The following is a 57,671-nucleotide window of genomic DNA, read 5'->3' as shown; positions in this document are numbered from 1 at the left end:
CCATATAGTATAGAAAATTACATTCAAGAAGCTGGAAGAGCAGGAAGAAATCATCAAAAATCTTTTGCAGTTTTATTAAAAAACAACAACGATATTTCCAATCAAATTGAGTACTCTAAAAAGTCACTTCCAAGCATCCAAGAAGTAAAAGAAATTCATAAAAAATTGTATCAATATTTTAGAATTGCCAATGGCGAAATTCCAGAAAATTTATTGGGTTTTAACCTCTTAGAATTCTCGAAAATATATAATTTTTCAGTGAAAAAAGTAGATGCTGTTTTGCGTATTTTAGCAAACAATTCTATCCTTGAAATTACAAATACATACAATAAAAAATCGAGTATTATTTTTCATGAAACTAGTAAAAATCTCCATTTTTACGCTATCAATAATATCTATATAAAAAACTTTGTAAATTCATTACTAAGAACTTACACAGGATTATTTGAACAAGAAGTTAAAATTGATGAATATCTACTTGCAAAGAAAAATAATACCACTTCAAACCAAATTATTGGGTATTTAGAGCAGTTACAAAAAGACGAAATCATTACTTATAACAGTGTTAAAACAGATTCAGAAATTCGGTTTTTAGTTCCAAGAGAAGATGATAAAACTATCAATCGTTTTTCAAAAGAAATCACTCAATTTATCAAACAAAAAGAAAAAAAATCAACCGATTTTTTACGCTTTATTCAAAATAATTCTGTTTGTAGAAGTGTACAAATTTTAGCGTATTTTGATGAAAAATCAATCAAAAAATGTGGTATTTGTGACGTTTGTTTATCCGAAAAAAAGACTCAAAAAAAAGATATTGATTTAGAGATTTTAAACTTACTTCAGCAAAAAGAAAAACTTTCTTCACAAGAAATTACCCAAATTTTAAACTTCTCTGAAAAAGACATTTTAGTACATTTACGTCAGTTAATTTCAGATGAAAAAATCAACATCAATCATCAAAATAAATATTACCTAAACTAAAATCATGAATAGATTGCGCATCGTTTTTATGGGAACCCCAGATTTTGCCACTTCAATTTTACAACACTTAGTTGATAACAATTTTGATGTTGTAGGAGTTGTAACTGCTGCTGACAAACCTGCAGGAAGAGGATTGAAAATGAATGAATCTTCCGTAAAAAAATATGCTCAATCGCAAAACATTCCAGTTTTACAACCAACAAATTTAAAAAGCGAATCGTTTTTAACATCTTTAAAAGATTTCAATGCAGATATCCAAATTGTAGTTGCTTTTAGAATGTTGCCCAAAGAAGTTTGGAGCATGCCAAAAATGGGAACTTTCAATTTACACGCGTCTTTATTACCTGAATATAGAGGTGCAGCTCCTATTCATTGGGCAATTATCAATGGTGAGAAAAAAACTGGAGTAACCACTTTTTTTATAGATGATAAAATTGATACTGGCGAAATCATTTTACAACGCGAAATTGAAATTACAGAAATTGAAACGGTTGGAACTTTGCATGATAAATTGATGCATCTTGGCGCAGATTTAGTCTCAGAAACTGTAGAATCAATTTCAAGGCGAGATTTCAAAACAACCAAACAACTAGATATAGAAGAAAAATCAGCTCCTAAATTAACTCCTGATAATACAAAAATAGATTGGAGCGAAACTCTAGAAAATATCTATAACAAAATTCGTGGATTGAATCCTTTTCCTGCTGCTTGGACAATCATTCAAATGAATAATGAAGAAATTTTAGCAAAAATTTATGCAGTTGAAAAAGAGAAAACTTCTCACTCTCTAAACTATGGAACAATTGTATCAAATAAAAAGGAAGTGAAAGTTGCTGTTCAAAATGGTTTCATACATATATTAGAAATAAAACTTTCTGGAAAACGTCAAATGAATATAAAAAGCTTGTTAAATGGGTTTACTTTTTCTGAAGACGCAAAAATGTTGTAACCCCTTTATTGATAAGCTTTTTATGAAATTTTTAATTTTCCGAACTTGTTTATTAACATTTTAGTGCTATTTATTAACAAAAAGCCACTTTTTTAGGTGTGAAATTTGCGTAAACCCTTAATCCGTCTATATTTGTTAAGCTTTTTAAGCATAAAAATAATATTCAATTAATTTAAAATCTATTTATCATGAACAAATCTGATTTAATCGATGCAATGGCTGCTGACGCAGGAATTTCTAAAGTTGCTGCTAAAGCTGCATTAGAGTCTTTCACAGACAATGTTACTGCTACTTTAAAAGGTGGAGGAAAAGTAGCTTTAGTTGGTTTTGGAACTTTTTCAGTTTCAAAAAGAGCTGCTAGAAGCGGAAGAAATCCTCAAACAGGAAAAACAATCCAAATCACTGCAAAAAATGTAGCAAAATTTAAAGCTGGAGCTGGTTTAAGTGACGCTGTAAACTAATTTTACATTTAAAAAAAATTATAGAAACTCTCTTTTTAAGAGAGTTTTTTTATTTTATTTTCTTTTTTTTTAAATTTACACATGTCAAATTTTAAGTCCCTAAAAGGAAAGTTATTGATTGCTGAACCTTCTATATTAAATGACAACTCATTTAATAGAACGATTATTTTAATTACTGAGCATACAAAAAATAATGCTGTTGGTTTTATTTTAAACAGACCTTTAAACTATTTACTTAGTGATTTAATCCCTGAAATATCAAACGATTTTACGATTTATCAAGGTGGTCCTGTAGAACAAGATAACTTATATTTTATTCACAGAGTTGGAGATTTGATTCCTGATAGTATTGAAATTGGAAATGGCATTTATTGGGGAGGAAATTTCGAGTCGTTAAAGTTTTCGTTGCAAAGTGATCTGATTTCCAATAATGATATTCGTTTTTTCTTAGGATATTCAGGCTGGAGTAAACATCAATTAGACCGCGAAATCCATTCAAAATCATGGTTCGTTTCAGAAAATGATCACGAAAACATCTTGTCTATAAATGACGAAACTATTTGGCGAGAAAAATTACTCCAAAAAGGAGGAAATTACAAGCTCTGGGCAAATGCACCAAGTGATATTCAACAAAATTAAGAAGACGTAATTTCTAACAAACGTAGACTTTGTGTAATTTTTTCAGAAAAAGCAGTATTAAAGTTTTTCTTTTTAAACTGTGTAACTGGTTGAATTCCAATAATTGCATTTGTGATAAAAACTTCATCTGCTTTTTGGATTTCAAAAGGAGAAATGATAGTCTCTTCAATCGTATATTCGGGGTTTTTCTGAATAATTTCAATCACTTTTTTACGAATTATCCCTTTGATACATCCTTCTGTTAAAGCAGGAGTTTTGACTGTTTTACCTATTAAAATAAAAATATTACCATTAGCAACCTCAACAACTCCTTTATTTTCATTTATCAACACACAATTGTCCAATTCATTTTCTTGTGCATAAATACTTGCCAAAGTATTTAGCATTCTGTTGGTAGTTTTTACGGTTGATAACAATCCTGAATAATTATAAAAATCTTTATAAACATCAACAGCATATACATTTTTTGTTTGATAATTTAATGGAGAACATTCAATTAAAAAGTCAATTTCATTCGTTTCTGGAGTATAAAACCCACCATCTTTTCTATAAACCGTTAAACGAACTCTATAAAAAGATGCCTCATTTTGAGTTGCAATAGTTTTTAAAATCTCTTGTTCTAAAAATTCTAAGGTGAATGACATGGGAATTTTCATACGCAACATTCGCATGGAAGCCATCAATCTAAAATAATGATCTTCCCAAAAAATCACTTTTGATTTGGTTGATTTTATAGTTTCAAAAAGTCCATCTCCATATTTGAAAGCCCTGTTATTTGTAGATAACAATACTTCTTTTTCGTCTAATAATTCACCATTATAATTCAACATTCCATATATTTTTAAGAATGCAAATTTACTTTATTTTACAGGAATTAAATAAAAAAAACTCAGCAAATGCTGAGTTTAAAATACTTTTTGCATAAAGATTTTATGCCCCAATAACATGCTTTAATTCTTCTATTTGATTCTCCCACAATTGCTTAGCCTCTTCAATTTCGTCTTCATCATCTACAAAATCTGTGATTACCAAAGAAACATCGTTCGTTAGAGGATGAACTTGAATTTTGATTTCAAAATAGCTATCATCATCACTTTCTAGCCATTTAAATCGAACTCTTTCATCAGTCTTTTTTACAACAAGCTCAGCTTGTTCTTCAATTCCATCCCAAATAAAACTAAAAATTTTCCCTCGTGAATTTACTTTTTCAGCAAACCATTCTTGTAAACTTGAAGGCGTTGAAATGTATTGATACAACATGCTTGGAGAAGCATGAATTGGTAGTTCTAATTCGAATTTTATTTTATCCATCTACTATTGCTTTGTCGGACAAGATAGGCAATAATTCTATTTTAAAAAAATTAAAATCACATATTGCGTATCTGTAAAATTGAGTTATATTTGCACCCTCAAAACTAATGGCGAGGTAGCTCAGTTGGTTAGAGCGCAGGATTCATAACCCTGAGGTCACGGGTTCAACTCCCGTCTTCGCTACAAAAAATCTCAAGCTAATATTGTTTGAGATTTTTTATTTTTATGGTAAATTCAAATTAAAATCTACTGACAATAGATATTATATTTTTTAAGTTTACGATAAAAAGAGTATAAATTTAAAAGTATATTTACATTGAAAATCAGCTTCATAAATAGAAATTAAAATAATAGTTGCGTGATCTTAAAAATAGTAAATAACTTTTTTCCACAAATTATTTCTGAATGATTCAAGAAATTCAATTTCGAGTAAATTTAATTGAAGAACGAAAAGAAGATATTCTTTTGTACAAATCTGCTAGTGCTTTAGAAATCGAAAAAAGCGAAATCTCTGCTGTAAAAATTCTAAGAAAATCAATTGATGCTCGAAAAAAGGAAATTTTTTTCAATTATAAAGTAGCTGTTTATATCAAAGAAACTCCTGAAAACTCCTCTTATATTTTCGATTATAAAGATGTTTCGAATGCGAAAGAAGTCCATATTGTTGGTTTTGGTCCTGCAGGAATGTTTGCGGCATTGCGTTGTATAGAATTGGGTTTTAAACCTATTGTTTTAGAAAGGGGAAAAAAAGTACAAGAAAGACGAAGAGATATTCGCGCTATCAATCAAGATCATATTGTTGATGAAAATTCTAATTATTGTTTTGGTGAAGGTGGTGCAGGAACCTATTCTGATGGAAAATTATATACACGAAGTTTAAAAAGAGGTGATGTTCGTAGAATTTTTGAAAACTTAGTATATCATGGAGCTACTGAACAAATTTTAATTGATGCGCATCCACATATTGGTACCAATAAACTGCCAAAAATTGTAGAAAAAATTCGAGAAACGATTCTAAATTTTGGTGGAGAAATTCATTTTGAAACTCAAGTTACTGATCTAGTAATTAAAAATAACGAAATCAAAGCAATTCAATTGCAAAATGGTAATGAAATGACCGTTAATGCTGTTATTTTAGCAACAGGACATTCTGCTAGAGATATCTATGAATTATTACACAAAAAAGAAATTTCGTTAAAAGCAAAATCTTTTGCAATGGGCGTTCGTGTAGAACATCCTCAAGAAATTATCGACCAAATTCAATATCATTGTAAAGGAGAAAGAGATGAATTATTGCCTGCAGCTGCATACAGTTTGGTACATCAAATTAATGAAAGAGGTGTGTATTCTTTTTGCATGTGTCCAGGAGGTTTTATTGTTCCTGCTGCAACTGCTGAAGGTGAAGTTGTCGTAAATGGAATGTCACCAAGCAAGCGAAATAACAAATTTGCCAACTCAGGAATTGTAGTGGAAATTGATACTGAAAGAGACTTACACAAATATGAAAAATTTGGAGCCTTAAAAGGTTTAGAATATCAAAAGGATTTAGAAAAACTCGCATTTTTAGCAGGGGGAAGAACGCAAACTGCACCAGCTCAAAGATTGGTTGATTTTGTTGAAGGAAAATTTTCAACCATTTTAAATGACTGTTCTTATCAACCAGGATTGAAATCTGCACCTTTACATTCTTTATTACCAAAACACATTGGCAGTAGATTGCGAAAAGGATTTGATGCTTTTGGTAAAAAAATGCACGGATATTATACCAATGAAGCAAATATTGTTGGTGTAGAATCTAGGACCTCATCCCCTGTTAATATCCCGAGAAATGAAGATTTAGAGCATCCTCAAATCAAAGGTTTATTTCCCTGTGGTGAAGGTGGTGGTTATGCAGGTGGCATTGTTTCTGCAGCTATGGATGGTGAACGTTGCGCTGAAGCAGCCATTTCAAAAATCTAATTCTTTTTTTTTAATAAATCAATAAGTATCTGTAAATTTACCTTAATTCCATTTGATTCCATGAAAATAACTATTGGCCGTTTTGATAAAGCCGATTTTAAAGAGTTTTCGCTCTTTGATATTGATGTAAAAATAGATTCAGGAGCATATACTTCCTCTATACATTGCTCTAACATAGAAGAAATCACCATTAACAATGAAAATCACATTAAATTTACGCTATTAGACTCTCAACATCCTTTTTATAATAACAAAGAATATAGTACTAAGAACTTTGCTATGAAATTGGTAAAAAGTTCTAACGGAATTACTCAAAAAAGATATTTAATTCAAACTGAAATTTTTATATTTAACACTTCTTTTCCTATTCATTTAACATTGAGTGAACGAAGAGATATGAAATTTCCAGTATTATTGGGTAGAAAATTTTTAAACAAACGTTTTGTGATTGATACCTCAAGAACAAATATTTCTCACAAACAAAAAAATAATCTCATATGAAAATAGTCATATTATCAAGAAATCCAAAATTGTATTCTACCCGAAGATTGGTTGAAGCTGCCGAAAAAAGAAAACATGAAGTTCTTGTCGTAGATCATTTAAAATGCAATATCGAAATTGAAAAAAGAGCACCAAAAATATTTTACAAAGGTGAATATTTAGAAAATGTTGATGCAATTATTCCCAGAATTGGTGCATCAGTAACGTTTTATGGAACTGCTGTAGTACGTCAATTTGAGATGATGAAAGTAGTTACTTGCGTTTCATCTCAAGCATTAACTCGATCTAGAGACAAACTAAGTAGTTTGCAAATTTTAGCAAGAGCTGGAGTTGGCTTACCAAAAACTGTATTTACTAATTATACAAAAGATGTATCGCATTTGGTAAAATCTGTTGGTGGAGCTCCTTTGGTTTTAAAATTATTAGAAGGAACTCAAGGTTTGGGAGTAGTTTTGGCTGAAACTAAAAATGCAGCAACTTCAGTTTTGGAAGCATTTAATGGTTTAGGAGCAAGAGTTATTGCACAAGAATTTGTAAAAGAAGCTGGTGGTGCAGATATCAGGGCTTTTGTTGTTGACGGAAAAGTAGTTGGCGCAATGAAAAGACAAGGAAAAGAAGGTGAATTTCGCTCTAACTTACACAGAGGTGGAAATGCCACAGTAATTGAATTGACTGATGAAGAAGAAAAAACGGCTCTGAAAGCTGTAAAAGCAATGGGATTGGGTGTTGCTGGTGTTGATATGTTGCAATCTTCTAAAGGTCCATTAGTTTTAGAAGTAAATTCATCTCCAGGATTAGAAGGAATTGAGCGAGTAACAGGAAAAAATATTGCTAAAGAAATTATCAGATATTTAGAAATTCATGTCGAGTAAACCGTTTATTTTATTAGGTAAAGAAATTCCAAAAGGCAAAACCACTGTTTTAGATTTAGAAGTCGCCAAATTACATACTAGAACCACCGTAAAAGTTCCCATAATTGTAGAAAGAGCTAAAAAAAGCGGTCCTGTTGTATTGTTATTAGCAGGTTTACATGGAGATGAAGTAAATGGAGTTGCCATCATCAGAGAAATTATTGCTCAAAAAATAAATAAACCAAACAAAGGAACCATTATTTGTATTCCTGTTTTTAACATTTTTGGATACCTTATTCAGACTCGCGAATTTCCTGACGGAAGAGATTTAAACAGAGTTTTTCCTGGTTCACCAAACGGATCTTTGGCAAGCCAATTTGCCTATCAATTCATTGAAAACATTGCACCTTTTGTAGATTACGTAATTGATTTTCATACAGGTGGTGGTGATAAAGAAAATATAGCACAAATTCGTTGTCATGAAAGTGAAGCTGAAACCATGAAATTGGCTGAAATTTTCAATCCTCCTTTCATCATTCATTCTGATTATATTGCTAAATCTCTCCGTGAAACTTTAAACAAAATGAAAAAAACTGTTTTGTTGTTTGAAGGTGGAAAATCTAAAAATTTTGATCCAAAAATCATCTCCCATGGTGTTAGAGGCACCAAAAACATCTTAACTCATTTGGGTTTAATTGAAGGAACTACCGAAAAAACTGTTGATCCCATTCACTTAAAAAAGACAAAATGGTTAAGAGCACCTTATTCAGGAATGTTTAAACTGAATGTAAAAAACGGAACTTTTGTTAAAAAGAGAGAGGTTTTAGCAGTGATTTTAGATCCTTTTGGAGATTTTAAAAAGAAAGTTTACGCACCTTTTGATGGATATATTTTTTGCATCAATAAAACCCCTATTGTAAATAAAGGTGATGCTTTGTTTCATATGAGTAATGAAGATGAAAATGAAGATTAACAATTTATGAAGTTTTACTAAAAAAATATCAATATGAAAACCGCCCAAGATTTTTTTGACGAATACGCAGTCAGTCATCAAAACGAAACCAATATTGCCATTCATTATGTTTGTGTGCCGCTGATATTTTTTAGTGTCATTGGTTTATTAATGTCAATCCCAACTACTTTTTTAGAAAATTTATTGGGTTTGTACAATCCGTTGTTGGAAAATTGGGCAATTGTAGTTGGATTAATTATATCCATATTCTATTTTAGATTAGGATTTTGGTATTTTGTACAAATGCTATTTGTCATTTTAATTTCTGTAGTGCTCAATTTTTGGTTGAGCAATGTTACAAACTTGTTGTATGCTTCTTTATCAATCTTTGTTTTAGCTTGGATTGGACAATTTTATGGACATAAAGTTGAGGGTGCAAAACCATCATTTTTGAAAGATTTACAATTTTTATTGATTGGTCCATTGTGGGTAATTCAAAAAATTGGCACTAAAAAATAATCCATGAAACCAATCATTTCTTTCGAAGATTTTGAAAAAGTAGATATCAGAATTGGAACAATTATCGAAGTCAATGATTTTCCAAAAGCCAAAAAACCTGCATATCAATTGACGATTGATTTTGGCGAATTAGGCATCAAAAAATCGAGTGCTCAAATCACTCAATTGTATGCTAAAGAATCTTTACTAAACAGGCAAGTTACTGCTATTATCAATTTTAAACCAAGACAAATTGCCAATTTTATTAGTGAAGTTTTGGTGTTAGGTGTTTATAATGAATCTGAAAATGTAGTTTTATTAAAAGCTTCTGAATTCATAAAAAATGGAGAGTTTGTTAAATAATTTTGAATTCTAAATTTTGAATTTTAAACTATTTCTTTGGATTATTTAAAATTATCAAAGCTCCAATAACTCCAGGAATCCAGCCACATAAAGTCAATAAAAAAATGATGAAAAAAGAGCCACAACCTTTATCAATGACAGAAAATGGTGGAAATAAAATAGCTAATAATACCCTAAAAAAACTCATTTGGTAATTGGTTGTTAGTTGTAATTATGAAACGATTTTCTACCAAAATTGTTACAATGAGTAATTCTTATTGATATTTAAAACTAAAAAAATTAAACTTCGAACTAAATTACATTTCACTTCCAAAAAATACTGCATTCATCAATAATTTATTGGTTCCAAACCAAAATCCTCTAAAATTAGTATTGTCAGTAAAAACTAAAACTCTTCCTGAACCCAATCTTTGAGCTTTAAACGGAATTGTATTCGGAATTACTTTTGCATTTTCTTTGGAAATATATCCATTCAATAAAGGGTTTGAGGTATATTGAATTGGATTGTTGTAACTTATTTTATCTGGTTTTATAAACAACGTCGAGTTTCTAAACAAAGCTATTTTATCGTTTTTATATCCAAAATTTATAGGATGAGAACGATCAACTTTAGCTTCAAAAATGGCACCACCAATTACTTGAGCACCAGACTGTAAAGACCTATTTTCAAAAGAAACATTTTTGATAGAATCTCTTTTAGGAGCTTCAAATTCAAGGTTGATAAATTTAGAATTTGCCAACCATTTTGCGGTATTTTTATAACCAATAAGAATTCCGCCATTCATCAACCAAGTTTTCAGTTTTTCCTCTTCATTTTTACCAATATTTGAACTACTTGGAATGATAATATGCGTGTATTTTGAAATATCAACTCTCGAAAAATAACTCAAATCTAAACGTGTTAATGCCATTTCAAATCGTTGATCAAACAAATGCCAAATTTCACCTGAATCATTTCCTGAAATTCCATCTCCAACCAACATAGCTACTTTTGGCGTTTTTATCGCAGCAAAATTTTCACTTCCTAAATCAATTCCATCATTCAATCCCGAAGAAACTCCATAAATATTAATAGCACTTTCTGAAGAAATTTCACTCAAAAATTGAAATATTTCAGATGAATTCAATACTTGATTTTGAACTGGAATAAAAATAGTTCCATAATCATAATTGTTAGTTTCGTTGGTGAAATTTTTCATGGCAACTTTCGCTCTCAACCCTTTTTGTAAAATAGCATTTAAAGCTTTTGGTGCATAGAATTCATTCCAAGGCATTAAATAACCGTAATCACTTTGTTTTGAGACCATTCCCTTTTTCAAACTCAATTCAGTGATTTCTTTTCCTGCTTTAGAAAGTGGTAAATTTTCAGCAAAATCCACCCCAAAAGCATGATTGAAAGTCCATGCAGAAATGTCATAAAACAAGCTGTCTTTAAAAGTTGTTTGCACCGTAAACATCGCTTTTAACAAACGATGATTTTTTTGATTCATTGGAACAACATAACTGTATCCTTTCTTGAAATTTTTGCCATTCTGAGAAAAATCCGAAGCAACTTCGTGAATGCTAATTTGCTGTCTTTTCAAAACTTCTGCCAAATGAAAAGTTTTGGCAGCATCTTTTTCATCTCCAAAGACTAAGGCTTTTTTCTCAAATGTTTTTCTAGATTCTGCATAGAAATCTTGCTGATATTTCAAGATTTTTATGCGCATATTTTTAGCAGCTTCCAAGGTTGAAAAGGCCGCAGTTACTTGATTTCTTATGGTAAAAGGAAATGTCAAAATTCCGTTTTCTGTTTCTTGAGCATGACCTCTTGAACTTGCTTGTTCAAACAAAATGCCAATACTACCATTGATATCTGGAAATGTAGAACCTTTTCCGTAATAAAAATCATCAAAACTTTCTTCAGAATAATATAAAGAACCTATTTTATCAAAAGCTTTTGCGTGGTAATTTCCAATTTCTCTAGTCAAATCTTGATTGATTTGTGGAGTTAAAGGATTTGTTCTTGAAGGAATTCCTGGTTGAAAAAAGAAACTAGAATTACTTCCCATTTCATGATGATCCGTCAAAATATTTGGCAACCAATCATGAAACGTTTTCAAACGCGCTTTGCTTTCTGGCAATTGCGCAGGCAACCAATCTCTGTTCATGTCAAATTGATAATGATTGGTTCTTCCTCCAGGCCAAACTTCATGATATTCTCTATCATTTGGATCAGGATTGATGTGTTTATTTTTATTCGAATTCGCCCAATATGAAAAACGTTGCAATCCATCAGGATTGAAAGAAGGATCAAATAAAATGATCGTATTTTTCAATAATTCTTTAGTTGATTCCGTATCAGAAGCCGCTAAATAATAGGCAATTGCCAAAGCTGCATTTGAACCACTTGCTTCATTTCCATGAATAGAAAATCCTTGATTTACCACAATTGGATGATTGGAAATATCAATAGTTGCATCATTAGTAGCTGCAATATGATTTTGCTTGATTTTTTCTAAATTTTTATGATTTTCAGGCGAAGTAATTGTCAATAAAATTAAGGGTCTTCCTTCAAAAGTTTCTCCTCTATTTTCAATAGAAATTCGATCAGAAACTTTCGCTAATGCAGTCATGTATTGCACTAATTTATCATGTGTTACATGCCACTCTCCTAATTCATGACCAATAATATCTTTGGGTTTTGGAATTGCAGCATTGTAATTTTCATTGGGTAAATAATAAGATAAATCTACTTTTTGAGAAAAGCTACAAACAGAAAATAGGAAGAATAAAATGGTAATTTTTTTCATTAGAATTGAATTGATTTTGATAAACAAACAAATATAGGAATCTGAGAACGAAATGATATTTCTTTAACAATTCATTAAGAAGTTCTTTTTGAGTAAAACTTGATAATTATCCAATTTTTCCATTGATTTTAAAGTTAAAAAAGTAATTTTTAAGAAATCAATAAAAGTAACAAAACAAATAGGTCAATCTCACTTTTTGCAAATATTATTCGGATATTTGTATATTAAAAAATCTATTTTGTTTACACTCAATGATTGATAATCGCACTTTAGAAAACTTACACAATTCACTTTCTGGTGAACTCGTTTTTGACCAATTACACAAATCCATTTATGCAACTGATGCATCAGTTTATCGAAAAATTCCGTTGGCAGTTGCGTATCCAAAAAATGAAAATGACCTTAAAATTCTGATAGATTTTGCATCAAAAAACTCAATCACATTAATCCCAAGAACTGCAGGAACTTCTTTAGCAGGACAATGTGTTGGGGATGGAATTGTGGTGGATGTTTCCAAATATTTTACCAAAATCATTCATTTTGATGAAAGTTCAAAAACGATTATTGTTCAACCAGGAATTGTGCGTGATGAACTGAATAATTACCTAAAACCTTTTGGATTATTTTTCGGGCCAAACACCTCAACATCAAACAGATGTATGATTGGTGGTATGGTTGGCAACAATTCATCAGGAAGTACTTCAATTAAATATGGTGTAACTCGCGATAAAGTAATAAAAATTGAAGCCATTTTAAGTGATGGAACATCAGCTACTTTTCAAGAAATAACTTCGGATGAATTCATCAAAAAAACCAAAGTAAATACTTTAGAAGGACAAATTTACAGAACAATTTTTGAGGAATTATCTTCGATTGAAAATCAAAATGAAATCAAAAAAGAATTTCCAAAAGAAACCATTCACAGAAGAAATACAGGGTATGCAGTTGATGAATTTTTGAGCTCTGATTTATTTGGCGGAAAAAATAACACCATCAATGTTGCAAAATTATTGACAGGAAGTGAAGGAACTTTAGCATTTTCAACTGAAATTACCTTACAATTAGATGCAGTTCCTCCAAAAGAAAGCATCATGGTTTGCTCTCATTTTACGAGTATTAATGAGAGTATGAAAGCTACTTTAATTGCCATGAAACACAATTTGTACAATTGTGAGTTGATGGACAAAACCATTCTTGATTGTACCAAAAATAACCGTGAGCAAATCAAAAATCGATTCTTTTTACAAGGAGATCCTGAAGCAATTTTGATGTTAGAAGTGTCATCAAATTCAGCTGAAGAAACTGAAATTTTAGCTGACAAATTGATTGCAGACTTAGAAAAAAACAACTTCGGATTTTATCATCCAAAGGTTTATGGTGCAGATATCAACAAAGTTCACGAAATCAGAAAAGCAGGTTTAGGATTGTTAGGAAATATTGTTGGTGATATGAAAGCTGTTGCCTGTATTGAAGATACTGCTGTTGCTTTAGAAGATTTGCCAAATTATATTGAAGAATTTACCCAAATGATGGATCGTTTTCAACAAGATGCTGTGTATTATGCTCATGCTGGAGCTGGAGAAATTCATTTACGCCCAATTCTGAATTTAAAAAAGCAAGGAGATGTTGTGTTGTTTCGTAAAATAACTACCGAAACTGCACAATTAGTCAAAAAATACAAAGGCTCATTTAGTGGTGAACATGGAGATGGAATTGTGCGTGCAGAATTTATTCCTTTAATGATTGGTGAGCAAAATTATCAGTTATTACGAAGAATCAAAAAAGCTTTTGATCCTCAAAAAGTTTTCAACAAAGGAAAAATTACGGATGCTTTTCCAATGGATAAAAGTTTGCGATATGAAGTGGACAGAAAAGAGCCTGAAATTAAAACCATTCAAGATTTTTCTGATAGCGAGGGAATTTTAAGATTGGCTGAAAAATGCAATGGTTCTGGAGATTGTAGAAAACCAGTTTCTGCAGGAGGCACTATGTGTCCAAGTTATAGAGCCACAAAAAACGAAAAAGATACTACAAGAGCAAGAGCAAATGCGTTGCGTGAGTTTTTAACCAATTCTAATGAAGCTAACAAATTCAATCACAAAGAATTAAAAGAAGTTTTCGATTTGTGTTTGAGTTGCAAAGCTTGCGCATCAGAATGTCCAAGTAATGTGGATATTGCAACTATGAAAGCCGAATTTTTGTATCAATATCAAGAAACTAATGGCTATTCTTTTAGAAGTTCATTATTTGCAAACAATGCCAAATACAACAAATTAGGCAGTATTGCTCCTACAATTACCAACTTGATTTTGAATACTTCTTTCACAAAATCTGTGATGGGAATTGCCCAAGAAAGAAACGTTCCTACGCTAGCAAATACCACTTTTAGCAATTGGTTTGGCAAACAGAAAATCGCTCAAAAAACCAAAAAAGTATATTTGTTTAATGATGAATTCACTAATTTTTATGATGTTGAAATCGGAAAAGATGCTGTTTTTTTATTAGAAAAGTTAGGTTATGAAGTCATTGTATTGAATCACGAAGAAAGTGGACGCAGTTTTATATCCAAAGGATTTTTGAAAGAAGCCAAAAAAGTATGTGATAAAAATATTGCTCTTTTTAAAAATGTAATTTCTGATGAAACGCCTTTAATTGGCATTGAACCTTCAGCAATTTTAACGTTTAGAGACGAATATATTCGTTTGGCAACTGATAAAATAGCTGCTGAAAAAATTGCCAAAAATGCCTTCACTTTTGAGGAATTTTTAAGTAACGAACATCAAAAAAACAATGTTGACGTTTCGTTATTTTCATCCGAAGAAAAAGAAATTAAGATTCATGGACATTGTCATCAAAAAGCCTTATCAAGTACACATGCCAGTTTTCAAATCTTGAATATTCCAAAAAATTATAAAGTAACTATTTTAAATACAGGATGTTGTGGAATGGCAGGTTCTTTTGGTTATGAAAAAGAACATTACGAAATCAGTATGCAAGTTGGCGAAGATACCTTGTTTCCAAAAATTCGAAATTGCGCTCCAGAAACTGAAATTGCAGCATCAGGAACAAGTTGCCGTCATCAAATTTATGATGGCACAAAACGTGTTGCCAAACATCCAATAACGCTTTTGAAAGAAGCATTAATCTAAAAATTATGAGTAAAAAATTCAAATATATAGCAGCCGAAAATCGGTATGAAAAAATGAAATACAGAAGAACTGGAAATAGTGGTTTGCTATTGCCAGAAATCTCTTTAGGATTGTGGCATAATTTCGGAAAAAATGATGATTTTACCAATCAAAGAGCTTTATTAAAATGTGCTTTTGATAACGGAATTACACATTTCGATTTGGCAAATAATTATGGTCCTCCTCCAGGATCTGCAGAAAAAAACTTCGGAAAAATCCTAAAAAAAGACTTTAAACAGTATAGAGATGAACTGATTATTTCGTCAAAAGCTGGTTATGGAATGTGGCCTGGACCTTATGGAGATTTGGGTTCAAAAAAATTTTTGGTGGCAAGTTTAGATCAAAGTTTGCAACGAATGGGATTGGATTATGTGGATATTTTTTACCATCACAGACCAGATCATGATACGCCTTTAGAGGAAACTATGGGAACTTTAGATTTAATGGTTCGTCAAGGAAAAGCGTTGTATGTAGGAATTTCCAATTACCAACCTGAAAGAGCTGAAGCTGCTTTTAAAATTTTAAAAGAACTAGGAACACCTTGTTTGATTCATCAACCAAAATATAATTTATTTGACAGATGGATTGAAAATGGATTGTTGGATTTGTTAGGAAATTCGGGTGTTGGAAGCATTTGTTTTTCGCCTTTAGCACAAGGAATGTTGACTAATAAATACATCAATGGTTTACCAAAAGATTCAAGAGCTGTAAAAGACAGTCCGTTTTTGAACACAAATCAGGTGATGGAAATGATGCCAAAAATTAAAGCGTTGAATGAAATTGCTCAAAACAGGAACCAAACGTTGGCTCAAATGGCAATTGCTTGGATTTTAAAAGATCATAGAATTACCTCTGTTTTGATAGGCGCAAGTAAAACTGAGCAAATTTTAGACAGTATTAAAGCCACTGAGAACACTCATTTTTCGGAAGAAGAATTGAATGTCATTCATCAAATTCTATAAAAAAAGGGAAGTTAAAACTTCCCTTTTTTAATGCTATAAGTTTGACAAACTACTTTTTATTGTTTCGATTTTTGCCAAAGCATCTGCTTCTTTTTTACGTTCTAGTGCAAGTACTTGTTCAGGAGCATTTGAAACAAAACGTTCATTAGATAATTTTTGTTGCACACTTTTCAAAAATCCTTCAGCTCTTTGAAGTTCTTCTGTCAATTTGATTTTTTCAGCAGCAACATCAATATTTCCTGCTGCAATTGGCACAAAATATTCGTTCGATTTTACTCTGAAAGAAGCGCCTTCTACTTTTTCAGAAACATATTGAATTGTTGATGAATTGATAAGTTTTTGAATTACTACATCAAAATTGCCTGAATTTTGTTCATTGTTGATGACAAAAACTTCAATAATATCTTTAAAAGGAATGTTTTTATCTTTTCTAATAGTTCTGATTCCCGAGATTACATCAGTCGCAAAATCAAATTGATTGATGATTGTCTCATCAAAATCTTTTTGATTTGGATATGTTGCAATTATCAACGCCTCTTTAGGAGTTCTTTCAGCAATATGTTGCCAAATTTCTTCTGTTAAAAATGGCATGAATGGATGCAACATTTTCAAGTTGTTTTCCAACACTTCAATCACTGAAATGTATGTTTTTTGATCAATTGGTTGTTGATACCCAGGTTTTACAATTTCTAATAACCAAGATGAAAAATCATCCATAATCAGTTTGTAAATTGCCATCAAAGCATCTGACAATCTGTACTTTGAGAAATGGACTTCAACTTCTGCAACTGTTTTTTGAAATTTTGCTTCATACCATTCCAAACCGATTTTAGCAGTTGTTGGCTGTGCTAAATTAGCATCAATTTCCCAACCTTTTATCAAACGAAAAGCATTCCAAATTTTATTGGCAAACGCTTTTCCTTGTTGGCATAATTCTTCATCAAACATCAAATCATTTCCAGCTGCTGAACTCAATAATAATCCAACTCTCACTCCATCAGCTCCATAATCGTCAATTAATTTAAGTGCATCAGGTGAATTTCCAAGTGATTTCGACATTTTTCTTCGCTGTTTGTCACGAACCAAACCTGTCAAGTACACATTTTCAAATGGTTTTTTTCCTCTGTATTCATAACCAGCAATGATCATTCTTGCTACCCAAAAGAATAAAATATCTGGTCCTGTAACCAAATCGTTGGTTGGATAATAATAATTAATCTCTTCATTTTCAGGATTTCGAATTCCGTCAAAAACCGAAATTGGCCACAACCAAGAAGAAAACCACGTGTCTAAAGCGTCATTATCTTGCCTTAAATCTTGAATAGTGAGTGTTGATTTTTTAGTTTTTAGCTTCGCTAATTCTAAGGCTTTTTCGATATTTTCTGCAACTACAAAATCTTCTTTTCCTCCCGAAATTTCGGGACCAAAATAATACGCGGGAATTTGTTGTCCCCACCACAACTGACGCGAAATATTCCAATCGCGAATATTTTCCATCCAATGACGATAGGTATTATCGAACTTTTTGGGAACTAAATTAATTTCAGAATTTTCGCCTAAAACAGCTTCAATTGCTGGTTTTACCAAATCTTCCATTTTCAAAAACCATTGATCAGACAATCTTGGTTCAATTACAGCTTTGGTTCTTTCAGAAGTTCCTACTTTATGAGTATGTTGTTCTGTTTTTACTAAAATGCCTTTTTCAGACAATTCTTTTGTAATTTCTTTGCGAACCTCAAAACGATCTTTTCCTTGATAATGCAATCCAAAAGAGTTTAAAGTTGCATCATCATTAAAAATATCAATGATTTCTAGTTGATGTTTATCTCCCAAAACCTTATCATTTTCGTCATGAGCAGGTGTTACTTTTAAGCATCCAGTTCCAAATTCAATATCAACATAGTCATCTTCAATAATTGGAATTACGCGATTACAAATTGGCACAATAGCTTTTTTTCCTCTCAAATGAGCAAAACGCTCATCAGTTGGATTGATACAAATGGCAGTGTCACCAAAAATAGTTTCGGGTCTTGTGGTTGCAATTGTTAAAACTTCTTCTGAATCTTGAATTTTATATTGTAAAAAGTATAAATTTCCTTGTTTTTCTTCATAAATAACTTCCTCATCAGACAAGGTTGTTTTTGCTTCAGGATCCCAATTAACCATTCTATATCCCCTGTAAATCAAACCTTTATTATACAAATCAACAAAAACTTTGATAACAGATTCAGACATTGCAGGATCCATTGTAAATGCAGTTCTGTCCCAATCACAAGAAGCGCCCAACTTTTTAAGTTGCTCTAAAATGATTCCTCCATATTCGTGTTTCCATTCCCAAGCATGCGCCAAAAATTCTTCGCGAGTCAAATCATTTTTATTGATTCCCTGCTCTTTTAATTTTGCCACTACTTTTGCTTCAGTAGCAATTGAGGCGTGATCTGTGCCAGGAACCCAACACGCATTTTTACCCATCAAACGCGCACGTCTAATCAACACATCTTGAATGGTATTGTTCAGCATGTGACCCATATGCAAAACTCCAGTAACATTTGGAGGTGGAATTACGATGGTATAAGGCTCTCTTTCATCAGGAGTTGAATGAAAATACTTGTTTTCAGTCCAATATTGATACCATTTGCTTTCTACTTGGCTTGCATCATATTTTGATGGAATTGTCATTTTTGGAATAATTTTTGAATATAGTTCGCAAAAGTACAATTATCTGATTTGTATAAAAAATTACTGTTTGATTTTTTAAAACAAATATTATTCAATAATTTTACATTAAAATATAAAAATCATGAAGACACTATTTTCTTTTGCTGCATTTCTTTTCATCTCATTATCGATTCATTCTCAAGAATTTAAGTTTGAAAAAGAATTAATTGATTATGGTAAAATTGCTCAAAGTTCAAATGGAGAGCGTGTTTTTGTTTTTACAAATGTGGGAACACAACCTTTAATTATTACAAATATTCAATCTTCTTGTGGTTGTACAGTTCCAAAAAAACCTGAAAAACCAATTATGCCTGGTGAAAAAGGTGAAATTAAAGTTTCTTATGATACTAAAAGATTGGGAGGTTTTTCTAAGCAAATTACTATTTTTTCGAATGCAAAAGAACCAAGAAAAACAATTAGAATTAAAGGAATTGTGGAAGAAACTGCTTCATTAGAAAAAGAAAAAAGCTTACTTTCTAATGATTAATCTTTAGACTTTTTGTTTTAAAAAGAATTCAAATTTTAACTTTTCATCCTTTCTTTGAACGGTTAATTTTATTTTTTTTCCATCTTTTTCTTGAAATTTTTCAATGATTTTTCCAAGTGAAAATTCATGAATTTGAATTCCATTAATACTTAAAATTACGTCACCTTTTTGTAAACCTGCATGAAAAGCAGGTGAATTTAAAACCACACTTTTTATAACGTAGGAAGGTTTGAATTTATAAGAGAAACTTGTTACAAAACTCACAGTATTATTAGATTCTAATTGCTGATTGTAACCATCAACGTAGCTTTTAGACTCCATTTCTTTTACCAATTGTTTTCCATTATAAACAACTTCTAAACCACTCATATTGTAGTTGAAAAGTCTAGAAAAATTACTGTTTTTTTTCAGCATTAAAACTTTGTTAGGATAATCAATCCAAACTGTAAAACGTTTTAAAATTTCTGCTCCTACACTTCCATTTCTCTCTTTAAAAATTTTAGCATTTACGGTTGTTATAGAATCTAAAAATGAAACTGTTGGGTTTGGAATTTCGAAACTTTCTATTTGAATAGCAGGGATTCTACTCCTATTTCCATAAATAGTTCCACTCAAACCTTCTCCCAAAATATCATTGAAAAAATTTAAAGGTGTTTTGATGTTTTCTTTTGAATTTTCAAACAACCATAAAGCGTCACTTCCGCCGGAATCTAACAGTAAATTAACATCAGTAAAAACAGTATTTATTGTATCTAATTGGACTTTTGCCTCGATAAAAGGCTTGCCTCTTATGACTTTTATAGGTAAAGTGGCACATTTTTTACACTTTTTAAATGCAACATTTTTTGATTGATAAAAGTCAATTTTTTTAGAAATGTAATTGATTTTAATTGCAAAATCTTTCAATAAATTGTGACCTATAATTCCATGAATTGTTACACCCATTTTACTTGATAAATCAAAATAATCTTCTAAAATCACATAAATAGTTTCATTCTCGCTTTGAATATTTTGCAATGAAATGGTATTGTTTTGAGATAAAAGTGCTTCAACAGTATTTCCTTTTCCTAATCCTTGTAAATCAACTTTCTCGACATTTTTCAAACCAATTGTATCATTTTCAGAAATATTAAATAAAATAGTTTTATTAGAACCTGTATCTAAAATAAAAGAAAGTTCTTTATTATTGATTTTCAGCGGAATAACAATCAAATTATTGATCAATTTAAAATCTACTCTCACTTTATTTAAACTTTGATTTAAAAAGCGAAAACCTTCTTGCGCTTTTAAATTGAAAGGCAAAATCAGTAAAAAAGTAAAAAGAAAATAATTCTTAATTTTCAAAGAATGAGAGTTTTACAAATTGAGAATGAAAATACAAATAAAGAAATTGCAAAACTATTTTTTTACAAATAATTAACCTTTAAAGAAAATGCATTAAAAAGTTCTTTGTAATAATATATTTTGCAAATTTGCACATTCAAAAAACCAAAAATTACATTATGCCTTCTATCTCAAAAAAAGGACATCAAATGCCAGAATCTCCCATCAGAAAACTGGCTCCTTATGCTGAAAAAGCTGTCAAACAAGGCAAAAAAATTTACCATTTAAATATTGGTCAACCAGATATCAAAACTCCCGAAATTGCTTTGAAAGCCATAAGCAATCACTCGTTAAAAATTTTGGAATACTCAAGTTCAAATGGTTCTGAACAATACCGAAAAAAAATTGCTAATTATTACAGTAAACACAAAATTGATGTAAATCAAGATGAAATAATTGTAACAACAGGTGGTTCAGAAGCGTTACTTTTTGCGTTCGGTAGTATTTTAGATACAGATGATGAAGTAATTATTCCTGAACCATTTTATGCGAATTTCAATAGTTTTTCAACAGCTTCTGGTGCAAAAATTGTTCCTGTAATTTCAAAAATTGAAGATAATTTTGCCTTACCTCCTATTGAGGAATTTGAAAAATTAATTACTCCAAAAACTAAAGCCATTTTAATCTGCAATCCAGGAAATCCTACAGGATATTTATACAGCAAAGAAGAAATAAATAAATTAGCAAAAATCGTTATCAAAAATGATTTATTTTTAATTGCTGATGAAGTTTACAGAGAGTTTATTTATGATGGAAATGAACATTACTCCATATTACGTGAACCAAATTTAGAAAATAATGCAATTGTAATTGATTCTGTATCAAAAAGATACAGTATGTGTGGTGCAAGAATTGGCTGTATTGTTTCTAAGAATAAAGAAGTTATAAAAACTGCTTTAAAATTTGCGCAAGCACGTTTAAGTCCGCCAACATTAGCACAAATTGCTTGCGAAGCAGCTTTAGACACGCCTCAATCGTATTTTAATGATGTAAAAAACGAATATGTTAAAAGAAGAAATACATTGATTGAAGGTTTGCAAAAAATTGACGGAATTAAAGTTGCAAAACCAAAAGGTGCATTTTACTGTATTGTAGAATTGCCTATTAAAAATGCAGATAATTTTGCACAATGGCTGTTAGAATCTTTTGATGTTGATGGCGAAACAATTATGGTTGCACCTGCAGCAGGATTTTATTCAACCCCAAATGTTGGATTGAATCAAATTAGACTTGCTTATGTTTTAAACGAAGAAAGTTTGAAAAAATCAATATTGATATTAGAAAAAGCACTAAAAAAATACAAAGACTAATTGACTATTTTAGAAAACATATCACTTAAAAATTACAATACTTTTGGTATTGATGTCAAAGCAAAACGCTTTGTAACCATTCATTCTGTTGCTGAATTGCAAGATCTTTTATCCAGAGAAAAAGAACTGTTTTTACTTTCTGGTGGAAGTAATATGTTACTAACTCATGACATCGAAAAATTGGTTGTTCATATTGATATCAAAGGAATTTCAATAGAAAATGAGGATGAAAATTTTGTGGAAATCACTGTAAATGCAGGTGAAAATTGGCACGAATTAGTACTTTGGTGTGTTGAAAACAATTACGGTGGAATTGAAAATCTATCTTTAATTCCGGGAAAAGTAGGTACTTGTCCCATCCAAAATATTGGAGCTTATGGAGTTGAGGTAAAAGATACAATTACAAAAGTTACCGTTGTTGAAATTGAAACAGGAAAATTAAAAACTTTCACAAACAAAGAATGTAAATTCGGATATAGAGATTCGATTTTTAAAAATGATCAAAAAGACTCCATCATTATTGTTGCTGTTTCATTTCGATTATCGAAAAAAAATCATGTTTTTCATACTTCTTATGGAGCAATTGAAACTGAATTAACTTCTCAAAAAATTGATTTTCCAACATTGAAACATATTTCTGATGCGGTAATTGCCATTAGAAAATCAAAATTACCTGATCCAAAAGAATTGGGAAACAGTGGTAGTTTTTTCAAAAATCCAGTGATTTCATCAAATCATTTTGAAAAATTACTACAAAAATTTCCGACAATTCCCAATTACAAAGTATCAGAAACTGAAGTGAAAATTCCTGCAGGTTGGCTTATTGAACAAAGTGGTTTTAAAGGAAAACGTTTTGGGAATTGTGGTGTTCATGAAAAACAAGCTTTAGTTCTAGTAAATTATGGAAATGCTTCAGGAGTTGAAATATTGAATCTTGCCAAAAAAATTCAAGAAACTATTTTAGAAAAATTTCAAATTGAACTTGAAATTGAGGTAAATATCATCTCATAAACATTCTAAAAATGGACAGTTTTCAACTTTATAAACTGTGATATAATTTGTACCTTTGCACTTTACATTTTTTATGAAATTATTATTACTTACTTTAGGTTTATTAGGTTTGGGTGTTGCAGGAATTGCCATAAAAATTTGGGCAAAAAAAGATGGTAAATTTGCAGGAACTTGCGCAAGCCAAAATCCGATGTTGAATAAAAACGGAGAGGCATGTGGATTTTGTGGAAAAACTCCTGATCAATTTGATACTTGTAGCGAACCTCAACATAAATAAATCTCAAAAATTACGATGGTTTTAACTGTAGTGTTCTACGTTTTTATTGCATTTACAGCAATTCAAATTGCTTATTATTTAGTTTTTACATCAGTATTTTTTTCAAAGAAAGGAACAAAAAAACAAGCTACATTTCCAGTTTCAGTAATTATTTTTGCTAAAAATAATGCTGAAAATCTCACCAATTTTCTTCCTTCAATTTTATCACAAAATTACCCAACTTTTGAAGTTGTTTTGATTGATAACAATTCATCAGACAATACTGAAGAGGTAATCAATTCATTTGCTTTGACTAATTCTAACATCAAACTTGTTAGTGTAGAAAATAACGAAGCTTTTTGGGGAAGCAAAAAATATGCTTTAACTCTCGGAATTAAAGCAGCAAAATATGAGTATTTGTTATTTATTGAGCCAAATTGCAAACCAATTTCTGAATTTTGGATATCAGAAATGAGTCAAGAATTTTCTATTGAAAAATCAATTGTTTTAGGATATTCAACAATCAAAAATGAAAAAAATATCTCCAATTTTTTAATTCGATTTTATCATTTTATTTCGGCATTGCAATACTTGAATTTTGCAAAATTAGGCATTCCTTTTATGGCTGATGGTAAAAATTTAGCATATACAAAATCAGAATTTTATCGCGCAAAAGGATACATCAATCACATGAAACAAGAATTAGGTGAAGATGATTTATTTATTCAAGATGCTGCAAATGAAACAAATACAGCTTTTTGCATCCAAAAAAATAGCTTTACAGAAAGTGTTTTTTTACAAACATTTTCTAATTGGTTTTTGAATCAAAGAAAAAAAGTTTTCTTAAAAAAAAGGTATCAACCAAAACATCGTTTTTTAATAGGATTATTCAGCGTTTCAAAGTTCCTTTTTTATGTTTTGGGAATCATTTTATGCTTTTTTTATCCTTATGAAATCATGCTTTCCTTTTTTGGAACTTATTTTTTAATACAATTTATTGTGATTGGAATTGCCTCCAAAAGAATGGAAGAAAAAAATCTTATTTTCTTTTTACCTTTTTTAGATATCAGTTTTTTATTGATTCAAATTAGTATCTTTATTGCTAATTTGACGTCAAAACCAACTCATTGGAAATAGATCCTAAAAATCTTGAAAATCAAATTGCAAGAGCAAAAAGCGGCCATCAAGCTGCCTTTCGTTTTTTGTTAGATACTTTTTGGGTTGCTGTTTACAATTATCAATTGAAACGCACCAAAAACGAAAATGAAGCTGAAGATATTACCATACAAACATTTTCTAAAGCTTTTGAAAAAATTGACACTTTTGATGAAAATTATGTTTTTAAAACTTGGTTGATTACCATTTCTAAAAACGTTCATATTGATCTTATCCGAAAAAAAAATAGTTCGATTTCTGTTCAAATTTCAGAAGAGCAAGGATCTAAAGTGTATCAAATTGCTGATGAAAATCCTACTCCAGAAGACACCATTATTGGAGAACAAAATTTAGCGAAGTTATTAAGAGATATCAAACAATTGAAACCCAAATATCAAGAAGTAATTCAATTGCGTTATTTTCAAGAATTGAGTTACAAAGAAATTTCTGAGCAATTACAAGAACCTGTTAATAATGTAAAAATCAAGTTATTGAGAGCCAAAAAATTATTAGCGGAGATTATAAAAAAGTCTTAAATGAAATCAAAACTCTTACAATCTTTTGGACCTGGATTGTTGTTTGCAGGAGCTGCAGTAGGTGTTTCGCATTTGGTACAATCTACAAGAGCAGGTGCTGATTTTGGATTTGGATTGATTTGGGCACTTTTTTTAGTACATATTTTTAAATATCCTTTTTTTCAATTCGGACCAAGATATGCAGCTGCAACAGGCGAAACTTTGTTGGATGGTTATCGAAAATTAGGAAAACCGGTTTTAGCAATTTACTATCTATTGAATTTTGCAACCATGTTTACAATTCAAGCTGCTGTAACAATTGTAACTGCAGGTTTGGCTGCCGAACTTTTTGGAATTACCCATAATTTAGTGATTTGGTCAACAATTTTGTTAATAATCAGTATTTTAATTTTAGTCATTGGAAAATACAAAGTGTTAGACAATCTGATGAAATACATCATTATTGTTCTGACAATCAGTACTATATTAGCAGTTTTGGTTGCTTTGTCAAAATCAAATCAAGCATTTAGTGTTGCTCAAATTATTCCTTCAGGAACTCTAGAAATTACTTTTTTAATCGCTTTTTTAGGATGGATGCCTGCACCTTTAGATGTTTCAATTTGGCATTCTATTTGGTCTGTTGAAAAAAATAAAACAAGTTTATCAAGAACAACATCCAAAGAAGCACTTTTTGATTTTAATGTAGGGTATATTGGCACTCTTTTTTTAGGGGTTTGTTTTGTGCTTTTAGGTGCTTTAGTTATGTATAAATCAGGAGAAACTTTTTCGGATAAAGGAACTGTTTTTGCTTCACAACTCATCAATTTATACACTAAAAACTTAGGTGGATTTTCGTATATTTTCATTGCAATTGCTGCATTTACAACGATGTTTAGTACCACAATCACCACTTTAGATGCTTCTCCAAGAGCCATGACAATTTCAACAAATTTGCTTTTTGACAAAAAAACCATCTTTAATTATTGGTTTTGGATTACATTTTTATTGATTGGTACCTTTATTATATTACAATTTTTTATTGGTAATATGGGTGTTTTGGTAAAAGTGGCTACGATTTTATCTTTCCTAACAGCGCCATTTTATGCAATTTTAAATTATATTTTAATTTTTGGAAAACACACACCAAAAGAGTTTCAACCAGGTATTTACACAAAAATATTAAGTTTTGTCGGAATTATATTTTTGATTGGTTTTAGTGTTTGGTTTTTAACAAGTATTTAAATCATTTCTTCGTAAATTTGCGCTTTCAAAAGAATAACATGATGACAGAAAATGTAGTACTTCCTGAAAGGCAAAAAAAACCAAATTGGTTACGTGTAAAACTTCCTGTTGGTAAAAAATATACAGAACTTAGAGGTCTTGTTGATAAATACAAACTAAATACAATTTGTACAAGTGGAAGTTGTCCAAATATGGGTGAATGTTGGGGAGAAGGAACAGCAACTTTTATGATCCTAGGAAATATCTGTACACGTTCTTGTGGATTTTGTGGTGTAAAAACAGGAAGACCAGAAACAGTTGAATGGGATGAACCTGAAAAAGTGGCACGTTCTATAAAAATAATGGGAATTAAACATGCTGTAATTACTTCTGTTGATAGAGATGATTTGAAAGATGGTGGTTCAATTATATGGGCAGAAACCATTGAAGCAATTAGAAGAGCAAATCCAAACACAACTTTAGAAACATTAATTCCTGATTTTCAAGGAAATACAAGTCAAATTGATCGAATTATTAAAGTACATCCTGAAGTAGTTTCACACAATATGGAAACTGTAAGAAGATTGACAAGAGAGGTTAGAATTCAAGCAAAATATGATCGTAGTTTAGGTGTTTTAAAATATTTGAAAGAAAATGGTATGCGAACTAAAACAGGTTTGATGCTTGGTTTGGGTGAAACTGAAGAAGAAGTAATTGAAACAATGAGAGATTTGCAAGGAGTTGGATTGGATGTTTTAACCATTGGTCAGTATTTACAACCAACTAAAAATCACTTACCTGTAAAGGAATTTATTACTCCTGAGCAATTTAAAAAATACGAAACCATTGGATTAGAAATGGGTTTTATGTATGTAGAGAGTGGTGCTTTGGTTCGTTCGTCATACAAAGCTCACAAACATGCTAAGTAATTGTTAAATTAAAAAAATATATAATTCAAATTATTTTTTGGCACAAACCTTGATATAAATTTAGAAAGCTTTTAAAAAAGTTTTCATTGTGTAAATTATTTGAATTAGTTGAGTTAAAAAGACCGTTTGATTAGCGGTCTTTTTTTATTATATGGCACTAATAATATCGTATTTTGTAACAATATGATAGTTTCCATCCTCTAAATCTACCAAAACTGCCTGATTTTCTCTAGTAATTAACTTTGAAATCACTTCTAATTTTGTTGATTTTTTTACAATCGGATAGGGTTTTCCCATAATTTCTCTAATTGGCTTTTCTGAAATATTTTTGTCTGCAATAAAATGATGCAACAAAACTGATTCGTCAACTGAACCTACAAATCCGTCAATATCTTTGATTGGTATTTGAGAAATTTCAAACCTCTTCATTCGTTCAATGGCATGCGAAACCAATTCTTCAGTTTGAGCAGTTACCAATTTTCTGTCTTTGTGATTGTTTACTAAATCAGCAGCTGTTTTAATTTCTTCCTCCAAAAAACCTCTTTCACGCATCCATTCATCATTAAACATTTTGCCAACATATCTACTTCCATGATCGTGAAATAAAACTACTACAACATCATCTTTTTTGAAATGTTCTTTCAATTGCAATAATCCTTTCACAGCTGAACCAGCTGAATTTCCCACAAAAATTCCTTCTTCTTTGGCAATTTTTCGGGTGTACACTGCAGCATCTTTATCAGTAACTTTTGTAAATCCATCAATCAATGAAAAATCGACATTTTTTGGCAAAATATCTTCTCCAATTCCTTCTGTGATGTATGGATAAATTTCATTTTCATCAAAAATTCCTGTTTCGTGATATTTTTTAAAAACAGAACCATAGGTATCAATTCCCCATATTTTGATAGCGGGATTTTTCTCTTTCAAGTATTTTGCAACTCCAGAAATCGTTCCTCCAGTTCCAACACCAACTACAAAATGTGTGATTTTTCCATCCGTTTGCTCCCAAATTTCTGGTCCTGTTTGTTCATAATGTGCTTGTGAATTACTTGGATTGTCATATTGATTTACGTACCAAGAATTCGGAATTTCAGTTCCCAAACGCTTAGAAACAGAATAATAAGATCTTGGATCAGTAGGTTCAACATTGGTTGGACACACAATTACTTCTGATCCAACAGCACGTAAAATGTCCATTTTTTCTTTAGACTGTTTGTCGGAAATTACAAAAATACATTTGTAACCTTTTACAATTGCAGCCAAAGCCAAACCCATTCCTGTATTTCCTGAAGTTCCCTCAATAATGGTTCCTCCTGGTTGTAAACGACCATCTGCTTCAGCATCTTCAATCATTTTTAACGCCATTCTGTCTTTTACGGAATTACCAGGATTAAAGGTTTCTACTTTTGCTAAAACCAATGCATCAATTTCTTTAGTAACCGTATTTAGTTTTACCAAAGGTGTATTGCCAATGGTTTCCAAAATATTTTTTGCGTATTTCATGTCGTGAAGTTTGAATTACAAAGGTAATTTGTTTTTGAACGTTCTACAAGTTTGTGGATTTGTAAGAGGATTTTTAACAGTTTTATCAAAATATTTTTCACTCAAAAACAGTAAATATTGTAAAGAAGAAAGTTGATTTAGAATAACATAAATTTGGCAAATGGGTGCGTTATCGATTGAAATGGCATCCTTTTTTTGAGTTTTTTTTACTCAAAAAAAGATACAATGGAAAGCGCGACCTTTAGGAAACGCCCAAAAATTAAGCAAACTTAATAGACTTTGAGGGATGTATTTTAGACACAATAAACGACGGAATAATGAGCATTAAAAAACAGCAAATTAAGGTGCCAATATTTAATAAAATAAATGCCGAAAATGAGATGTAAACTGGCATGGTTGCTACATAATAGGTTTCTGGATCTAAGGTAATTATTTTGAAAAAATGTTGGATTCCAATGAGTGATAATCCAATGAAATTACCCCAAAAAAGTCCTTTTAAAATCAAGGTTGATGCATTGTACAAAAATATTTTTTGGATGCTTTGATTGTTGCTTCCTAACGCTTTTAAAATACCAATCATTTGCACTCTTTCTAAGATTAAAACTAATAAAGCTGTAATCATATTGATACCTGCAATGAGAATCATGATGGCAATAATAAACCAAACGTTGTTATCGAAAAGTTGAATCCATTCAAAAATACTTGGATACATTTCTACGATTGTTTTGCTATTTAAAGTAGAATCAATTTCATTGTAAATTTGAGCTCCTTTTTGAGAAATTTCATCGAAATTATCTAAAATTACCTCAAAACCACCCACTTCATTTTCTGTCCAATTATTTAAATTTTGAACCTCTTTGATATCGCCAATCATCATATTTTTATCAAATTGGGCAAAACCAGTATTGTAAATTCCGACAACAATATATTTTCTATTAGAAGGTAATTTACTTGTTTCAGATTTTATGAATGTTGCTAAAATAGTATCATTTAAATTGATTTTCAATCTATTAACTAAGGTCTCTGAAATTAAAATTTCTCTATTTCTTGAAGCATTGAAACTCGGAATTTTTCCTTTTACCAAATATTCTTTAAAAAAAGTCCAATCATAATTGGATGAAACACCTTTAAAAATAATTCCTTCAAAATCGGTTTCAGTTCTTAAAATTCCTGCTTTGTTTGCAAAGATTTGTACTTTTTTGATGCCATCAATATTTTTAAACGTTGGATAAAAATCTTGTTTTTTTTGAATGGGAGTTATAGAAACATCCGAATTATTCGCATCAAAATTTACGATTTGAACATGACCTTTAAATCCCGCCATTTTATCACGGATTTTAGATTGCAAACCTGCTGCTGTTGCAACTGCAATCAACATTATTGTCATCCCTAAAGCAATTGCTGTAATTGCAATTTTTATAATTGGTGTTGATATACTACTTTTATACTTTTTACCAACAACAATGCGTTTTGCAATAAATAATTCGAAATTCAAGATGATGCCATTTTTAAAGCCATTCAAAAGTACATATTTATTTTTAGTTCTTTTCCTGATTTTTGGAATGACAATTTACGGACAAAAAAAAAATAATTCGATTGAAGTTGGCGCAGAAAGATTTGATTTATACCTACCACTTTTAGAAGGTAAAAAAGTTGGAATTGTTGGCAATCACACATCAATAATTGTCAAAGAAAACAAAGAAAATGATTTTACTCATTTGGCAGATACCTTACTTTCATTGAAGGTTCAAGTAAAAAAACTTTTTTCTCCTGAACATGGTTTTCGTGGAAGTGCAGATGCTGGTGAATTGATTGTTGATGGAAAAGACACAAAAACAGGTTTGGAAATTGTTTCATTATATGCAGAAAACAAAAAACCAACTGCCGCTCAATTAGAAGGAATTGATATCATGGTCTTTGATTTACAAGATGTTGGCGTTCGATTTTTCACTTATATTTCAACGTTACACTATGTATTAGAAGCTTGCGGCGAATTGAATATTCCTGTAATTATTTTGGACAGACCAAATCCTAATGCACATTATATTGATGGACCTGTTTTAGAATTAGAGCACACAAGTTTTGTAGGTTTGCATAGAGTTCCAGTAGTTTATGGAATGACAATTGGCGAATATGGACAAATGATTGTTGGTGAAAAATGGTTGCTAAATGAAGTTCAATGTGATGTAACTGTGATTCCAATAAAGAATTACAATCACAAAAAACGTTATTCTTTGCCTGTAAAACCATCTCCAAATTTACCTAATGATAAAAGCATCAACCTCTACCCTAGTTTATGTTTTTTTGAGGGAACTAATGTTTCTGTTGGACGTGGAACCGAAATGCAATTTCAAATTTATGGCTCTCCATTTTTGAATGATAGAGAATTTCAATTTATTCCAAAACCCAATAATGGATCAAAATTTCCAAAACACGAAGGATTAATTTGTTATGGTAAAGATTTGAGAGAAATTGAAGATTTAGAACAACTCAACTTAGAATGGTTGTTGGATACCTATCAACAAAACACCTATGAAAATCCGTATTTTACCATATTCTTCACCAAACTTGCTGGAACCAAAAAACTACAAGAACAAATTGAACAAGGCTTTACAGAGAAAGAAATTAGAAAAACCTGGAGAGATGATTTGAGAGATTTTAAGGAAATCAGAAAAAAATATTTGATTTACAGATAATTTAAGACTCAAAATTTAAAATTTAAGATTATTTCTTGCTCATATCAAAAGGAATTCTCTTTTTCAAATCCTCTACAATTTTAAAAGTTGCCGGACAAATTGCAGTATTTTCAATGGTTAAATTGGCAATTTGTATAAACTTTCTGCGATTTGTATGTGGATATTCTGAACACGCTTTTGGACGAACATCATAAATGGTACATTCATTATTTTGCAAATCTAAAAATGAACAAGGAGCTGTTTTTAAAACCATAAAATCATCTTCATCTCTGCGTAAATATTGATTTGTAAAGTGCAATATTTTCATTTTCAAATATTTAGAAATGCGTTCAATGTCTTTTTCTGTAAAAATTGGGCTGGTAGTTTTGCAACAATTTCCACAGCTTAAACAATCTGTTTTTTCAAATGCTGCGTCATGCAATTCTTGCATGATATAATCCAAATTTTTTGGAGTTCTCTTTTTTAAAAGTGCAAAATATTGCTGATTTTCCTTTTTCGTTTGCGCAGCTAATTTTGGCAATTGTTTTAAATATTCTTCCATGGTCGAAAATTACACTATTTTACCCTAAAATTTATCTAAAAATCGTAATTTCGTGGCTTAATTTTTTTCAAAGAAATGACCATTCAAAATACAATTGAATCTCACGTAAAAGAAGGCTTTTTAAAAATCTATCAAATTGAAATTCCAACAGTAGAATTTCAAGCAACTCGTAAAGAATTTGAAGGAGATGTAACTGTTGTTATTTTTCCTTTATTGAGATATATCAAAGGAAATCCAACTGAAATTGGAGAAAAATTAGGAAACTATTTATTAGAAAATGTTACTGAAGTTATCAACTTTAATGTGGTTAAAGGCTTTTTAAATTTGGTAATTAGTGACGGATATTTCTTAAAACTTTTCAATTCGATGAATCAAAATCCAACTTTCGGATTTGAATCACCCAAAGAAAATGACAAAGCAATGATGGTGGAATATTCTTCACCAAACACCAATAAACCACTGCATTTAGGTCATGTTCGTAACAATTTATTAGGATTTGCAGTTGCTGAAATTATCAAAGCTTCTGGAAAAAAAGTGTACAAAACCCAAATTATTAATGACAGAGGCATCCATATTTGCAAATCAATGTTGGCTTGGAAACTATTTGGAAATGGAGAAACTCCAGCTTCAACAGGATTGAAAGGCGATAAATTAGTTGGTAATTATTATGTGAAATTTGATCAAGAGTACAAAAAACAAATTTCACAAATGGTTGAAAAGGGAATCTCAGAAGAAGAAGCTAAAAAAACGGCTCCAATTTTATTAGAAGCTCAAGAAATGCTTAGAAAATGGGAAAATGGAGATAAAGAAACTGTTGCTCTTTGGAAAAAAATGAATTCTTGGGTTTACGACGGATTTGATACAACCTACAAAAATTTAGGTGTTGATTTTGATGCATTATATTATGAAAGTGACACCTATTTATTAGGAAAAGACGTTGTTACACAAGGCATTGAAAAAGGTGTTTTTTACAAAAAAGAAGATGGTTCTGTTTGGTGTGATTTAACAGATGATGGTTTGGATGAAAAAATCGTGTTACGTTCAGACGGAACAGCAGTTTATATGACTCAAGATATTGGTACAGCAATTCAACGTGTAAACGATTTAAAAGATGTTGGTGGAATGGTTTATACTGTTGGAAATGAGCAAGATTACCATTTTCAAGTATTGTTTTTAATTCTTAAAAAATTAGGATTTGATTGGGCAAAAAACCTCTTTCATTTGAGTTATGGAATGGTTGATTTACCTTCTGGAAAAATGAAATCAAGAGAAGGAACAGTTGTTGATGCTGATGATTTGATGGTTGAAATGAGTGAAACCGCTAAAAATATTTCAGAAGAATTAGGAAAATTAGATGGGTATTCTGACGCTGAAAAAAATGAATTATACAAAACTATTGGAATGGGTGCTTTAAAGTATTTTATTTTAAAAGTTGATCCTAAAAAACGCATTTTATTCGACCCTAAAACATCCGTTGATTTTCAAGGAAATACAGGGCCATTTATTCAATATACCTATGCTAGAATTCAATCAATTATCAGAAAAGCAACTTTTGATTATTCGATAGAAATCAATGATTTAGAACTTCATGAAAAAGAAAAAGAAATCATAAAGTTAATGGCATTATTTCCTGAAACTGTACAACAAGCAGCAGCTAATTACTCGCCTGCAATCATCGCAAATTACACTTTTGATTTGGTAAAAGAATTCAATTCTTTTTATCAAAATGTATCAATTTTAGGAGAAGAAAATCATCAGAAAAAAATAGTTAGAGTACAAATTTCTAATAAAGTTGCGAATATAATCAAACAAGCATTTTCGTTATTAGGAATTCAAGTACCTGAGAGAATGTAAAAAGATTTTATTGATTAAATTTGCAACGAAAACAAACCCAACAATACAAAAATATACAATTATGAATTACGACATTATTATTATCGGAAGTGGCCCTGGAGGATATGTAACAGCAATTAGAGCATCACAATTAGGTTTTAAAACTGCCATTGTAGAAAAAGAAAGTTTGGGTGGTATTTGTTTAAATTGGGGCTGTATCCCAACAAAAGCATTATTAAAATCTGCACAAGTTTTTGATTATTTGAAACATGTGGATGAATATGGATTGAAAGCAGAAGCTATTGACAAAGATTTTAATGCAGTTATTAAAAGAAGTAGAAATGTGGCTGATGGAATGAGCAAAGGAGTTCAATTTTTAATGAAGAAAAACAAAATTGACATTATTGATGGTCATGGAAAAATCAAACCAAATAAAAAAGTTGATGTAACAGCTGCTGATGGAACAGTTACAGAATATTCAGCAGAAAATATCATTATTGCAACAGGCGCACGTTCTCGTGAATTGCCAAATTTACCTCAAGATGGTAAAAAAGTAATTGGTTATAGACAAGCAATGACACTTCCTGAACAACCAAAATCGATGATTGTTGTTGGTTCAGGTGCTATCGGAGTTGAGTTCGCGCATTTTTACAACACTATGGGAACAGATGTAACCATTGTTGAATTTATGCCCAATATTGTTCCTGTTGAAGACGAAGATATTTCAAAACAATTTGAGCGCTCTTTAAAAAAATCAGGAATTAAAATCATGACAAATTCGTCTGTAGAATCTATTGATACTTCTGGAGATGGCGTAAAAGCATATGTAAAAACTAAAAAAGGTGAAGAAGTTTTAGAAGCAGATATTTTATTATCGGCTGTTGGTATCAAAACGAATATCGAAAACATTGGTTTAGAAGATGTCGGAATCATTGTAGATAGAGATAAAATTTTAGTAAATGATTGGTATCAAACCAATATTCCAGGTTACTATGCTATTGGAGATGTAGTTCCAGGACCAGCTTTAGCGCACGTTGCTTCTGCAGAAGGAATTACTTGTGTTGAAAAATTAGCAGGTTTACATACAGAACCTGTTGATTATGGAAACATTCCAGGTTGTACATATGCAAGTCCTGAAATTGCCTCAGTTGGATTGACAGAAGCAAAAGCAAGAGAAGCTGGATATGAATTAAAAATTGGTAAATTCCCTTTCTCTGCCTCAGGAAAAGCAAAAGCTGCTGGAACTCCTGATGGATTTGTTAAGGTAATTTTTGATGCAAAATATGGCGAATGGTTAGGATGCCACATGATTGGTGCTGGTGTTACAGATATGATTGCAGAAGCTGTTCTAGGTAGAAAGTTAGAAACCACTGGCCATGAGGTATTGAAAGCAATTCATCCTCACCCAACAATGAGTGAGGCTGTAATGGAAGCTGTTGCTGATGCATATGGCGAAGTAATACATCTATAAGTTTGCATTATTAACATAAAATCGTTGATTTTGTTACAAATTTTATTACATTTGCTTGGTATTAACGCATAAATTTCCCTCATTTAAGCGATATTTAAAAAAGTTAATATAAAATATAATTAATGAGTTTTGTTGAGTGGCTGTTATCTTTCGTTTATAAGATAAAAACGTTCCCTCTTATTATTCAAATAACCATCGTTTTAACGATGTTTTTCATCGTTGCTTCAATTGCTCTTGTAATAACAATTTACACTATTAGAAAAAAGCACAACAAAACTCAACGTTTTTTGAAAGAAAAAGTGCCTGAAATCAAAAAATTATTTGAAGCAGTACTTTTTGAAAATGAAAAATACGATGAAGTAGAACTTTTTGAAAGATTTAAAAACATAGTTGAAGAAGTTAATAGAGAATCTTTAAACTATGCCGTTGATGTGTTAGTGGGTTTTAAAAACGAAAACAGGAAGTCTGACCAATACAATTTCGTAATTAAATCTTTAGGAATCATAGAGCATTTAGAAGCAAAATTTGATTCTAGATCAAATAGTGAAAAAATTGATGCATTCCAAGAAGCTTTTGTATTAAATTTGAATAAATTTGATTCAAAAGTATTAACGCATGCATATAGTAGAAATTCACAAATAAGAACTGAAGCTCGTAATTCATACTTAGCTTTGAGTTCAAATGACCCTTATCGTTTTTTTGATGAATATGATACATCACTAACGAAATGGGATGAAATAGAATTGATGCAATATTTAAAATTACAAAGTCAAAGGGGAAATTTAGAGGGTTTAGGAAAATGGATAAACTACTCTAAAAATGACTCTTTGGTAATATTTTTGATTAAAATGGTTGGTTATTTTAAACAAAAAGGTATTGATGAAATTTTATTAGAAAAATTAGATGATGACAATGCAAAAGTTAGAGCAGAAGCAATTTTAACTTTGGGAGAATTAGGTATTAAAGACACAGAACAAACATTAATTGATAGATATTATACAGAACCTGAAGTATGCCAAGTTGCAATTGTAAAAACAATAAAAAAATTTAACACAGGAAAATCATTGAAATTTTTGCAAGAAATTTTTAACGAGACCAATAATATTGATACTAAAAAAATTATTGCAGAGGCAATTTTAAATTATAGCTATGAAGGTAAAATCGCATTTCAAAATTTAAAAAATTCATTAAAAGGATTTGATTTAACCATTCTAAAGCATATTGAAACCCCTTTAATCAAGTATAAATAAATGGAGTTTTTTGTAAAAATTTATGAGTACTTTATCTTTTTCTATGCTACCTCACTAATTCTGAGTTACTTAGTCTTAGCTATTTTCTCATTTATTGCTATAAATAATTACAAAAGCTATAATACTGATATTGATGATGAAGAATTACTAAGCTCTAATTTAGCTCCAGGTATTTCAGTAATCGCACCAGCATATAACGAAGAAAAAACGATTATTGTAAATGTAAAATCTTTGTTAACTTTAAATTACCCACTTTTTGAGGTAATTATTGTAAATGATGGTAGTAAAGATAAAACTCTAGAATTGCTTATCAAAGAATTTGACTTAGTTGAAGCACCTTTTGCATATGTTGAAAAAATCAAAACTAAACCGTACAAAAGGACCTTTAAATCTCAAAATCCTAAGTACGAAATCTTAACAGTTATTGATAAAGAAAATGGTGGTACAAAAGCAGATGCTTTCAATGCCGGACTAAATGCTTCTGTTTTTCCATATTATTTAAACACGGATGTAGACTGTATTTTAGCGAGAAATACTTTGACCAAAATGATTAAACCAATTCTAAACTCAAAAGTTCGAGTTATTGCAGTTGGTGCTACATTGCGAATGTCAAATAACTGTGAAATTGAAGAGGGAATTATCACGAGAGTAAGACCTCCAAAAGCACTGATTCCTCGTTTTCAAGAATTAGAATACATCAGATCATATCTTTTAGGGAAAATGGGTTGGGAGCTAATCAACTCTGTACCAAATGTTTCTGGAGGTTTAGGGATGTTTGATAAAGAAATTGCCATTAAAGCGGGTGGTTATGGTGCAGACTCTCATGCCGAAGATATGGACATGATGACAAGGATGGCTGCACATATGATGAATAACCGACTTGATTATAAAATTGGGTATATTCCTCTCTCCTGCTGTTGGACAGAAGGACCTCCAAACGTTAAAATTTTAAGTAGGCAAAGAACAAGATGGGCCTCAGGATTATTCCAAATGTTTACAGATCACAGAAAAATACTTTTTAATCCCAATTATAAAAGATTGGGATTAATTACATTTCCATACATCTTCATTTTTGAGTTTTTAGCGCCCATAATTGAAGCCTTAGGAATACTTTTTACCATTTTTCTATTCTTATACGGATATATCAATTGGAGTTTTGCGCCATTAATTTTGTTATATTCTTACACATTTGCAATCATGATTTCATCGGTTGTAATTATTTGGGATCAAATGACGTTTAAATACTATAATACCACCAGAGAAGTTTTAACATTATTTGTTACTGCTTTTATCGAACCTATTATTTACCACCCAATGATTATGTTTTTCTCGTTAAAAGGATACTACAGTTTCATTACATCTCGAGAATTAGCCTGGGGAACCATGACTAGACAAGGATTTGAAACTGAGAAAAAAGAAGGTGATGCTGATAATAATAACCCAAATGATTTTAACAGTTCAGGAGGAGAAAATAATCAGAAAAATTCCAACTTATTAGAACGAATGAGAGAAAAGAAATTATCTGGTGAGGTAGAACAAATAAAAACATAAATTACCTTAAAATACTATGAAAATAAACAAGTTAATATGCATTTTTATTGTGATGATTTTGTCACAACTAAATATATATTCACAGATTTATGATTCTTCGGATTTATATTTTGAAGAAGCTAAAAAAAATATTGCAGAAAACAACTTTGCGAAAGCTGCAAAAATGAGCTGGAGAGGTTTACAAATATCTCCTAATGACTTAGACTTAAAAATTTTATTAGGACGATCTAACCTTCAACTAGGAAAATACGATACAGCAAGATATGTTTTAAAACAAGTGTACGAGAGAAGAAGAAAAGATATTGATGTTTTACAATATTTGGTAAACCTTGAAGAAACAACTAAAAGATATTCTGATGCAATTTGTTTCGTAAATGAGCTACTAGAAATTACTCCTTACAGTAGAGGTTGGTGGTTGAAAAAAATCAATATTTATAAAGAAATGGGTAATTTTCAAGAAGCTGAAAGAGCGTTGAAAAGATTATATCAAATTTATCCAAATGACACTGAAATTGGTAGAGCCTACAATGATGTAATGATTGGTGATGGTTATGAAGCAATACGTAACAAAAAATATGATGAGGCGAATCAAATCTACAAAACCATCATAGATAACAACCCAAGTAATAAAGAGGCTTATCAAGGAATCATTGCTAACGAAATGATGAAAGGTAGTAAAGAAAATGCACTTCAATTTACCGAAAGAGCGTTATTAGAACTAAAAGATGATTTAAGCCTTGTAGAGAAAAAAATTGGCTTATTGGTAGAATTGGGAAGGCATGGAGAGGCAATTACATACATCAGAAGTTTAGATAGAGCAAAATTTCCAACAGTATACTCTAAAACACTTCCCTATGTAATGCAAGAAACGGCTGTTTTTAGTCAATACAATGACAGCTATACTGTATACAAAAAAATAGCTGAAGAAGGTGGTGGTGGTGAAGCTATGGATATTGTAATCAATACTGCACTAGGTAAAGGATATTACATTGATGCAGAATACTTTCTAAAAAAAGTACTGAGTAGAAATCCGGATAACAAAAAGTATCTCATCAAACAAATGCAGTTATACAAAGCGATGTTAGATACTGAAAATTATAACAAAGCGGTTTTAAATCTTCATGAAAAATTTCCTGATGATACTGATATTACTTACGCATACAACAAATTAATGTATGATACTGCAAAAGACTATATTTTAGGTAAACAATATGACAAAGCGTTGCCTATTTTAAACGATTTGGTTTCATCACCAGATTTTACAAAAGAAGCTGAACAACAAATTTATAGCATTCTACTTGAACAAGAAAAATTTGATGAGGCTACAGATCAAATTGATAAATTGATTGAATTAGATCCTGAAAATCCTGATTATTTGGTAAGAAAATCAACTTTGTATCAAAAAATGCAAATGTTTGATGACGCACTTACCATCACAAGAGATTTAGAAGCGAAATATCCCTTAGAAAAAAAATATACTGATTTATATGTAAGCCAAGTTGAAGAATATGCAACATTCTTGATGCGTGAAGAAAAATTTCAGCAGGTTTTACCAATTGTTGAAGATGGATTGACAAGACAAAACAACAATAAAACATTGTTGGATATCGCTATAAACGCCTCATCAGCCATCCCTGATTATCAAAAAGGAATCAATTACAGTTTAAGTGCTTTGAGTTTTTATCCTGGAAATAAAAATTTCAAATTAAAACTTTCAAACATGTACACGTTAAACAAAGATTATGACAAATCTGTTGCCATCTTAGATTCTTTGAAAAAAATATACATTTATGATAGAAAAATTAAAGATGCTTTGGCTGAAGTTTTATTTTTCAAAGGAAAAAATTTCGAAGATGAAGGTTTGGCAGATGAAGCTATAAAAAGTTATGATTCTGCCTATTATTTAAATCCTAAAGACGATGGTTCTTTGCAACGATTAATCAATTTATACATTACCAATAAACCAAATGAAGAGGCGCTTGAATTTATCAATAAGAAACTGAAAAAAACACCAAATGATAATTTTTTAAGATATAAAAAAGGTGTTGTTTTTGAGTTGATGAAAGAGTATGATTCTGCCTATTATTATCAAAAATACCGTGTAATTGACAATCCATATGAAAAGCAAGAATGGAATATAGCACTCGAAACTTTACGAGCAGAACAACTCAGAAATATCATTGGAATAACTTATGCAAAAGCAACATCTGATTCCTTGCCCTTTAGTACTTCTCTTGCTGGATTAACTTTCAATAGAAAATATGAAAAAAATACGTATGGAGCTGTTGTAAATTATGCTGCCAGAAGATTAGGTGTTGGTGTGCAACCAGGAATAAATTTCTCGAGAATTTTAAATAAAACAATGTATGCTGATGTTGGTGTTTTAGTTGGAACTCAATTCTTCCCAAAATTTATTTTGTACGGTAATGCTTATAAGGAATTTAAAAAAGGATATGATGCACAAGCAGGTTTGCGATTTTCAAGACTTCAAGATGATACAAACTTTATCTCCTTACTTTTAGGTGGTGGAAGAACTTGGCAAGATATTGTAGTTTCATCAAAATTAAATTTAATGACGGATAGTGATTTCTTTTATTTTAATTTGATGGCACAAACCCGAATAAATGTCAACACGCGACAAGATAAAGTAACGGTAACGATTTCTGGAGGTAGCGCACCATTTGACAATCAACTTCCTGAAGGTCAAGCTGTATTTTTAAACTTCTCAAATGTATCTGTAGGTGCTGGTTATCATTATAACATTTCTCCAAGAACAATTTTGGCTATTGATGGAACTTGGACAAATTTTCAAAGTAATACGTTTTCAGAGGGTGCATTTGCATTCGTAAACCAATACAATTTGGCTTTTACAATCATTACTAAATTTTAGAAAAAGTTCACATCATATTTTAGACATATGTTCCAGAAATATTTATACCTCTTGCTATTTTTTTCTATCATAAATTCTTGTGCGCAAGACAAAAATGAATTCACGTTTTATTCTAGTGAAAAGAAAATAGTCCCTAGAATTTCAATTCCGTTAAATGCTGATGCTGAGACTACTCTTGCAGCGGGTGAATTCGTTAAAAATTTTAAATTATTAACTCAAGAGACGCTAGTTGTTGAGAGAAGTAATGGTTTGAATCAAAATTACACTTATGTTGTACTTAGTGTAAATCCTACTCAAAAAGATAATTATTGTATTTATAAAAAAGAAAAAAACATCATTATTCAAGGTTCATCCAATGAAAATTTAGGTTTTGCAATTCAAGAATTTTTTAAAAAGTTTACTCTTTTAAGCTTTCCTGAAAAAATCAATCAAAGTTTACAGAATGAAATTCAAACAGAAGTAATGATTCCTAATGAATTGAGTATCTGTTCAACGCCTGATTTTGAATATAGAGAGCCCTATTTTTCTCCCAATTTTGATGCGGAATTCAGAATTTGGAACAAAACAAATTATTTAGAGTTAGAATGGGGACTTTGGGGGCACAACTTGCCAAAACTTATCAAAGGAGCTCAACTACCTGAAACTATTTTTGCTGAGGTTGATAAAGAAAGAAACGAAGAGCAATTTTGTTTTACAAGCGAAATATTTTTTGAGTTTGTAAATGACAAAATAAAAGACATTCATGAAAATGATGCAGTTCTCAAAAAATTCATGATTTTGCCCAATGATAATGAAATGGTTTGTACTTGTAGCACTTGCAAAGCTGTGGGTAATACCACAAAAGATGCAGCACCTGCCGTATTTACATTTATGAATAAATTGGCTAAAAATCATCCAAAATTGTTGTTTTTTACAGCTGCTTACAATAGTGTAAAAGAAGTTCCTAAATTTAAAGCTTCTGAAAATTTGGGTGTTTTTTATAGCACAATCAATATCCAAAAGGGAATTCCGATTGAAAGAACTAAGAATTTTGAAAAATTTGAAAGTGATATCAAGAAATGGAAAAATTACATAAACAACGTTTATGTTTGGGATTATGGGGTAAATTTTGATAACTATTTTGGGCTATATCCATCCTTAAAAGTAAATCAAGATAACTTTAAATTGTATAAAAAATTAGGCGTAAATGGCGTTTTCATGCATGGTAGTGAATACAATTATAGTACACTAGAAGACATGAAAACAACAATAATTGCCAACTTACTATGGGATACAAGTATAAATTTAGATGCTGAAATCAATAAATATTTTACATCAAAATATCCACCGAAGTTAGCAGATATATTAACAAACTACTATTTGTTTACTGAAAGTAGTTTTTACACCAGTAAAAAAGAACTCGGTATTTATAGTGGTATTAACAAATCTGTACGAAAATATTTAGATCCGAAAGTATTTTTTAGTTTTTATAAAGAATTTGATACACACACTCAAAATAATAAATACGATAAAGATTTTTTAAAATTAGCTACAGCTTTTACATTTTTGAAATTAGAAATCATGAGAGATGCTGGTTTTAGCGAATATGGGTTTGCATCTTTAAATGGAAATGACGAAATAATTGTAAAAAATGAAATTGGCACTTTATTAGATAAGCTATTGATTTACAGTAAATCAGCTGACATAAAAACTTATAATGAAGTAAAATATACACTAGAAGATTACATCAATAGTTGGAAACAAACCATTTTCAGATACCATAAAAGAAAACACTATTTCTACAAAAAATCTTTCAAAGTGTTATCTAATTTGGATGAAGATTATCAAAATTTTAAAATATTAAATGACGGAACTTTTGGATTGAGAGATTACAATACTAATTGGCATTTAACTTCAACAGATAATCTAATTCTTGAGATTGAAAAAAGTTCTATTTCTAAAGCTAAAAAAATTACATTTTCATTTTTACAAGACAAAAAACACAAAATTTATTACCCAAGTTTTATAGAAATTGTAGATATGAACAATAAATTATTGAAAAAAATATCAGTACCTACAAGTGAAGATGTGTTGAATACCAAAGAAATTTCAATAGATTTACCTTCTGATTATGACAAACTTCCATTACCTGAATATTTTAAAATTGTGATAAAAAGAGCTGAAATTTCTGGGAAAAATGCATTGGCCTGTGACGAAGTTATTTTTAATTAAAAATTAATTAAATTTACATTCATGAAAAACGTATTTTTCTTCATATCATTAATCATCATTCTAAGTTCTTGCGAATTTAGAAAACCAAGTATTGATAAGGTAAAAAGGACTAAAATGGAAATTGAAGATCCAGAGCGTCATTATTACCCAATCCTTAGAGGGTCTGAATTGGATGTAGCGTATAAATTTTATAACAGAGGAACTGAACCTTTGATTATATACGAAGTGCAAGCCTCTTGTGGTTGTATTGAAGTTGATTATCCAACTGGTTCTGTGGGACAAGATGACTTTGGTTTTATAACATTAAATTACGATAGCGCTAAAAATATTGGTTATGTAGAGTTTTATATTACGATCATTGCAAATACCGAAAAAGATATTTTTACGACTGTTAAATTCGATTTAAATGTGGTTACTTCTCCTCATTATACGCAAGATTATGAGGAAATCTATATGGAAAGACGAAGACAAAAATTGGCTGGAGAAGTTGACGGTGATCTAACTAAACAAGGATATTATGTAGATTTTGATAAAACTGTCAGATAAGATATGTTCAATTCAAAAGAATATTATCAAAAGAAAACTGCTCAGTTTATAGAAAATTGGTCTAGAAAAAGACGTAATAAAGTCCGCTTTACTTTGATTGAAAGTTTTTATTATTCCTTTTTTTTCTCCTTGATTTTCGCATTTTTTTTACAAGAAACAAAAAACATAATTTCTACAGCAACACTTTTTGTATTCATTACTTCATTTATAATGTACTTTTTAGTTTCTTATTTTTTACTTTTTTCAATCTATGAAAATAGATATCAACGTTTAACAAAAGAAAACAAACATTGATTACTCATAAAAATATTTTCTTAAAAGAAATAGCAAAAGCCCTTTTAAAATTAATTATAGCCGGAGTTATTATTGGGGTCTTTAAAAAATACGATGCCATATTAGCAGTTTTTTTATTTTTGAAAGTACTACAAAACTGTTATAAAGAAATTATAAAACCACACACTAATAAGAACTGGATTTTATTAATTGGCATGTTATTAACAGGCTTTGGAGGAATTGTTGGTGAAACGTGGGGAGTTCACAATGGTTATTGGGAATATCATGAAGTTTCGCGTGAATTGCCTTTATGGTTGCCTTTTGCATGGATGCTGGCTTTTCATTATTTATACAAATTAGAACGAAATTTAATTGCGCTTTTAGCCAATCAAACACAGAAAAATAAAATTATTTTAGCACTTATCTTGGCTTTAATATTACCAGCTTTTGGAGAAGTGATTACAATTCAATTAGGCGTTTGGACGTATTATTGGCCGTATCAAATATTGGGAGTTCCTTTATATGCTTTTATTTGCTTGGTTTTTGTGCATATGTTAGTGTACTTAATTTTACATTATATCTGCAAAAAATACCAATGGAAAGATGCCGTTTTCTATTAAAATTCTAAAACGGTAAACTCATGTTGTAAAGGTTTCAAAGATTCTTTCAACATTTCAATAAAATCTCCTCCATATTCTAAATAATATTCTGAAAAATTTCGTTGACGTTCTTCCAAACTTTGATTCGGAAATAGTTCATTTTGAAGGATAGTAATTCGTTGAACCAAATCTTCATGACGTCTTTTTTCAGCTTTTAATAAACGCTTTTCAAGATTTTCTAAGCCTTTAATTTGTTTGCGTTCTTGAGCATTTACAGCGTTTACAAAAGAAATATCTGTTTGTTTTGCAACTTGTTTTAATTCAGAAAATTGATTTTGTAAAAATGCTTTCTTTTCATCAAATTGAATTTGAATATCAGAATTTTCATTGACTTTTTTTGAAATCAACTCATGTTGATTTAAGAAGATTTCTTCCATTGAAATAGAAAGATTTTCCAACTTTTTAACTTGTTTTGAAGAAATCACTTGCACAGAATTTCGAAGTAATAAGATTGGAAAAGGAACAGCAATCGCATCAAAAAACCCCTTCAATTGCAACCAATAAGCGATTTCTCCTCCTCCACCAATATAACATAAATTGGGTAAAATTACCTCTTGATACAAAGGGCGTAACAAAACATTTGGAGAAAATTTCTCTGGATGATTTTCTAATTCTTGTAAAATTGCTTCTTTTGAAAATTCAATTTCTGTATTTAAAACTTTGTAAATGCCATTTTCAAAAACAATGCGTTCTCTAGAATCTTTTTGCAAATAAAACAAATTGATTTCTCTCGGGTTTACTTGAATTTTATACTCTCTCTCTAATTGAGCAATCGTTTTTGAAACTTCAATAGAAGAAGTTTGATGTAACAATTCGTTTTTAACAAACGGACTAAAAACTTTCTTTAAATCTTTAGAATCTCCATCAATTATGACCAAACCATATTGACCAAATAATGAATTTGCGATAAATCGAGTTGCATCCGCTAAATTATTGTGGTTCAAATACGCCTCATAAAATAAATTTTTCAGATATAAAGCATTTTTAGAATTTCCTAAATGTGCTGAAAAAACGTTTAAGACTTCCTCTAAACCATCTGTAGAAAATCGTCCAACTGCACCTCCATCTTTTCTGTTCCACAACACTTTTTTCCCATTAAAATTAAAATAGTTGATTTCATCAAAATCATGATCTTCAGTTGCCATCCAATAAATTGATACAAAGTTTTTATCAGGAAATTTTTCTGATAATTCTTCACATAAATTAATGGTAGAGATTATTTTATAGAGAAAATACAAAGGTCCTGTAAACAAATTTAATTGATGTCCAGTAGTAATTGTAAATGTATTTTGTGACTGTAAAAGTTCAATATTCTCAGCTGTTTTTTCCGAGACTTCAACCGTTTTATATTGATTTTTTAATTCGTTATAAAGAATGGTTCGTGTTTGTAAATCAAATGATTTTTCTTTTTCTAAAATTTGATGATGAAATCCATCCAAATCAGGAAAATGATTGTAAAATGGGGTTAATTTTTCGTTTTTCTCTAAATAATCAAGCATCATTTTTGAGAAAAATCCGGTTTTTTGAAAAGGAATATGTGTTACTTTCATAACGCTTTCACACATTTTTGAGCACAATCAACCTCTAAAGACAAACACATACGCTTTTAATAATTTTGGTAAAATTACAAATATTTTAAGCTTTGATGGCTACTCAAAATCAATCTAACATATTTTTAACGAACAAAAACGTATCATCTTTATAAAATCCATTTATTTCAGTACTTTTGACAATCATCAAAATTTTTTTCATGAAAATTAAAACTTTATTTTTAGTTGCTTTTTTATCTATTAATCAACTATTTTCTCAAAATATTCAATCCCCATCAGAATTTTTAGGCTACGAAATTGGAAGTCGTTTTACAAAACATCACAAAGTGGTTGATTATTTTGATTATGTGAGCAAATCATTACCAAATGTAAAGCTAGAAAAATACGGCGAAACCAATGAACACAGACCTTTGTATGTTTCATACATTTCATCTGAAGAAAATATCAAAAATTTAGAGGAAATCAGAAAAAGCAACCTTTCTCAAACAGGCATTTTAAAAGGAAATGCTGATAGTAAAGTTGCTATAATTTGGTTGAGTTATAATGTTCATGGAAATGAGGCATCTAGCACAGAAGCCTCAATGCTAACACTTTATGAATTAGTAACTTCAAAAAAAGATTGGTTAAAAAACACGTTAGTCATTATGGATCCCTGCATCAATCCTGATGGAAGAGAGCGTTATGTAAATTGGTACAATCAAGTAAAAAGTACGCCTTTTGACATTTCGCAAGATGCAAAAGAGCATTATGAACCTTGGCCTGGAGGAAGACCAAATCATTATTTATTTGACTTAAATAGAGATTGGGCTTGGGCTACTCAAGTTGAAACACAACAAAGATTGAAGGTTTATAATAAATGGATGCCACATATTCATGTTGATTTTCATGAACAATTCATCAATAATCCATATTATTTTGCGCCAGCTGCAGCTCCATTTCATGAAATAATTACAGAATGGCAACGCAATTTTCAAACTGAAATTGGAAAAAATCACGCAAAGTATTTTGACAAAGAAGGTTGGTTATATTTCACCAAAGAAAGTTTTGATTTGCTATATCCAAGTTACGGAGACACGTATCCAACTTATATGGGTGCAATTGGAATGACCTATGAACAAGCTGGTCATGGACGTGCAGGTTTGGGAATTCAGACGGATAAAGGAGAAGTTTTAACTTTGAAAGACAGAGCTTTACATCATATGACTACAGGAATTTCTACCGTTGAAATTGCTTCAAAAAATGCAGAAAAACTGAACAATGAATTCAAAAAGTTTTTTGACAATAGTAATTTAATGTATAAAAGTTATGTATTGAAAAATGACAATCCTGACAAAACTGCTCGCTTAAAAAAGCTACTTGACAAACACGAAATAAGCTATGAGTTTGCTACTAATGGAATTGCAAAAGGATTTCAATATTCAATTTCAGAAGAAGGAAAAATAAACACTTCAAATGGTGATTTAGTGATTCATACCAATCAACCTAAAGGAAAAATGGTGAATGTTTTGTTTGAACCAAAAGCATTTTTAGCAGATTCATTAACGTATGATATCACTGCTTGGTCAATTCCATACGCTCATGGTTTTGAGGCGATTGCATCTAAAACTATGATAAATTCAACTAAATCAATTGCTAAAGAAACTATTACAAATTTAGTAGATAAAAATGCGTATGCATACATATCTAAATGGAATAGTTTGGATGATGCCGTTTTTTTAGGAGATTTATTAGAAGAAAATATAACACCTCGCTTTTCTGAAAAACCATTTTCAATTGAAGGAAAATCGTATGAAAGAGGTTCTTTGATTATCTTAAGAAATGACAATAAATCAGAAAATTTTGATGAAAAATTGATTGAAATTGCCAATAAAAATCAACGTAAATTACAGGCAGTTTCCACTGGATTTGTGAGTTCAGGACCAGATTTTGGTTCTCCAAGTGTAAAACCAATTAACAAACAAAAAATAGCGTTACTTTCAGGAGAAGGCACTTCATCTCTTGGTTTTGGTGAAATTTGGCACTTTTTTGAAACAGAATTACAATATCCAATTACAATTTTAAATTCGGATTATTTTGGTAGAATTAATTTATCAAATTTTGATGTTTTAATCATTCCTGATGGATATTATGATGATTTTTTATCAAAAAACACCCTCGAAAAAATTACAAGTTGGGTTCAATCTGGAGGAACTTTGATTGCTATAGATAATGCTTTACAAAGTTTTGCTGACAAAGAAGGATTTGCCTTAAAAAGTAAAGAAACTGAAAAAGAAACCAATAAAAATTTAACTCCGTATGCAGATTTAGAACGTAAAAGTGTTAAAGATTTAATAACTGGAGCTATTTTTAAAAGTAAGGTTGACAATACACATCCATTGGCTTTTGGATATAAAGACACTTATTTTTCTTTGAAATTAGGAAATAAATCATATTCTTATTTAGAAAAAGGTATAAATGTTGCTTATTTTACGGAAGCAAGTAAAAATATTTCAGGATATGCAGGCAGTTTGGCAGTGAAAAATATACCAGAATCCTTGTTATTTGGTGAAGAACAAAAAGGAAGAGGAAGTATTATTTATATGGTTGATAATCCATTATTTCGCTCATTTTGGGATAACGGAAAACTATTTTTAGCAAATGCTGTTTTTTTGTTGAATTCAGATATAATCAAAAAGTAAACATCTAAATACACTTAAAAAGCCACTGAAAATTCAGTGGCTTTTTAATTTTATAGAAATAGTACCCTTTATTTTTTTGTAGGAATCAAAATTAATTCCTCTTGAGGCGGAATTAAATAACGAGCTCCATCTTTCGTAACAACAGCGATTTCTTCTACAGAAATCGTTTTGATAGTTCCATCTTTTCGTTTCCACGCATGAAATCCATCAAAAGCAAACGTCATTCCTTCTTTCAATTTTTTTTCAGAGGCTGGTCTAACATGAGACGCTTGAGAACCTCCTAAATTAGGCCCAATATCATGCGCAACATATCCAACAGGATGTCCTGTACTCCACATCACAAATTCAGATTTTGCGGCATTCATTAACACCCTTTGCGCACTATCAACTTGAACGCCTTTTACACCGGGTTTCATTGCTGCAAGTGCTGCTCTATTTCCTGCTTTAGAACTTTCCCAATAAAACTGAATATCTTTTGGAGCCACTTTTTCACCTTCTTTCAAAACATAGGCAAATCGTTGAATATCACTCACCCATCTATTGTATAATTTAATACCAAAATCAATTTGAATGACATCTCCAGGCATAATTATTTTATTGGTTGGATGAGAATGTCCTCTATCTGGACCAGAATTTACATTCGGATTTTGGTCAGGAGCCCAACCATCAGTAACGCCATATGCTGTCATTTTTTTCTTTAAAAACTTTGCAATATCAGCATCTGTAGAGACTCCTGGTACTATTTGTTGATACGCTTCAATTTGCCAAGCTGCGGTTAATTCGGCGGCTTTTGTTAAAATTTCAACTTCTTCTGGAATTTTAATAGACAACCATTCGTACACAAGTTCATCTGAAGAGACTAATTTTTTAGCTTCACTTCCTAATAATTCTTCCAAGTTTTTTCTTTGCGTAAATGACAATCCATCTGCCATAGAATTCCCCGTTGAAGAATTAATTGCAATGGTATCAAATTGCTGATTTTTAACAAATTCAGCTGCCATAGCTACTGCTGAAACTGCTCTGTCAACAGGAATCACTTTATGATGAATATCCAATTCGTCTAAAGCAGTAGCTTCTCCAGAAGGAGAGAAAACCAATGAATGAAATCCTTTTGAATCATTATAAAATAAAAAAACTGCAGTTCCACCTGCATTTTCACCACCAATATGTTCTGCTAAAGGATCATTATTATTTTCTCTACAAATTACTATCCAACAATCAACATTCGCATTTTTAAGTGCTTTTGGTAATAATGTATTGATTCTTTTATTTCTAATTTCAGGCCAAGGATTTTTTCCCCAAAGTCCAATCGGATTTACATTTTCAGAATTTTTTGAATCATTAAAACAACTCACTGCTAAAATTGCAATAAACAAAAAGACTAATTTTTTTCTCATAAAATGAATTTTGAATGCAACTAAATTACAATATAAAAAGAAAAAACCACTGAAAAAATCAGTGGTTTTTAATTTTATAAAAATGTAAAAAGATTATTTTTTATCTTTTTTCGCTTTTGCGTCCATTTTTTTCTTTAAATCAGCCAAATCATCATTCAAATCTCCTAAAGTAGTTTTTTCTCCTTCAGTTGCTTTTTTAACAGCGGCTTTTACATTTTTCTTTTCTTGTTCTTTGTAGATAGATGAGTGAGAAACAACTACTCTTCTGTATTCTTTAGAAAACTCTAAAACTACAAACTCTGCGGTATCTCCTTTTCCAAGTTTAGAACCATCTTCTTTGTCCAAGAATCTTACAGGAGCAAATCCTTCAACGCCATCTTCAAAAGTGATTACTGCGCCTTTATCGTTTTTATCTTTAATAGTTCCTGTGTGAACACTTCCAATTGCATAGGTATCTTCGTGAATATCCCAAGGGTTATCTAACGTTTGTTTATGACCTAAGTTTAATTTTCTGTTTTCAACATCTAGCTCTAAAACTTGTACTTCTAATGTATCTCCTACAGATACAAAATCTGATGGATGCTTGATTTTTTTAGTCCAAGATAAATCAGAAATATAAACCAATCCATCAATTCCTTCTTCTAATTCAACAAATACACCAAAGTTTGTATAGTTTCTTACTGTACCTGTGTGAACAGAACCTACTGGATATTTCGCAGTAACATCAGTCCAAGGATCTGGGTGTAATTGTTTGATACCCAATGACATTTTACGATCTTCTCTATCTAAAGTTAAGATTACAGCTTCGATTTTATCACCCACTTTTACGAAATCTTGTGCAGAACGCAAATGCGTTGACCAAGACATTTCAGAAACGTGAATCAAACCTTCAACTCCTTGCTCTACTTCAACAAAAGCTCCATAATCAGCCAATACTACAACTTCTCCTGTTACTTTATCACCAACTTTTAAATTAGCATCTAAAGCTTCCCAAGGATGAGCAGATAATTGTTTCAATCCTAATTGGATTCTAGATTTGTTATCATCAAAATCTAAAATAACAACGTTTAATTTTTGATCTAATTCAACTACTTCATTTGGATGATTGATTCTTGACCAAGATAAATCTGTAATGTGGATTAATCCATCAACACCACCTAAATCAACGAAAACACCATAAGAAGTTACGTTTTTCACGATTCCTTCTAATACTTGACCTTTTTCTAATTGACCAATGATTTCTTTTTTCTGAGATTCGATATCAGCTTCAATCAATGCTTTGTGAGAAACTACTACGTTTTTGAATTCGTGGTTGATTTTAACAACTTTAAACTCCATAGTTTTTTCAACAAATTGATCGTAATCTCTAATTGGTTTCACATCGATTTGAGAACCTGGTAAGAATGCTTCAATTCCAAAAACATCTACAATCATTCCACCTCTTGTTCTACATTTTACAAAACCGTTAACAACTTCTCCTGTTTCGTGTGCATTGTTAACACGATCCCAAGCTTTGATAACTCTTGCTTTCTTGTGAGATAATACTAATTGACCAGAAGAATCTTCTCTTTTATCAACCAAAACTTCTACTTTGTCACCAACAGCTAAATTTTGATTGTAACGGAATTCATTCAATGAAATTACTCCTTCTGATTTTGAGTTGATGTCGATAATAGCATCTCTATCAGTAATTCTGATAACAGTACCTTCAATTACATCACGCTCTTTTACGAAACCTACTGTACCATCTAAAGCAGTTTCAAATTGTTTCAACATTTCGTCATCAATAGCATCAATTCCTTGTTCGTACTTGTGCCAATTGAAATTTTCTAAAAATTGTTGTGGGTTTACAGTTTCTACAGTTGTAGACTGATTTTGTGTGTTTGTTTCTTCAGACATTTCTGAAAATAAATTTGTATCTTATTGTATTTCAGATTTTTAACGATAAAAACAACAAGAGATGTTTTTATAAATTATTTTTTTCTAATCCTTTTTCAAATCTGTTATCGTAAAAAGGAGTGCAAATTTACAAAAAATCATTGATTTAAAGCATTTTAGATTTAAAATATTAAAAAATAATTGATTTATATTTGTTAAAAACTAAATTAACATGAAAAGTATCTATTCAGTTTTGGCTTTATCCATTGTTTTTGGATGTATTTCATGCCAAAAAACTCAAAATCAAGAAATATATTTTCACAAATCACATGAAGAAAGTAGAAAAAATGCTCCATTTTCTGATGTAACTCAAGTGGGAAATCTCTATTTTTTGACAGGACAAATTGGCAAAAATCATCAAACAGGAAAAATGGCTGAAGGTGGTATTGAAGCAGAAACAACTCAAGTTTTAAAAAATATTGAGGATGTTTTAAAAGAACATCAACTTACACTAAAAGATGTTGTAAAATGTACCGTAATTTTAGCTGATATAGAAGATTTTTCTAAAATGAATGCAGTATATACGAGATTTTTTGTTGATAATTTGCCAGCAAGAACTACCTTTGCAGCCAATTTAGTAGCAGGTGCAAAAATTGAAATTGAAGTGATTGCTGCAAAAAAATAAAATGGATACAAATACAAAAGAATTAGTAAACCAGGGAAAAATGTTGCCTTTAATGGAGGCATTTTACACGATTCAAGGCGAAGGATATCATACAGGAAAAGCTGCTTATTTTATTAGAGTTGGTGGTTGTGATGTTGGATGTCATTGGTGTGATGTAAAAGAAAGTTGGAATGCAGAGTTACATCCACCCACATCAGTAGAAACAATCGTAGAGAACGCAAAAAAATACTCAGATACTATTGTAATTACTGGAGGTGAACCTTTGATGTGGTCTATGGATTATTTGACTAATTTGCTTCAAAAAAACAATATGAAAACGCATATTGAAACTTCTGGAGCTTATTCATTTTCTGGAAAATGGGATTGGTTTTGCTTATCACCAAAGAAAACAAAACTTCCATTGGATGAAGTTTATAATGAAGCTGACGAACTAAAAATGATCATTCACAACAAAAGTGACTTTGATTTTGCAGAGCAACAAGCAGCTAAAGTTTCAGAAAAGTGTGAACTTTTTTTACAACCTGAATGGAGTAAAAAAGAAAAAATGACGTCGGAGATTGTTGATTATGTGATGAAAAATTCGAAGTGGAAAATTTCTTTGCAAACTCACAAATACCTGAATATTCCTTAAAGTTTAGCTGATTTTCTGATTAATTAATTCACAGATTTTTTCAAATTGCTCTTCAATTCCTAAATCAGAATTGTCAATTTCTATAGCATCAGTAGCTTTTACTAATGGAGAATCATCTCTTGTAGAATCTATTCTATCTCTTTCTTGCACGTTGAATAAAATATCCTCGTAAGATACAATATCTCCTTTTTCAATCAGTTCATCATATCTTCTTTTAGCTCTTTTTTCAGGAGATGCAGTCATGTATAATTTTAGTTCAGCATCTGGAAAAACAACGGTTCCTATATCCCTTCCATCCATAACAATTCCACCATTTTTTCCCATTTCTTGTTGTTCTGCTACTAATTTTTTTCGAACTTCTGATATGGCAGCAATTTTACTTACGAGCTGAGAAATTTCTAAAGTCCGAATTTCATTTTCAACATTTTTGTTATTCAAAAACATTTCCGCAAAACCAAGATTTTCATTGAATTGAAAACGCAATGAAATATTTGATAAACTAGCAATAAGTGAATCTTTATCTAAAAAATCGTGAGTAACAAACCTGTTATTCTTTGCAAAAAGTGTAACAGCTCTGTACATTGCACCTGTGTCAACATAGATATAATTGTACTTTTTGGCAATTAATTTTGCAATTGTACTTTTTCCTGTGGATGAAAATCCATCAATAGCAATAGTAATTTTTTTTTTCATTTATCTTTTATCTAAGTCGATTTGCAAACTAAAAGTACTTGCATTTGTTGCCGAATGAAATTTAGAATAGGCATAATTGAATTTAAAATTATTCATTTTTAATCCAAATCCAAAAGATATTCCTCCAAATGTTCGTACGTTTTGTAATTTTAATTCAGCAGCTCTTCTAAAATTGTAACCCAATCGTAAATTAATGGCACTTTCTGGAAATAATTCAGCACCAACTACAAAGTGTCTTAATGCATTTTGAAAAAAATTAATATTTTGATTGGTGATATTTCCTTCTAAATCTATAGCTTGTTCTGATGGATTTGGAACTGAGATATTCCATTTTTGTAAATTATCAATTGTTAAATACCATTTTAAAGGGACGTGTTCTAATTGATAAGATGCACCTAAAGCAACTTTAAAAGGAAGATTCTCTCTTTCGTTATCAAATGATTTTAATTGAGTCCCAAAATTTCTTAAAACCAACGTGAAAGAATATAATTTATAAGGACTATAATAAATAATTCCAAAATCAGCTGCAACTCCATAGGATGTAAAATTACTTATAGTTGAATTTATAAGTTTTACGTTTGCTCCGAAATATAAATTTGTCCAAGGTAAATTTCTTGCATATCCAACAGAAAATGAAAGATCACTTGCATTAAAATTACCAGTTTCATTTCCTTGTTCATCAGCACCAATTAAAGTACCATAATTAAGATAGCTAATATTTCCATGAATAGTTCCGAATCTTCTAGAAATTAATCTTGCATAAGAAATAGACCCAATATTTATACCTCCTAAATAACTTGAATAATTAACACTTAATTTATTATCAATATCGTCATTTATAACAGCTGGATTCCACGTTGGCTGGTTTACATCATCCATCAGCGTAAGCACCTCTCCACCAAGGGCAATTTGCCTTGCAGAAGTATTCAAATTTAAAAATTGATATACATTTTCCCCTCCAACCTGACTGAACAAGCTTAAAGAAAAAAAGCTAGATAATAAAAGAAAATAGTTTAATTTCATGCATAACAAATTAACAAACTATATTGCTAATAACGAAAATAAATTATAAAATTATATTACATATTTATAAAACCAAAAAACCTCATATCGATTGATATGAGGTTTTAAGATTTAAGAAAGGCAGCGACCTACTCTCCCACAATAATGCAGTACCATCGGCGCAATTGGGCTTAACTTCTCTGTTCGGGATGGGAAGAGGTGAGCCCCAATGCTATAACCACCCTAAGTTGTTAGTTATGAGTTTTGAGTTTTAAATTTTGAGTTGTTTGACAACGTATTTTTTAACACTCATAACTTATAACGCTCCACGTTAGTGGAGTAATAAGTTAACATATGGTAAAACAATACAATAAGAATTCTAGATAGCTACTCAAACAAGTTGAGCATTTAAAAAAAAGAGTTTCTCCCGAGCCGAAGCTCGGGAAGCGTACATAAGTCTATGGGTTATTAGTACTACTTGGCTATGACATTACTGCCTTTACACCTATAGCCTATCAACGTGGTCATCTCCCACGACCCTTTAAAGAAATCTCATCTTGTGGTGGGTTTCGCGCTTATATGCTTTCAGCGCTTATCCCTTCCCGACGTAGCTACTCTGCAATGCTCCTGGCGGAACAACAGATACACTAGAGGTCAGTCCAACTCGGTCCTCTCGTACTAGAGTCAGATCCACTCAAATTTCTAACGCCCGCTACAGATAGAGACCGAACTGTCTCACGACGTTCTGAACCCAGCTCGCGTGCCACTTTAATGGGCGAACAGCCCAACCCTTGGGACCTTCTCCAGCCCCAGGATGTGACGAGCCGACATCGAGGTGCCAAACCCCCCCGTCGATATGAGCTCTTGGGGGAGATCAGCCTGTTATCCCCGGCGTACCTTTTATCCTTTGAGCGATGGCCCTTCCATGCGGAACCACCGGATCACTATGCTCTTGTTTCCAACCTGATCGACCTGTATGTCTCTCAGTCAAGCACCCTTATGCCATTGCACTCTACGCACGGTTACCAAGCGTGCTGAGGGTACCTTTAGAAGCCTCCGTTACTCTTTTGGAGGCGACCACCCCAGTCAAACTACCCACCAAGCACTGTCCTCATCTCTGAGTTAGAATCTAGATAAGCAAAGGGTGGTATTTCAAGGATGACTCCACAACTCCTAGCGAAGCCGCTTCGTAGTCTCCCACCTATCCTACACATTACTTATCCAAACCCAATACTAAGCTATAGTAAAGGTGCACGGGGTCTTTTCGTCCCGTAGCGGGTAATCGGCATCTTCACCGATACTACAATTTCACCGAGCTCATGGCTGAGACAGTGTCCAGATCGTTACACCATTCGTGCAGGTCGGAACTTACCCGACAAGGAATTTCGCTACCTTAGGACCGTTATAGTTACGGCCGCCGTTTACTGGGGCTTCATTTCAGACCTTCGCTTACGCTAAGCCCTCCACTTAACCTTCCAGCACCGGGCAGGTGTCAGGCCATATACATCATCTTTCAATTTAGCATAGCCCTGTGTTTTTGATAAACAGTCGCCTGGACCTTTTCACTGCGGCCCCGATTGCTCGGGGCGACCCTTCTCCCGAAGTTACGGGTCTATTTTGCCTAGTTCCTTAGCCATGAATCTCTCGAGCACCTTAGAATTCTCATCCCAACTACCTGTGTCGGTTTACGGTACGGGTTCTTATAATCTGAAGCTTAGAGGTTTTTCTTGGAAGCTTTTAGGCACACTATCCATTTGTCCGAAGACTCATGGTACTATCAGACTTTAGCTAGTTCTGCGGATTTGCCTACAAAACTAATACCTACATCCTTCAACGAACTATTCCGTCAGTTCGCGGTGCTTTCAATACTCCGTCACCCCATCGCAATTATAAGAAGTACAGGAATATTAACCTGTTGTCCATCGACTACTCCTTTCGGATTCGCCTTAGGCCCCGACTAACCCTCAGCTGATTAGCATCGCTGAGGAAACCTTAGTCTTTCGGTGTGCGGGTTTCTCGCCCGCATTATCGTTACTTATGCCTACATTTTCTTTTGTAACCACTCCAGCATGTCTTACAACACACCTTCTACGCAGGTTACAATGCTCCCCTACCTCCCGACTTGACGTCGGGACCATAGCTTCGGTAATATACTTATGCCCGATTATTATCCATGCTCGATCGCTCGACTAGTGAGCTGTTACGCACTCTTTAAATGAATGGCTGCTTCCAAGCCAACATCCTAGCTGTCTGTGCAATCGAACCTCGTTAGTTCAACTTAGTATATATTTGGGGACCTTAGCTGATGGTCTGGGTTCTTTCCCTCTCGGACATGGAC

46 protein-coding genes, 1 tRNA gene and 2 rRNA genes (2 of these 49 running past the window's edge) are annotated in these 57,671 nt (G+C 31.2%); 33 read left to right on the top strand and 16 right to left on the bottom strand.

What is annotated here, in order from left to right:
* From WHA43_RS00330 to WHA43_RS00315, 4 genes are all read left to right on the top strand, one after another.
* On the top strand, nucleotides 1-981 hold the 3' portion of the coding sequence (locus tag WHA43_RS00330; protein ID WP_105045198.1) for a RecQ family ATP-dependent DNA helicase. 909 nt of this gene lie to the left of the window's left edge; the window shows 981 of its 1,890 coding nt (coding positions 910-1,890); the start codon falls outside the window, past its left edge; the stop codon is at nucleotides 979-981.
* 4 nt (nucleotides 982-985) lie between these two features.
* The gene (gene fmt, locus WHA43_RS00325) at nucleotides 986-1,930 is read left to right on the top strand and encodes a methionyl-tRNA formyltransferase (RefSeq protein ID WP_211290289.1); all 945 of its coding nucleotides are present in this window, start codon (nucleotides 986-988) and stop codon (nucleotides 1,928-1,930) included.
* A 188-nt stretch (nucleotides 1,931-2,118) separates the two neighbouring features.
* The gene (locus tag WHA43_RS00320; RefSeq protein ID WP_105045196.1) at nucleotides 2,119-2,391 is read left to right on the top strand and encodes an HU family DNA-binding protein; all 273 of its coding nucleotides are present in this window, start codon (nucleotides 2,119-2,121) and stop codon (nucleotides 2,389-2,391) included.
* A gap of 81 nt (nucleotides 2,392-2,472) precedes the next feature.
* The gene (locus WHA43_RS00315) at nucleotides 2,473-3,030 is read left to right on the top strand and encodes a YqgE/AlgH family protein (protein WP_105045195.1); all 558 of its coding nucleotides are present in this window, start codon (nucleotides 2,473-2,475) and stop codon (nucleotides 3,028-3,030) included.
* Here the strand turns inward: WHA43_RS00315 and WHA43_RS00310 are convergent.
* A complete protein-coding gene (locus WHA43_RS00310) occupies nucleotides 3,027-3,860 on the bottom strand; it encodes an aminotransferase class IV (RefSeq protein WP_105045194.1) in 834 nt (277 codons plus the stop codon). The two genes, WHA43_RS00315 and WHA43_RS00310, sit on opposite strands and share 4 nt — an antisense overlap.
* Before the next feature lie 100 nt (nucleotides 3,861-3,960).
* On the bottom strand, nucleotides 3,961-4,341 hold the full coding sequence (locus tag WHA43_RS00305) for an START-like domain-containing protein (RefSeq protein WP_105045193.1): 381 nt from the start codon (nucleotides 4,339-4,341) through the stop codon (nucleotides 3,961-3,963).
* A gap of 109 nt (nucleotides 4,342-4,450) precedes the next feature.
* Here WHA43_RS00305 and WHA43_RS00300 point away from each other — a divergent pair.
* The 7 genes from WHA43_RS00300 (at nucleotide 4,451) to WHA43_RS00270 (ending at nucleotide 9,465) form a co-directional block, all read left to right on the top strand.
* Nucleotides 4,451-4,524: transfer RNA gene (locus tag WHA43_RS00300), tRNA-Met, on the top strand.
* Nucleotides 4,525-4,746: 222 nt separating this feature from the next.
* Complete coding sequence (locus WHA43_RS00295) at nucleotides 4,747-6,300, top strand: NAD(P)/FAD-dependent oxidoreductase (RefSeq protein ID WP_105045192.1); 1,554 nt, start codon at nucleotides 4,747-4,749, stop codon at nucleotides 6,298-6,300.
* A 60-nt stretch (nucleotides 6,301-6,360) separates the two neighbouring features.
* A complete protein-coding gene (locus WHA43_RS00290) occupies nucleotides 6,361-6,801 on the top strand; it encodes an ATP-dependent zinc protease (RefSeq protein ID WP_105045191.1) in 441 nt (146 codons plus the stop codon).
* Nucleotides 6,798-7,673, top strand: coding sequence for a 30S ribosomal protein S6--L-glutamate ligase (rimK, locus tag WHA43_RS00285; RefSeq protein WP_105045190.1), 876 nt, complete (start codon nucleotides 6,798-6,800; stop codon nucleotides 7,671-7,673). Before WHA43_RS00290 ends, rimK begins: the two co-directional genes overlap by 4 nt.
* On the top strand, nucleotides 7,663-8,625 hold the full coding sequence (locus tag WHA43_RS00280) for a succinylglutamate desuccinylase/aspartoacylase family protein (protein WP_105045189.1): 963 nt from the start codon (nucleotides 7,663-7,665) through the stop codon (nucleotides 8,623-8,625). The genes rimK and WHA43_RS00280 overlap by 11 nt, the downstream gene beginning before the upstream one ends.
* A gap of 33 nt (nucleotides 8,626-8,658) precedes the next feature.
* Complete coding sequence (locus WHA43_RS00275) at nucleotides 8,659-9,123, top strand: DUF962 domain-containing protein (protein ID WP_105045188.1); 465 nt, start codon at nucleotides 8,659-8,661, stop codon at nucleotides 9,121-9,123.
* Nucleotides 9,124-9,126: 3 nt separating this feature from the next.
* Nucleotides 9,127-9,465: a tRNA-binding protein gene (locus WHA43_RS00270; protein WP_105045187.1), complete on the top strand. Its 339-nt coding sequence runs from the start codon at nucleotides 9,127-9,129 to the stop codon at nucleotides 9,463-9,465.
* A 28-nt stretch (nucleotides 9,466-9,493) separates the two neighbouring features.
* Here the strand turns inward: WHA43_RS00270 and WHA43_RS00265 are convergent, their stop codons facing one another.
* Nucleotides 9,494-9,652 (bottom strand): YqaE/Pmp3 family membrane protein, encoded by a 159-nt coding sequence (locus tag WHA43_RS00265; RefSeq protein ID WP_105045186.1) that lies wholly within the window; start codon nucleotides 9,650-9,652, stop codon nucleotides 9,494-9,496.
* A 109-nt stretch (nucleotides 9,653-9,761) separates the two neighbouring features.
* The gene (locus WHA43_RS00260; RefSeq protein WP_105045185.1) at nucleotides 9,762-12,257 is read right to left on the bottom strand and encodes a M14 family zinc carboxypeptidase; all 2,496 of its coding nucleotides are present in this window, start codon (nucleotides 12,255-12,257) and stop codon (nucleotides 9,762-9,764) included.
* A gap of 251 nt (nucleotides 12,258-12,508) precedes the next feature.
* Between WHA43_RS00260 and WHA43_RS00255 the strand changes: the two genes are divergently transcribed.
* A complete protein-coding gene (locus WHA43_RS00255) occupies nucleotides 12,509-15,406 on the top strand; it encodes an FAD-binding and (Fe-S)-binding domain-containing protein (RefSeq protein ID WP_105045184.1) in 2,898 nt (965 codons plus the stop codon).
* Nucleotides 15,407-15,411: 5 nt separating this feature from the next.
* The gene (gene mgrA, locus WHA43_RS00250) at nucleotides 15,412-16,407 is read left to right on the top strand and encodes an L-glyceraldehyde 3-phosphate reductase (RefSeq protein ID WP_105045183.1); all 996 of its coding nucleotides are present in this window, start codon (nucleotides 15,412-15,414) and stop codon (nucleotides 16,405-16,407) included.
* A 33-nt stretch (nucleotides 16,408-16,440) separates the two neighbouring features.
* Here mgrA and WHA43_RS00245 read toward each other — a convergent pair whose 3' ends face one another.
* Entirely contained in the window at nucleotides 16,441-19,086 is a 2,646-nt protein-coding gene (locus WHA43_RS00245) for a valine--tRNA ligase (protein WP_105045182.1), read from the bottom strand.
* Nucleotides 19,087-19,207: 121 nt separating this feature from the next.
* Between WHA43_RS00245 and WHA43_RS00240 the strand changes: the two genes are divergently transcribed.
* Nucleotides 19,208-19,612 (top strand): DUF1573 domain-containing protein, encoded by a 405-nt coding sequence (locus tag WHA43_RS00240; protein WP_105045181.1) that lies wholly within the window; start codon nucleotides 19,208-19,210, stop codon nucleotides 19,610-19,612.
* A gap of 3 nt (nucleotides 19,613-19,615) precedes the next feature.
* On the opposite strand, the gene WHA43_RS00235 is transcribed toward WHA43_RS00240, so the two are convergent.
* Nucleotides 19,616-20,956 (bottom strand): aspartyl protease family protein, encoded by a 1,341-nt coding sequence (locus WHA43_RS00235; RefSeq protein ID WP_105045180.1) that lies wholly within the window; start codon nucleotides 20,954-20,956, stop codon nucleotides 19,616-19,618.
* 158 nt (nucleotides 20,957-21,114) lie between these two features.
* Between WHA43_RS00235 and WHA43_RS00230 the strand changes: the two genes are divergently transcribed.
* The 7 genes from WHA43_RS00230 to lipA all read left to right on the top strand — a co-directional run bounded on the left by WHA43_RS00230 (nucleotide 21,115) and on the right by lipA (nucleotide 27,392).
* Complete coding sequence (locus WHA43_RS00230) at nucleotides 21,115-22,305, top strand: pyridoxal phosphate-dependent aminotransferase (RefSeq protein ID WP_105047225.1); 1,191 nt, start codon at nucleotides 21,115-21,117, stop codon at nucleotides 22,303-22,305.
* The gene (gene murB, locus WHA43_RS00225; RefSeq protein ID WP_105045179.1) at nucleotides 22,306-23,316 is read left to right on the top strand and encodes a UDP-N-acetylmuramate dehydrogenase; all 1,011 of its coding nucleotides are present in this window, start codon (nucleotides 22,306-22,308) and stop codon (nucleotides 23,314-23,316) included.
* Between the two features lie 73 nt (nucleotides 23,317-23,389).
* Nucleotides 23,390-23,593 carry a membrane or secreted protein gene (locus WHA43_RS00220; RefSeq protein WP_105045178.1) on the top strand — a complete coding sequence of 68 codons (204 nt, stop codon included), beginning with the start codon at nucleotides 23,390-23,392 and terminating at the stop codon, nucleotides 23,591-23,593.
* A gap of 15 nt (nucleotides 23,594-23,608) precedes the next feature.
* Nucleotides 23,609-24,709, top strand: coding sequence for a glycosyltransferase (locus tag WHA43_RS00215; RefSeq protein WP_105045177.1), 1,101 nt, complete (start codon nucleotides 23,609-23,611; stop codon nucleotides 24,707-24,709).
* Nucleotides 24,700-25,263, top strand: a complete 564-nt coding sequence (locus WHA43_RS00210; protein ID WP_105045176.1) for an RNA polymerase sigma factor — start codon at nucleotides 24,700-24,702, stop codon at nucleotides 25,261-25,263. Before WHA43_RS00215 ends, WHA43_RS00210 begins: the two co-directional genes overlap by 10 nt.
* Nucleotides 25,264-26,484, top strand: coding sequence for an Nramp family divalent metal transporter (locus tag WHA43_RS00205; protein WP_105045175.1), 1,221 nt, complete (start codon nucleotides 25,264-25,266; stop codon nucleotides 26,482-26,484).
* 38 nt (nucleotides 26,485-26,522) lie between these two features.
* Nucleotides 26,523-27,392 carry a lipoyl synthase gene (gene lipA, locus WHA43_RS00200; RefSeq protein ID WP_105045174.1) on the top strand — a complete coding sequence of 290 codons (870 nt, stop codon included), beginning with the start codon at nucleotides 26,523-26,525 and terminating at the stop codon, nucleotides 27,390-27,392.
* A 147-nt stretch (nucleotides 27,393-27,539) separates the two neighbouring features.
* Here lipA and WHA43_RS00195 read toward each other — a convergent pair whose 3' ends face one another.
* Together WHA43_RS00195 and WHA43_RS00190 are read right to left on the bottom strand one after the other, a co-directional pair.
* Entirely contained in the window at nucleotides 27,540-28,898 is a 1,359-nt protein-coding gene (locus WHA43_RS00195) for a pyridoxal-phosphate dependent enzyme (RefSeq protein WP_105045173.1), read from the bottom strand.
* A 259-nt stretch (nucleotides 28,899-29,157) separates the two neighbouring features.
* A complete protein-coding gene (locus tag WHA43_RS00190) occupies nucleotides 29,158-30,393 on the bottom strand; it encodes an ABC transporter permease (RefSeq protein ID WP_105045172.1) in 1,236 nt (411 codons plus the stop codon).
* Nucleotides 30,394-30,460: 67 nt separating this feature from the next.
* On the opposite strand from WHA43_RS00190, the gene WHA43_RS00185 reads away from it, so the two are divergent.
* A complete protein-coding gene (locus WHA43_RS00185; protein ID WP_226742915.1) occupies nucleotides 30,461-31,594 on the top strand; it encodes an exo-beta-N-acetylmuramidase NamZ family protein in 1,134 nt (377 codons plus the stop codon).
* A gap of 28 nt (nucleotides 31,595-31,622) precedes the next feature.
* Here WHA43_RS00185 and WHA43_RS00180 read toward each other — a convergent pair whose 3' ends face one another.
* Nucleotides 31,623-32,135 carry a YkgJ family cysteine cluster protein gene (locus WHA43_RS00180; protein ID WP_105045170.1) on the bottom strand — a complete coding sequence of 171 codons (513 nt, stop codon included), beginning with the start codon at nucleotides 32,133-32,135 and terminating at the stop codon, nucleotides 31,623-31,625.
* A 75-nt stretch (nucleotides 32,136-32,210) separates the two neighbouring features.
* On the opposite strand from WHA43_RS00180, the gene argS reads away from it, so the two are divergent.
* The 8 genes from argS (at nucleotide 32,211) to WHA43_RS00140 (ending at nucleotide 44,780) form a co-directional block, all read left to right on the top strand.
* On the top strand, nucleotides 32,211-33,989 hold the full coding sequence (argS, locus tag WHA43_RS00175; protein WP_105045169.1) for an arginine--tRNA ligase: 1,779 nt from the start codon (nucleotides 32,211-32,213) through the stop codon (nucleotides 33,987-33,989).
* Nucleotides 33,990-34,050: 61 nt separating this feature from the next.
* Nucleotides 34,051-35,439 carry a dihydrolipoyl dehydrogenase gene (gene lpdA / locus WHA43_RS00170; protein WP_105047224.1) on the top strand — a complete coding sequence of 463 codons (1,389 nt, stop codon included), beginning with the start codon at nucleotides 34,051-34,053 and terminating at the stop codon, nucleotides 35,437-35,439.
* Between the two features lie 122 nt (nucleotides 35,440-35,561).
* Nucleotides 35,562-36,689, top strand: a complete 1,128-nt coding sequence (locus tag WHA43_RS00165; RefSeq protein WP_146104875.1) for a HEAT repeat domain-containing protein — start codon at nucleotides 35,562-35,564, stop codon at nucleotides 36,687-36,689.
* Entirely contained in the window at nucleotides 36,690-38,240 is a 1,551-nt protein-coding gene (locus WHA43_RS00160) for a glycosyltransferase family 2 protein (protein WP_226742916.1), read from the top strand.
* A 16-nt stretch (nucleotides 38,241-38,256) separates the two neighbouring features.
* Nucleotides 38,257-41,130, top strand: a complete 2,874-nt coding sequence (locus tag WHA43_RS00155) for a tetratricopeptide repeat protein (RefSeq protein ID WP_146104874.1) — start codon at nucleotides 38,257-38,259, stop codon at nucleotides 41,128-41,130.
* Nucleotides 41,131-41,157: 27 nt separating this feature from the next.
* Nucleotides 41,158-43,341, top strand: a complete 2,184-nt coding sequence (locus WHA43_RS00150; RefSeq protein ID WP_105045166.1) for a DUF4838 domain-containing protein — start codon at nucleotides 41,158-41,160, stop codon at nucleotides 43,339-43,341.
* Between the two features lie 21 nt (nucleotides 43,342-43,362).
* A complete protein-coding gene (locus WHA43_RS00145; protein WP_105045165.1) occupies nucleotides 43,363-43,887 on the top strand; it encodes a DUF1573 domain-containing protein in 525 nt (174 codons plus the stop codon).
* Between the two features lie 290 nt (nucleotides 43,888-44,177).
* Complete coding sequence (locus WHA43_RS00140) at nucleotides 44,178-44,780, top strand: hypothetical protein (RefSeq protein WP_105045163.1); 603 nt, start codon at nucleotides 44,178-44,180, stop codon at nucleotides 44,778-44,780.
* On the opposite strand, the gene bshC is transcribed toward WHA43_RS00140, so the two are convergent.
* Nucleotides 44,777-46,369 (bottom strand): bacillithiol biosynthesis cysteine-adding enzyme BshC, encoded by a 1,593-nt coding sequence (gene bshC / locus WHA43_RS00135; RefSeq protein WP_105047223.1) that lies wholly within the window; start codon nucleotides 46,367-46,369, stop codon nucleotides 44,777-44,779. The two genes, WHA43_RS00140 and bshC, sit on opposite strands and share 4 nt — an antisense overlap.
* A gap of 200 nt (nucleotides 46,370-46,569) precedes the next feature.
* Between bshC and WHA43_RS00130 the strand changes: the two genes are divergently transcribed.
* Nucleotides 46,570-49,047 (top strand): M14 family metallopeptidase, encoded by a 2,478-nt coding sequence (locus tag WHA43_RS00130; protein WP_105045162.1) that lies wholly within the window; start codon nucleotides 46,570-46,572, stop codon nucleotides 49,045-49,047.
* A gap of 68 nt (nucleotides 49,048-49,115) precedes the next feature.
* Here WHA43_RS00130 and WHA43_RS00125 read toward each other — a convergent pair whose 3' ends face one another.
* The gene (locus WHA43_RS00125) at nucleotides 49,116-50,444 is read right to left on the bottom strand and encodes a M24 family metallopeptidase (RefSeq protein WP_105045161.1); all 1,329 of its coding nucleotides are present in this window, start codon (nucleotides 50,442-50,444) and stop codon (nucleotides 49,116-49,118) included.
* A 93-nt stretch (nucleotides 50,445-50,537) separates the two neighbouring features.
* Nucleotides 50,538-52,343: a 30S ribosomal protein S1 gene (gene rpsA / locus WHA43_RS00120; protein WP_105045160.1), complete on the bottom strand. Its 1,806-nt coding sequence runs from the start codon at nucleotides 52,341-52,343 to the stop codon at nucleotides 50,538-50,540.
* Between the two features lie 211 nt (nucleotides 52,344-52,554).
* Here rpsA and WHA43_RS00115 point away from each other — a divergent pair, with 211 nt between their 5' ends.
* Nucleotides 52,555-53,007: a RidA family protein gene (locus WHA43_RS00115; protein ID WP_105045159.1), complete on the top strand. Its 453-nt coding sequence runs from the start codon at nucleotides 52,555-52,557 to the stop codon at nucleotides 53,005-53,007.
* Between the two features lies 1 nt (nucleotide 53,008).
* Nucleotides 53,009-53,638: a 7-carboxy-7-deazaguanine synthase QueE gene (locus WHA43_RS00110; RefSeq protein ID WP_105045158.1), complete on the top strand. Its 630-nt coding sequence runs from the start codon at nucleotides 53,009-53,011 to the stop codon at nucleotides 53,636-53,638.
* 3 nt (nucleotides 53,639-53,641) lie between these two features.
* Here WHA43_RS00110 and cmk read toward each other — a convergent pair whose 3' ends face one another.
* From cmk to WHA43_RS00090, 4 genes are all read right to left on the bottom strand, one after another.
* Nucleotides 53,642-54,331 (bottom strand): (d)CMP kinase, encoded by a 690-nt coding sequence (gene cmk, locus WHA43_RS00105; protein ID WP_105045157.1) that lies wholly within the window; start codon nucleotides 54,329-54,331, stop codon nucleotides 53,642-53,644.
* Nucleotides 54,332-55,354, bottom strand: a complete 1,023-nt coding sequence (gene porQ / locus WHA43_RS00100; protein WP_105045156.1) for a type IX secretion system protein PorQ — start codon at nucleotides 55,352-55,354, stop codon at nucleotides 54,332-54,334.
* 115 nt (nucleotides 55,355-55,469) lie between these two features.
* Nucleotides 55,470-55,579, bottom strand: a 5S ribosomal RNA gene (gene rrf / locus WHA43_RS00095).
* A gap of 202 nt (nucleotides 55,580-55,781) precedes the next feature.
* Nucleotides 55,782-57,671: ribosomal RNA gene (locus WHA43_RS00090) — 23S ribosomal RNA — on the bottom strand; it runs 991 nt beyond the window's last position.

The organism is Polaribacter gangjinensis (assembly GCF_038024125.1).
Taxonomy (GTDB): Bacteria; Bacteroidota; Bacteroidia; order Flavobacteriales; family Flavobacteriaceae; genus Polaribacter; species Polaribacter gangjinensis.
Note: the sequence above shows the minus strand (reverse complement) of the source record. Positions and strands in the feature narration are given on the sequence as shown.

Coding starts and splice junctions, on each gene's coding strand:
- fmt (WP_211290289.1), top strand. CDS start 986: ATGAATAGATTGCGCATCGTTTTTATGGGAACCCCAGATTTTGCCACT.
- WHA43_RS00320 (WP_105045196.1), top strand. CDS start 2,119: ATGAACAAATCTGATTTAATCGATGCAATGGCTGCTGACGCAGGAATT.
- WHA43_RS00315 (WP_105045195.1), top strand. CDS start 2,473: ATGTCAAATTTTAAGTCCCTAAAAGGAAAGTTATTGATTGCTGAACCT.
- WHA43_RS00310 (WP_105045194.1), bottom strand. CDS start 3,860: ATGTTGAATTATAATGGTGAATTATTAGACGAAAAAGAAGTATTGTTA.
- WHA43_RS00305 (WP_105045193.1), bottom strand. CDS start 4,341: ATGGATAAAATAAAATTCGAATTAGAACTACCAATTCATGCTTCTCCA.
- WHA43_RS00295 (WP_105045192.1), top strand. CDS start 4,747: ATGATTCAAGAAATTCAATTTCGAGTAAATTTAATTGAAGAACGAAAA.
- WHA43_RS00290 (WP_105045191.1), top strand. CDS start 6,361: ATGAAAATAACTATTGGCCGTTTTGATAAAGCCGATTTTAAAGAGTTT.
- rimK (WP_105045190.1), top strand. CDS start 6,798: ATGAAAATAGTCATATTATCAAGAAATCCAAAATTGTATTCTACCCGA.
- WHA43_RS00280 (WP_105045189.1), top strand. CDS start 7,663: ATGTCGAGTAAACCGTTTATTTTATTAGGTAAAGAAATTCCAAAAGGC.
- WHA43_RS00275 (WP_105045188.1), top strand. CDS start 8,659: ATGAAAACCGCCCAAGATTTTTTTGACGAATACGCAGTCAGTCATCAA.
- WHA43_RS00270 (WP_105045187.1), top strand. CDS start 9,127: ATGAAACCAATCATTTCTTTCGAAGATTTTGAAAAAGTAGATATCAGA.
- WHA43_RS00265 (WP_105045186.1), bottom strand. CDS start 9,652: ATGAGTTTTTTTAGGGTATTATTAGCTATTTTATTTCCACCATTTTCT.
- WHA43_RS00260 (WP_105045185.1), bottom strand. CDS start 12,257: ATGAAAAAAATTACCATTTTATTCTTCCTATTTTCTGTTTGTAGCTTT.
- WHA43_RS00255 (WP_105045184.1), top strand. CDS start 12,509: ATGATTGATAATCGCACTTTAGAAAACTTACACAATTCACTTTCTGGT.
- mgrA (WP_105045183.1), top strand. CDS start 15,412: ATGAGTAAAAAATTCAAATATATAGCAGCCGAAAATCGGTATGAAAAA.
- WHA43_RS00245 (WP_105045182.1), bottom strand. CDS start 19,086: ATGACAATTCCATCAAAATATGATGCAAGCCAAGTAGAAAGCAAATGG.
- WHA43_RS00240 (WP_105045181.1), top strand. CDS start 19,208: ATGAAGACACTATTTTCTTTTGCTGCATTTCTTTTCATCTCATTATCG.
- WHA43_RS00230 (WP_105047225.1), top strand. CDS start 21,115: ATGCCTTCTATCTCAAAAAAAGGACATCAAATGCCAGAATCTCCCATC.
- WHA43_RS00220 (WP_105045178.1), top strand. CDS start 23,390: ATGAAATTATTATTACTTACTTTAGGTTTATTAGGTTTGGGTGTTGCA.
- WHA43_RS00215 (WP_105045177.1), top strand. CDS start 23,609: ATGGTTTTAACTGTAGTGTTCTACGTTTTTATTGCATTTACAGCAATT.
- WHA43_RS00205 (WP_105045175.1), top strand. CDS start 25,264: ATGAAATCAAAACTCTTACAATCTTTTGGACCTGGATTGTTGTTTGCA.
- lipA (WP_105045174.1), top strand. CDS start 26,523: ATGATGACAGAAAATGTAGTACTTCCTGAAAGGCAAAAAAAACCAAAT.
- WHA43_RS00195 (WP_105045173.1), bottom strand. CDS start 28,898: ATGAAATACGCAAAAAATATTTTGGAAACCATTGGCAATACACCTTTG.
- WHA43_RS00185 (WP_226742915.1), top strand. CDS start 30,461: ATGACAATTTACGGACAAAAAAAAAATAATTCGATTGAAGTTGGCGCA.
- WHA43_RS00180 (WP_105045170.1), bottom strand. CDS start 32,135: ATGGAAGAATATTTAAAACAATTGCCAAAATTAGCTGCGCAAACGAAA.
- argS (WP_105045169.1), top strand. CDS start 32,211: ATGACCATTCAAAATACAATTGAATCTCACGTAAAAGAAGGCTTTTTA.
- lpdA (WP_105047224.1), top strand. CDS start 34,051: ATGAATTACGACATTATTATTATCGGAAGTGGCCCTGGAGGATATGTA.
- WHA43_RS00165 (WP_146104875.1), top strand. CDS start 35,562: ATGAGTTTTGTTGAGTGGCTGTTATCTTTCGTTTATAAGATAAAAACG.
- WHA43_RS00160 (WP_226742916.1), top strand. CDS start 36,690: ATGGAGTTTTTTGTAAAAATTTATGAGTACTTTATCTTTTTCTATGCT.
- WHA43_RS00155 (WP_146104874.1), top strand. CDS start 38,257: ATGAAAATAAACAAGTTAATATGCATTTTTATTGTGATGATTTTGTCA.
- WHA43_RS00150 (WP_105045166.1), top strand. CDS start 41,158: ATGTTCCAGAAATATTTATACCTCTTGCTATTTTTTTCTATCATAAAT.
- WHA43_RS00145 (WP_105045165.1), top strand. CDS start 43,363: ATGAAAAACGTATTTTTCTTCATATCATTAATCATCATTCTAAGTTCT.
- bshC (WP_105047223.1), bottom strand. CDS start 46,369: ATGAAAGTAACACATATTCCTTTTCAAAAAACCGGATTTTTCTCAAAA.
- WHA43_RS00130 (WP_105045162.1), top strand. CDS start 46,570: ATGAAAATTAAAACTTTATTTTTAGTTGCTTTTTTATCTATTAATCAA.
- WHA43_RS00125 (WP_105045161.1), bottom strand. CDS start 50,444: ATGAGAAAAAAATTAGTCTTTTTGTTTATTGCAATTTTAGCAGTGAGT.
- rpsA (WP_105045160.1), bottom strand. CDS start 52,343: ATGTCTGAAGAAACAAACACACAAAATCAGTCTACAACTGTAGAAACT.
- WHA43_RS00115 (WP_105045159.1), top strand. CDS start 52,555: ATGAAAAGTATCTATTCAGTTTTGGCTTTATCCATTGTTTTTGGATGT.
- WHA43_RS00110 (WP_105045158.1), top strand. CDS start 53,009: ATGGATACAAATACAAAAGAATTAGTAAACCAGGGAAAAATGTTGCCT.
- cmk (WP_105045157.1), bottom strand. CDS start 54,331: ATGAAAAAAAAAATTACTATTGCTATTGATGGATTTTCATCCACAGGA.
- porQ (WP_105045156.1), bottom strand. CDS start 55,354: ATGAAATTAAACTATTTTCTTTTATTATCTAGCTTTTTTTCTTTAAGC.